Origin of the sequence: Streptococcus oralis (genome assembly GCF_001983955.1) — a bacterium.
GTDB classification, from domain to species: Bacteria; Bacillota; Bacilli; order Lactobacillales; family Streptococcaceae; genus Streptococcus; species Streptococcus jiangnanensis.
The window spans coordinates 921,277-978,947 of the sequence record NZ_CP019562.1 but is presented as its reverse complement, the minus strand read 5'-3'; the positions used below and the strand labels follow the sequence as shown (position 1 = coordinate 978,947).

Below are 57,671 nucleotides of genomic sequence, written 5' to 3'. Positions count from 1 at the left end.
GCAAGCAAAGCGCTCCTTTCAATTGGTCGTGTGCCAGATCTTGAAGGAATTGGTGATGTTGAGTTTGAATTGGATCGTGGTCGCATCAAGGTTAACGAATACATGGAAACTTCTGTTCCAGGTATCTACGCACCAGGTGACATTAACGGTACTAAGATGTTAGCGCACGCAGCCTTCCGTATGGGTGAAGTTGCCGCTGAAAATGCCCTTAAAGGAAACCATGCTGTTGCCAAATTGAACTTGACTCCAGCAGCTATCTACACTCTTCCTGAAGTAGCAGCAGTAGGTTTGACTGAAGAACAAGCACGTGAGAAATATGATGTAGCCATCGGTAAATTCAACTTTGCTGCCAACGGTCGTGCCATTGCATCTGATGCTGCCCAAGGTTTCGTAAAAGTTATTGCAGATAAAAAATACGGGGAAATCCTTGGTGTGCACATCATTGGTCCTGCAGCCGCAGAATTGATCAACGAAGCGTCAAGCATTATCGAAATGGAAATCACTGTTGAAGAAATGCTGAAGACCATCCACGGACACCCAACCTACTCTGAAGTAATGTACGAAGCATTTGCGGATGTTTTAGGAATGGCTATCCATTCACCTAAGAAAAAATAAATAAGATTTTCAACTAAATTTTCTTAAAGTAGTACGGACGGCAGCGACCTCTATTAGAGTTCCATGCCTAAAAATTGAGCCTCTTGTCTCAATTTTTCCGAGAAATGTAACGATAACACGTTACATTTCTTTTTACCACTTTAGAAAATTGGATTGCTATGAACAGAATTTAAAAACTAAATTTTTGGAAATACTATGAAATATATTATCAATCATTCAAACGACACTGCTTTTAATATCGCCTTGGAAGAATATGCCTTTAAACACCTTTTAGATGAGGATCAAATTTTCCTACTTTGGATTAACAAACCTTCTATCATTGTTGGTCGTCACCAGAATACTATCGAAGAAATCAACCGTGATTATGTTCGAGATCATGGTATTGAGGTAGTACGCCGTATCAGTGGTGGTGGAGCTGTTTATCACGATTTAAACAACCTCAACTACACCATCATTTCAAAAGAAGATGAAAACAAGGCCTTTGACTTCAAGAGCTTCTCAACTCCAGTTATCAATACCTTGGCTCAACTAGGCGTTAAAGCTGAGTTCACAGGCCGTAATGACCTTGAGATTGACGGTAAGAAATTCTGTGGCAATGCCCAAGCCTATATCAATGGGCGTATCATGCACCACGGTTGTTTGCTCTTTGACGTTGATTTGTCAGTCCTTGCTAACGCCCTCAAGGTTTCAAAAGATAAATTTGAATCAAAAGGTGTGAAATCTGTCCGTGCCCGTGTAACCAATATTGTCAATGAATTACCAGAAAAAATAACAGTTGAAGAATTCCGTGATTTGCTATTGGAATACATGAAAAAAGAGTACCCAGAGATGACTGAATACGTTTTTTCTGGAGAAGAATTGGCGGAAATCAATCGCATCAAGGATACCAAGTTTGGCACTTGGGACTGGAACTACGGCAAATCACCTGAATTTAACGTCCGTCGTGGAACAAAATTCACCAGTGGTAAGGTTGAAGTTTTTGCCAACGTCATTGAATCAAAAATCCAAGATATCAAGATTTACGGTGACTTCTTTGGTATCGAGGACGTTGCAGCTGTAGAAGATGTCCTTCGTGGAGTGAAATACGAACGTGAAGATGTCCTTAAAGCTTTAGAAACTATTGACATCACACGCTACTTTGCTGGTATTAGTCGTGAAGAAATCGCTGAAGCAGTAGTAGAATAAATCAAAAAGAAGTTGCTTGTTTTAGCAGCTTCTTTTTATGAGTGGTATTTTACATAAATAATTTTATGTATTTTATAAGCTATCCAAAGCATTCTTTTGTTCATCATTGACGATATGGGTATAGAGGTCAGTGACTTGTGTACTGGCATGTCCTAGCTGATGGCTGACCAAAACTTGCGATTTAGTAGCATCATAGAGCCTAGTCGCCAGGGTATGGCGTAGTTTGTGTGGAGTTACACGGACTTTGAAGTCCTCAGAGTACTTAGCAACCATCTTTTCAACACTAGAAGCATCAATACGATTGGGAACGCCTCGATATAAGGTCAAAAAGAGAGCTGTATCTGTCTTTTCCGTCTTATAGCGTTGATTTCGAATGGCTAGATAATTCTCTAGGTAAGGCTTAGCAAAAGCAGCGACATTGACAGAATCACGTTTCCCCCCTTTTCGAGTGACATCGATCACCATCATTTTGAGATTGAGGTCTCTTAGATCTAGATTAACAGCTTCAGATAAGCGGACACCAGACGCTAGGAGAAGGGCAATAATGGCCAAATCACGTTCTTTGTTCTTATTAAATGATGAGAGAGCGCGATTTGAGAGCTGTTGTGGGTACTCCTGATCGATATAAGTTAGAAAACCTTCTGTTTCATCACCTAGAAAGAGTTTTTGCTTGATGTTTTCAGCTCTAGCAGCAAGTGTTTCTTTCTTTTTCTTGGTTGAAACTTTCTTCATTACATTACGATAGAAATAGGGTTCTCCCAGGTCGTTTTCAACCTCCTCTGTTAGATACTTGTAAAGACTAGAAAGTGCTGATAAGGTCCGATTGATGGTCGTCTGAGATACACCTTGCTTGGTTGTATTAGCATTCAGCAATGGACGTTCACGTAGATATAGGATAAAAGCTTCCATATCTTTCTTAGACATATTTTCCAAGACAGATAAAGGAATATCAGACATTTTATCAGCATTTGAAATTCCAGACTCTAAAACCCATCTGAAAAATCGATCGTATTCCTTGAGATATTCGTACAAGGTTGTAAAACTGTAGGGCACAGCAAGCTTGGATTGGTAGTATTCCAGAACATACCAGGGCATGATTTGTTTTAGTTTGTCGATTCGTTCCAGTAAAATCTCACGTTTCATGTATTTTCTCCATAATTAAGTCTACTAGTAGTATAGCATAGACTCATATATTTTTCAAGAAAATTATAGTTTTTCGGAAAGATATTACATGAGTTTTTTTAAAGTGCAAAAAATAACTAAAAAATTTTTTTGGAACAAAAATAGCATAAAAGGTGGGATTTTTGTACATTACTCCTCTAAGCTACTGGATCAAAAAATGTACTTTATCTTGCCTTAAAATAAAGTACATTTCAATTATAAAGTACATTTTTCAAATAGTGTACATAAGGAAAAGTTCAAAAATTTCCAGTTTTTGGGTCAAACAGATCTCAATCTTTGGAGTTTCGTTGTTAATCATTATCTAGTGCTTTTTCTAGTTTCCAAATACTAAACCAGAATGAAATAGTCAGCAGAATAAGGAAAATAAAAAAAAGATTATCAGTAACGATACTTCTGTTCATTCTACATAACTGAAGAGCTATATAAGGAGCTATGAGATATAAAATACATTGTATAATTGCTATTGTTTTCTTTTTCATGATTTTAATCTTACTGTACAGATTTGATACAGTAAACTCCTTTCTAGCTTTATGCTTTATCATTTCTAACTTAATTATAGTCTTATTTTTACCCAAGTTCAATTATTTGTATGTAAATATTTTATCTGCAAAAAATAACCGATCTCATTTCTGAGAATCGGTTTTCTGATGTATTAAATTAAATTTTTACATAATATAAATTATGTAAAAAACCTACAACAACAAATCTTTGACTTTTCCAATTTCACTTTTTGGAATCACTAGGTGAATCATATCCCCCAGATACATTCTAGTTGAGCCGTTAACTGTTTGGCTTTTGCCATTATGGACTTGGGTGGTGATGAGTACGTTATGTGGCAAGTTGAGCTCGTGAACCTGTTTTCCAGCAATTTTGTCAGACACAGGGATTTCTATGAGGGTGACTTCTCCTTCGTCTGTTGCTTCTTCTGGTAGCATTTTTTCAAGCATGGCCTCATAGACTGGTGCCCCCTTGAGTAGATCCATGACGATGTAAGCCACCAAGGTCACTAAGCCCAGTGGCATGAGGTTGCGAATATCCCCAACCATCTCAGTTACGAGGATCATGGCAGTTAAGGGTGCCTTGGATATTGCCCCAAAGTAGCCACTCATTCCTAAAATGACAAATATAGGGAATTGCTCCTGACTGACAATCCCAAGGTTGACACAAATGACACCAACTAGGGCACCAAGTAAGGAACCTAGCGCCAGAATGGGAAGGAAGATTCCTCCTGGGAGGCCACTTCCATAACTAATCATGCTCCAAACAAAGCGAATCAAAAAGTAAGCTAATAGAACTTGAAAACTAAAATTTTGCTCAGTCAAGGAAAGAACGACCTGATTTCCACCACCAAGGATTTGTGGCAAGAAAATCCCGACTGGTATGATAAGGATAAAGGCTATGATTGGATAATAAGCACTATCTAAATGGATTGTTTGACCAACCCAATCATAAACTCGACCAACATTGAGTACAGCTTTCTCATAGAGAAAACCAGAAAGCCCGAGAAAAACTCCCATAAGGAGGTATATCCAATACTGGTCTAGGGTCATGAGAGGAATGTTGTCTGGCATATCTAGTACGGGTGTTAGGCCGAATATGAGTAGTGAGACAAAGTTTGCTACGAGACTGGCTGCTAGAGTTGAGACCCAGAAAAAGCGTGAAAAATGATGATAGACTTCTTCTACAACAAAGAGGAGGCCTGCAATCGGTGCATTAAAGGCAGCGGCTAAACCTGCAGCAGCTCCACTGGCAATCAGGGAACGTTCCTCTACTGGACTAGATTTGAGCCACTTGGCAATACCTTTACCACCAACAGCTCCAAGTTGAATACTTGGCCCTTCTCGCCCTAGCATAAGGCCACTGGCAATAGCAAGAATACCTAATACATATTTCTTCCAGAGGACACTCCACCAGTTTAGAGTCATGAGTCCCTTTAGTTCGGCTTCGACTTGAGGAATTCCTGAACCCTTGATATCTTTTTCTAGCCGAGTTAGTTTCGCACTGAGCCAGCAAACGAATACATAAAATAGACCAATGATAAAAAGATTGCGCACTAGGTGCGCTTGATCTTGATAGAATCCTTGTATCAGATGGAAACCCTTTTCGATTAAGAAACGAAAGGATCCGACGATGAGACCGACGACGAGACCAACAATGATCCCTCGTCCAACTTGGGATAATATAGTGCTTGAGGCAAAGGCAAATTCTTTCTTGGAGCGGAGTATTTCTGACTGTTCCTCCATAATCATTTCCTCTTACTTGTCTTTCTTAGTTGAAACCAGTGTTTTGACTGGTTCAAAACTGGTTCGGTGAATCGGGGTGACACCTAGTTTTTCTAGTCCTTCTAGATGTTTAGCTGTTCCATAGCCTGCATTAGCTGTAAAATCATAGCCAGGATATTGCTGATCGTATTTCTTCATCAATTCATCCCGTGTCACCTTGGCTACTATGGATGCAGCTGCGATAGAGAGGGAGTTAGCATCTCCTTTGATAATGGAGGTTTGTGAAATTGGTAACTCCAGTTTCATGGCATCTATCAAGAGGTGCTCAGGTTGCGGACTGAGCTGGGAGATTGCTTCTTTCATGGCTAGTTTGGTAGCTTCATAGATATTGACTTGGTCGATGACCTGATTATCCATGATACCAATCCCAATTGATAAAGCTTGGTCTTGAACGGCTTGATAAATCTCCAGATGTTTCTTTTTGGGGATTTTTTTACTATCGTTGAGGCCTTTAATCTTACAATTTTTAGGTAAAATAACAGCTGCAGCGACTACGGGTCCAGCCAGAGGACCACGGCCGACCTCATCAACACCTGCTATTAGGGTCAATCCTTGCTTATAGAGTTCTTTTTCATAGGAAAGCATAGATTCCAAACGAAGGTCTTCATCCAGTTCAGCCTGAATGGCTTTTTTACGTTTGTTGATTTCCTTTTGAACCCCAGAACGAGGATCTTTTTCCAGTTCAGGAAAAAGGGGATTGTCTAATTCTTTGACAGTGGCAAGAAGGTCTTTGATTTCTTTAATCGTCGTCATCGATGTCATCCAATGTATCTAAGGTATAGTTACCGAGCTTTCCATCACGGACTTCCTTGACGAAGAGGCTGTAAAAGCGGTCGTAGTCGTCTCGGAAACCAAGGGCACGGGTCATATCCATGATGATAACAGGTGCTTCTTCTTCAATTTTCATTTGTTTGAAGCGTTCAGCTAGCTTTTCTGGATAATGTTTTTTGAAATAATTGAGACCAAAAATGGTCACCTCATCCATAGGAAGCAACTGGTCTTTGATAGCTCCAGTCAAGGCTAGTTTCAGTGCGACAGCATCATCTTCAAACTTAGGCCAAAGAATCCCTGGTGTGTCTAGGATTTCAAGGTCTTTATTGGTTTTAAGCCATTGTTGCCCCTTGGTAACACCTGGTTTATTACCTACAACCGCAATCTTTTTCCCAGCCAAACGGTTCATGAGGGTTGACTTACCGGCATTTGGAATTCCGATAATCATGGTCCGCAAGGTTTCGATCTTGATACCGCGTTCTTTCTGGCGTGCAATCTTATCAGCCATGAGCTTTTTGGCTGCATCCGTCACAACTTTTACAGTCACTTGCTCTTTGGAGTTGATAGCCAGAGTTTGGATTCCCTGTGATTCAAAATACTGACGCCATTCTTTGGTCATTGCGGGGTCAGCAAGGTCTGCCTTGTTCAAAATCAAGAGTTTTGGTTTATCTCCAACAATCTTGGTTAACATAGGATTTTGACTAGATAAAGGTAGCCGAGCATCCACCAAAATTGTCACAAAATCAACAAATTTTAAATTCTCCTGAACCTGTCGCCGAGCCTTAGACATGTGGCCCGGAAACCATTGAATAGTAGCCATAATATTTTCCCCTTCCGACTAAAAAAAACGTGATAAAAACGTTTTCTTTCTTACCATCTATTCTATCATAAATGAGGAACTTTTGCACAGGCTTTGACCATAATAAATCACAAATAGTAATCGTCCGAAACATCCTTGAGGTCAGTAACGATTTACTTGACTTTTTTTGTTTTCAGGTATATACTTAGTGTATACTAATTCGTGGAGGTAGAGCAATGAATACAGTAAAGACTCGCAAGGTGGGAAATTCGCTCACTGTGACCATTCCTAAAAATTTAGGGATGTCAGAAGGTCAAGAAATGGTTGTCTACAAAGGAATTGACGGAGTCATTGTCTTAGCTCCAAAACTGAAAGATCCTTTTGATGGGATTACTGATTTGAGAATGACAAACGATTTTGAAGGGGTAAGGTCAGTTGATAGCGAAATCTGACTATATTCCTGAAAAGCAGGATATCATTTGGCTGGACTTTGATCCATCAGTCGGTCGGGAGATTCAGAAAAGGCGACCTGCCTTGGTAGTTTCTAGGAGAGAATATGCCTTGCAAACTGGTTTTGTAGCTGTCTGTCCTATCACTCACGGCCAACGTCGTTTGGCAGAAAAAGGCTTGCTCGTTCCTGTCTCGTCGGACAAGGTAGATGGCGCTGTCAATCCATTTCAACTCTATACCTTCGATTTTCGGATGCGTAATGCTCAAAAAATAACAAGAATGGACACACAATGTTTTCAGAAAGTCGTCCAACTTTACCAGTACATCTTTGGAGATACTTAAATCCTACCATGCATAGACAAGGTAGGATTTTTTCTATATGAGTAACCTATCTAAAAACGGATGAAGACAATTGAGGAGAATCCCTCTAGTCCAACTTTCTTGTGCAGATGATAGATGTTCTGCCTGAAGGCATTCTTTTAGAAAATCGCGGACTTGTTCTGGTGAGATTTCAAACTCAAAGGCTTTCATCTTGTAGAAAAAATCGATGAGATGCTCAGATAAGTAATCATCTGAAAAGGGTACTTCTCCACTTTTTCGATATTCTAATAGAAGCCGAGAAAATCTGGCTTTTTCATCAGGCAAATCACGAAAATAGGAATTAAGAAGCCAAGTCTGCTTCTGCTTTCGTTCAATAGGATCTTGATTTGCAATCCGCTGATCCTTTTCCAGCTCCTTTTGGTTTTGTTTAGCCTTGATAGCCCGTTCGTCTCTATTTTTTCCAAAGAGGATTTTCTCCCATTTTCGTTCTTCTTGGGTGAGGGGTTCTGTAAAGCCAAAGTAATCTTGATAAGCGCGTTCTGCAGGTCCCATGGCAAGAATGAGGTTATCAGCGTATTGCTTGGCGATTTTATCTCTCTTCTTGCGTTCTTTCTCTGCTTGAATTCGTAAATGCTGCTCGTAGTCGATTTTCTCCTTGCCTAGTTTGACAAGATAGAGTTGGTCATCGGTCTTACCAAGTAAAAAGGGTTTGATACACTTTTCCAGCACTTCTTCCATACGAGCCTTCTTCTTTGGCTCTGCCTTGGTCCAACTTCCGCCTTGAAAGACCTCTAGGAAGAGATGATAGTCTCTCTCAGGTGCGAATTGATTGCCACGATTGGCTTTGAAAACACCTTTCTCCCAAAACCATTTTAGAAGTCGTTCGTCAAAATCGCTTTTATTGATATTGATTTTTTCCTTTTTCTGGGCCTTTCTGGTTAGGTTTTCAACTTTTCTGAGAAGCTTGTCTTCCTCTTCCAGTTGCTGGTCTAAAGTCAGTCGATGAAAATGACGGACACAGTCACTGCCAATAGGAAAGAGACGTTGGCCTGTAACTCCGTTAAAGAGTTCGTAGGCGTATTTTATGGCATTCCCACAAACACAATTACTACGGCCAATGCCATTAAAGATCAAGGAAACTTCATTCCACTCCTTAGTGGCTTGATCCCAAGTATCAGCTTTTGAAGCCTGTAAAACTGCATCATGAAGGGATTTTCTAACTGGAAGTGTCATGAGATCTCCTTTCTAGGTTATACTTTTACAACTTGAACCTCATCTTTACCGAGTAAAATCAAGTATTTTTCAATGTTTTCTATCGAATAAGCTCGTGATAAGGCCTCACCGTATAGGGCTAACTGGCCACGATAGCGGTCTATGAGTTGACTTGGTTCATCATAACGGTCTGTCTTATAGTCGAAAAGAATAATTCTGTCCTCGTAAAGTAGATAGCCGTCCAAGATCCCACGAACAACAAAGTCTTCCTGACTTTTTTGGTCCCGCTTGAGCATAGAAAAAGGTTGCTCGCGGTAGAGATGGCCGGTATTAGCGAGAATCTCCTGACCAAGTGGTGTGTCAAAGAAAGCTAGGATTTTAGAAAGATTGATCTTGTCTCTAACAGCTAGACTAGTTTGAACTTGTTTGAGTGTTTCTGTCAGGCTAGCAAGTGTTGGTTGCTGACTGAGGTCAATTCTCTGCATGAGTTCATGAGTGGCACTACCAATCTCTGCTCCAGTTACCTTTTTTTTAGTTGAAAAATCAGGTAAATCAAAGCTGATTTGCTTTTCCGATGATTGAGTTTGGTTAGTAATTTCTACCCCTTCCATATCCATAACCGGTTCGTAGAATTTCTTGATTTGGCTTGGGGTTTGAACACTAGGAAGCTCAATAGCTGTGCGGTGAAGAGTATTATAAACTTCCACCTCTTTCAGCATTTCCAGAGCTTCTTTGATGGTTTCTGACTGGCGGTTGCTTGCTTGAGAGCTATCTTGGAGAGGGCTCTTGTTTTCCAATTCTCCGATAGCTTCTCTAGTCAGCTGGTCTTCACCAACAAAACGATAGCTAAAGTTGAGATTGTCCTTGGCAAATACTTTGCTGATAGCCCAGACCCAATCTTGGAAATTTCTTGCTTGCAGTCTGGTATTGCTATCTAATTTTCCATTGTTTGCTGCTGGGTATTCCTTGGCTTCTAGCTTTTCGCGAGAGCCCTTGCCAACAAGATAGAGCTTTTTCTCAGCCCTTGTCATGGCAACATACAGCAGACGCATCTGCTCTGAATAGCTAGCCAGTTGCAGTTCTTTCTCATTCTGCGTATAGGTCAGGCTAGGAATGGAGAGTTTGATGGTTTTAGGATAGTGTGCTTCCACTGCTCCTGTTTCCACCTTGGCAATGTATTTGACACCAAGCCCATTTTGACGGCTGAGAATGACGTCTGACATCGAGTCTTGCTTGTTGAAGTCCTGATCCATGTTGAGGATAAAGACATAAGGAAACTCCAGTCCTTTGCTCTTGTGAATGGTCAAGAGTTCCACAGCATCTTTAGGCGGTGCGACGGCTACACTTGCGAGATCGTGCTGGGCTTCTAGGACTTGGTCAATCATACGTATAAAACGCGACAATCCCTTAAAATTACTCTTTTCAAACTGGTCAGCACGTAGCGCTAGGGCATAGAGATTGGCCTGTCTAGCAGGGCCATTTGGCAAAGCTCCAACATAGTCATAATAAAAACGGTCATTATAAATCTTCCAAATCAAGTCATAGAGAGAGTGGGTTTTGGCATACAAGCGCCAAGAATCCAAAATATCCATGAACTGATTGAGTTTTTCAGCTAGGTCCTTGTGAATTAACTCTTTCTGATCAGTTACCTGTCTTTGAGCATTAACTAGTTTCTCATAAAGATTCTCTTGTACTTTATCTTCTGCTTTCTGAAGAGATAAACGTGCCAACTCGTCCTCATCGAAACTAAACATAGGAGACTTCATAAGGGCAACCAAGGCATAGTCTTGCAGGGGATTGTGGATGACACGAAGGGTGTCCAACATGACTTGTACTTCTAAGGATTGGAGGTAGTTGTTTTGCTCACCGTCGGTTTTGACAGGTATCCCGTACTCAGACAGGGCAAGTAGAATCTGGTCATTACGACTGCGACTGGAAGTCAGAAGGGCAATTTCTTTGAAGGCCACACCTTTTTCTTGATGTAGCTTTAAGATTTCCTTGATGACAAGGCGCATTTCCCCAGTGAGTTTCGTGTCTTCATCACTTTCTTCTTTCTCTTGCCCACTATCGCCCTTATCGTAGAGGAGAAATTCTGCCTTGTTGTCTGGATTAGGAGTCAGTTTGGTATTGGCAAAAACAAGCTGGTGCATGCTGTCATAGTTGATTTCACCGACCTCTTGGTCCATAAGGCGTCCAAAAACATCATTGGTTGCTGACAGCACTTCTGAACTACTACGGAAATTTTCCTTGAGCAAAATCAGCTTTCCTTCTTGAGGATTTTGCGCATAGCGTTGAAATTTTTCATTGATAATCTGCGGGTCTGCCTGACGGAAACGGTAGATGGACTGCTTGATATCTCCCACCATAAAGCGATTGTGACCATTCGACAGCAATTCCAGCATCCGTTCTTGAATGTGGTTGGTATCCTGATACTCATCGACCATGACTTCATGAAATCTCTCTTGATAAGTCTCGCGAACTTGTGGGAAATTCTCTAAAATCTCAATGGTGTAATGACTGATATCAGCGAATTCAAATGCATTTTCCTGGCGTTTACGTTCACGATAAGCTTCTACAAAGTCGCTCATGAAGGTTTGGAAAGTCTGAGCAAGTCCCCATGTTTCTTCGTGATAACGCTCTTGATAGTCGAGAATTGTTATCTGGTCTGCTAGTTGTCCAAGTTTTGCAAACTGGGATTTTCTCTCCTCGTTATAAGCATCTGCAAGTGGCTTCAAATCAGCCTTTCGACTAGAGTTAGCAAGAGCCCGACCATTTTTCTCTTTCGAGATGGCGACAACACGAGCAAGCACTGCTTGATAAGCCTGGCTATCGGACTCTTGATTTAAGGAGCTAATTTCATCCAGAACCAACAGCACATTTTCTAAATAGGCAGCTTTGGGAAACTCCTTGGCATCGTTATCCAGATGATAACGAAAGAAACTTTCCAAGTCCCAAAGCGCCTGCTTGATTTGCTCAGTTAGTTTTTCTTTTTCACTAGTAAAATCAGCTTCTCCAAATCCTTTGAGGAAAGAGTTACTCAGCCATTTTTGAGGATTACTAGTGGATTGGAGGAAATCATAGATTTTGTAGACTTGCTGGCGCAGACCTCGTTCATCCTTGCCTCGTCCAGCAAAGTTCTTGACCAAGCGACTAAAGTTCTCTTTATTTTCACCTTGGTAATGGGCTTCAAAAACCTGATGAAAAACTTCGTTTTTGAGGATTAACTGTTCACTTTCATTTTGTAGAATACGAAAATTTGGTGCGATATCAATCAAATAGCCATGTTTTCCTAGGAATTTTTGTGTGAAGGAGTCCATGGTTCCGATGGCCGCGTTTGGCAGATCTGCCAACTGACGTCCCAAGTGTTGTTTGAGGTCAACATCATCGGTTTCTTGGATTTGTTGGCTAATTTTCTTCTCCAAACGTTCTTTGAGTTCAGTAGCAGCCTTGACGGTAAAGGTCGAGATAAAGAGTTGACTGATTTCTACACCACGAGTTAATTGATCCAAAATACGTTCTGCCATGACAAAGGTTTTCCCTGAACCAGCAGACGCTGAGATCAGAATATTTTGCCCAGCAGTATAAATGGCTTGGATTTGCTCGGCAGTTTTCTTCTGTTCCTTGCTCGAACTCGCTTCTGCTTCTTGCAATTTTTTAATTTCTTCCTCAGTTAAAAAGGAAATGGGCTTCATTGATTCAACTCCTCTCTCATTTTTTCAAACCAAGCTTGCTTGAGCTTTTCTCCTACTAGGCGCTTGCCATCCGCTAGGTCTAACTTTTCTAGGAAACGAGCTTGACCCAAGTGGTAATTGGCTTCAAATCCTGTAATGGCTTGGTGTTGCTGAACGTACGGGGCAATACTTCTTCCGTTCTCTGTGTATGGATTGATGGCGAACTGACCTTCTAAAATCTTTTCAGCTGCCTTCTTGTAAAGATGGGCATTATAGTCTAGTAAGAGCTGGAATTCCTCGTCTGTCAGCTGATTGGCCTTGTTTTTATTGTAAAAATCGCCTAAATAACTGCTTTCTTTTTCTAAAAAGAGCCCTTGGTATTTCATAGACTTGCTGGCTTCTACTACTGCTCCTGCAAGATTTTTAACTGCTAATAAGGATTGGACAGGTTCAGCCATTTCTAGGTACATAGCTCCGAAAAAGTTCTGCTCTCCTTCTCCTTTAAGGGCGGCAAGATAGGTTGGCAGTTGGGAATTGAGCCCATTAAAGAAATGAGGAAACTGGAACTGAGTCAGACTAGACTTGTAGTCCACCACTCCTAGCGCTCCATCAGCTTTCAAACGGTCAATACGGTCAACCTTGCCTCGCACATGAACACTGCGACCATTTTCCAATTGAATAAAGGCCTGGTCCTTACCACCAAATGTTGCCTCCTCTTGGATGGTTTCGATAGCTGGATTATGACGAAGGATGTGGCCCGTAGTTCGCGCGACATCATGCAGAACTTCCTTGGTAAACTGGGCTTCCAAACTTTCCTGATAAATAGCTTCAAATTCGCGTTCTTGGCTGGTTTCTTGAATAGCTTGTTCCAAACGCTGATCAAACGGATTTTCAGTAGGCAGTTTCAAGGCACGTTCAAAAATACTATGCAAGAAATTCCCGTGACTGCGAGCATCTGGACGAAGGCGCAATTCTTCCTGCAAACCTAAGACATAACGGAGGAAATAACTGTATTGGTTACGGTAAAACTCCGTCAAACCAGAGGTAGACAGGTAAAACTCTTTGTCAGCTGGATAGAGAGCCTGCAAGGTCTCTTTCTCTAATGGTTTGCTACTTGGACTTGTTGGGATAGCTGGATTTGTAAGGCCTTTTTGATCTAGCTTTTTACCCATCACACGCGCCAGAACCTTGACAAAGGTCAAATCTTGCTCCCTATCACTCGTCTCGCCCTGTTGGTGATAGGCAACTAAGCTAGACAAGAGACTGTGATAAGAACTCATATCTTCCTTAGACAAACCTTTGTGATGAATCTTCTTCTCTGTCCGATTAAATCCAAAACTCACCAGTTCCTGAAGATAGGCCGATTCCTTACTCTCGTTTTCATTGAGAAGACTGGGTGCTGACAAAATCAATTGTTTACGGGCAGCATTAACCAAGGAAAGCATGGTATAGCGATTTTTCTTGAGGTTTTCACTGCTTGCAATCAGTAATTGCGCTCCATCATCAGTCGCTTGATTTAGGCTTTGTCTTTCTTCATCTGTTAACAGGCTGGTGTTTTGCGCAATTTTTGGCAAATGATCCTGAGTCAGCCCAATAGCGTAGACAAAGTCAGAAGTCAGTGGTGCGATCAAATCGTAACTCTGCACCAGAACAGTGTCTACTGTTGCTGGAATAGTGCGATACTGAGATAAAGTCATCCCTGAGTGGAGCAAGGCTAGGAAGTCCTCCAGACTAACTTGTGAACCATCAAAAACTGTCGCAAATTGTTCTAAAACATGATAAAAGGCTTTCCAAACTTCAGCTTGTCTTTCCTGTTCTAGAGCTTCCATAGTAGCTGTCAAGTCTTGCATCTGCTTGCTTAAAGCAGCGTTTTTTAGAAATGTACTCCACTTTTGCACGAGATTTTCAGCCTTTTGTTTTCGACTGGCTAATAAGGTTTCAAGTGGCGTCAGAACTCGCAGACGAATGGCGTTCAAACGTTCCAAATCGAATTTTCCATGGTGGGATTTAGTGAAGGTCTGCTGAAAAGCTGGCAAGCCATTGATGCCAAGATAGCGGAGATATTGCTCAAAAGCATCAATATCCGCTTGGCTAAGGTCAGTATACAGACCAGTTCTGAGGAGATTAATCAAATCCTCCTGACGAAAACGGTAGCGTTTCAAACGCAAAATAGATTCGACATACTGGGTTAAGGGATGATGAGCCATGGATTCACTTCTACCAAGATAGAACGGAATCTGGTACTGGTCAAAAATAGTTTTTAGTGATAACTGATAAGAAGCTACATCTCCCAGCAAAATACGGAAATTCTTGTAACTCAGTTCTGGATGGTCATGTAATTTCTGACGGATGCTGCGGGCTACCAACTCCAACTCTTCTTTTTGTGTCAAGCAAGACCAGATTTGCAGATTTTCACGGTCCTTCTCATCTACATCCAAAGTGAGTTCTGAAAAGTCATAAGAAGACTCTAGCAAACGAGAGGCCTTGTCAAAACTATCCATGTACGCATGAGTCTGAGAACGGTCTTGAGCAACCGTTTGGTATTTAGCACCTAAATGATGAAGAAATTCCACACTGGCTTGGTAGAGATTTCCTTCAGTGAACGGACTGGTATAGGCCTTCTTGCTTGCATAAGCACCAATGACAATCTCAACACCTTTACGCTGGAGCAGATCCACTACATGTTCTTCCTCAGCAGAAAAACGAGTAAATCCGTCAATGACTAAGGCAATATGACTGAAATCACTACTTACCTTATCATTCTCAATAGCCTCAATCAAATGGGACAATTGACTTCCCTGAGCCAACTGGCTTTGATTGAGATAGGCAGTCACTTTCTCAAAAATCAAGAGTAAATCTGCCCGCTTGTCCTCATCACTCAAACTTTCTAAGTCTAAAAAGTTCATCTGAGCAGTCGTCATCTCATGATAAAGTTCAATCAACTGCTGGATAAACTGAGGGTCTTGTTTAATAGCACCATAAACTCGTAACTCTTTGGGATCAAGTTCAGCAAGACATTTATAAAAGGCCATCCCAAGGCCGATGTCATCAAGACTGGTCTTTGTAGGCAAGTCATTTAAAACCAGGTAACGAGCCATCTGAGCAAAGCGCGTGACGGTAATCGCAAAAGAAGCCTGCTGGGACAAGCATTCCAGCACGGCGCGTTCCTTTTCAAATGAAAGAGAGTTGGGAGCAATGTAGAAAACCCGCTTACCAGTAGCAACCAGCTCTTCCGCCTCTCTGGTCAAGATTTCTGTCAAAGAAGTCCGAATATCAGTATAAAGTAATTTCATCTCAGCCTCGTTTGGTTTATCAAAGTTTCTTACTCTATTATAGCAAAGTTCGCTTCACAGTCCAAATCCAAAATTCTTGTTGATAATCATTTAACTAGCAAATCAATCATACTTCAGCATCCACTTTCATATGATGAAAGATATAGAGGAAAAAGTCTTTGGAAACTTCAAAATGTCCATAACGAAGTCGAGAAGTATAGTCTCTCCATTCAGAATGCTGTCTAGCTATTTCTATGGAACAATCTTTGACTGGTAGATAATACTCGACATTTCGTCTAAAGGGAAAGAATCCTTCAAATTGCTCTACTTGATAGGCTTTGTCATCTATAATTTTACCTACGGCCACAAAAGCCTGTAACTTATCTTGACCATTCATATCGTATTTTGGACTATAGTATAAAAGATAGTCACCTTTTTTCATACGATTTAAGGGGCCGCCCTTTCCATGACAGACCTGACAAAAATTTCCCTCAACTCCTCTTAAAACATGATTCTTTGAAACAACTCCGACCCAATATCTAGGCATTTTTATCCTCCAACACTGCTAACATGTGATTAAAACTTTCTCTATCGTTAGAAAGTTTTTCAAAAAATTTTTCATCAATCCCTTCTACTAAGGGTAAAGCTTGATTGACCTTCTCCGCGCCAGACTTCGTCACTGAGACCAGTTTTGCCCGACTATCCTTTGGATGTTGATCACGTCTAATGTAGTCTTTCTTCTCCAGTAGTCTAACAATCTGGGAAACCGTCATGACATCCATACCAGTGAACCGAGCAATATCAACTTGCGTTACATATTCCTCTCTATTAGACAAAAACAAGAGCGAGGTTAAAACGATAAATTGAGGCAAAGTAAGACCAACTGATTTCAAGACTCTTTTTAAATTGCTTTCCCATTTGTTGTAGACTTTGATGAAAAGAAGACCTGTAGACTCTGTTTCATCATTTTTGTAAATTGAATTAAAGTGATACTTTGACATTATTTCTCCTTAAATATTAAGTGTACATATTATATAAGATTTTATTTTCTTTTTCAAGAAAAAGAAAGTCGAATGTTACTATTCTGTCAGACATTTCATAGTCTATATGCTATAATAAAAGCAAAACACCTAGAAAAGGAAGTCTTATGATTAAACTACTTGCCTTGGATATGGACGGAACCCTCCTTAATGAAGCCAAGGAAATCCCACAAGCCCACATCACTGCCATTCATCAGGCCATTGAAAAAGGTGTCAAACTGGTTCTCTGTACAGGTCGCCCGCTTTTCGGGGTTCTTCCTTATTACAAAAAACTGAATCTTGATCTCCAGAATGAGTATGTCATTGTCAATAACGGTTGCTCAACCCACCAGACCAGTGACTGGAGTCTAGTTGACTGGCAAGAACTCAGTCCAGCTGACATTGAATACCTTTATGACCTAGCAGAAAAAAGCGACGTCCAGTTAACTCTTTTTGATGAGAAACATTATTTTGTCCTCGGTGGTAAGCCTAATCAAATCGTTCAAAATGATGCCAAGCTCGTCTTTTCAGACCTGACTGAAATCTCCCTTGAGGACGCGACTAGTGGCAAATATCGTATGTTCCAAGGTATGTTTTTAGGAACAAAAGAACAAACAGACGATTTTGAGCAGCGGTTCGCTGAGGAACTCTGCCAACGATTTAGCGGCGTTCGTTCGCAGCCAGTCATTTATGAAGCGATGCCACTTGGAACTACCAAGGCTACTGCTCTTTCTCGACTAGCAGCGATTTTGAAGATCGAGCCCTCAGACATTATGGCCATGGGCGATGCCAATAACGATATCGAAATGCTTCAGTTTGCAGGACTTGGCATTGCTATGGGAAATGCCAGCGACCATGTCAAATCCTTAGCCAATGACGTTACAGCCAGCAATGAAGAAGAAGGTGTTGCACGCGCGATTGAGAAGTATATTTTATAATTGAGAAGCCCAGTTCATATCAACTGGGTTTTGTTTCTTTTAAGAATTACAAAACTTTAGAAACTCTTTAGAATTACTTGAACTTTCTTTGATTTCTATACCTTATACTAAAGTTAGTAAAACAAATCAAAAGGAGAAAATCATGAAAACAGTACTCGAAATTCATGGACTGACCAAACAATTCGGCCAACAAGCTATTCTTCAAGATCTTAGTCTAACCATAAAAGAGGGAGATATTTATGGACTAATCGGAAAAAATGGAGCAGGTAAAACTACTCTTATCAAAATCATTACACAATTATTGTTTGCGGACAAAGGTACAGTTTCTCTCTTTTCTAGTCAAGGACAAAATGAGTGGACCAAGGCATTATCTCAAGTGGGTTCTGTTATCGAATCACCTGTAGCCCATAATCACTTAACAGCTTATCAAAATCTGAAATATTATTGTATGATTCGTCATATCCCAAATGCTGATAAGGTGATTCATGAGACCTTGGACTATGTTGGCTTGTCAGATACAGGGAAAAAAGTCTTTCGTGATTTCTCACTAGGAATGAAACAAAGACTTGGCATCGCCATTGCCCTCCTATCCAAACCTGACTTCCTTATTCTTGATGAACCCATTAACGGTCTCGACCCAATTGGAATCAAAGAATTTCGTCTCATGATCCAGCGGCTCAATCAAGAAAAAGGCATAACCATCCTCATCTCTAGCCATATCTTGTCAGAACTCTATCTTTTAGCTAATCGCTTTGGAATTTTGGATCAAGGTAAGATTATCCGTGAAATCAGTAAAGCTGAGTTTGAAACACTGAGTGAGGATTATATTGTGCTTAAAACAAGCGACAAAGAAAGAGCATGTCAGGTATTGAAAGAACAAATCCAGCTCCAGTTTAAGGTTGTCAATCCTGACAATGAAATCCATATCTTTGGTAATGAACAAGATGTCAAACAGATTCTCAAGCAACTTACTTTGGCCGATGTTGCTATTGATGAGATTTACTTTGCCCGTCAAAACCTAGAAGAATACTTCACCCAATTGGTAGAATAGGAGAAAAATCATGATACATACCATTCAAGCAGATTTTTACCGTCTTTTCCGCTCCAAAGGATTCTGGATTACAGAATTCATTCTCTTTGTTCTCTTGCTAATGGGTGCCACTATCGGGGCTACAGGACATTTAATGTCAGTAAATACAACACCACCAGAGACTCCAACCCATGGTTGGAATGGGATAGAAGCTCTAATCAACGCGTCCAGCAATGGTTCAAACCTCGTTTTTCTCTGCATTGTTCTAGCATGTCTAGTTCTAGGAGTTGATCTAATCGGCAAGCTCTATAAAAATAGTTTGACTGTTGGCGTTTCTCGTACAGAGTTTTTCCTTGCTAAATCCTTTGTACTAGCAAGTATCGCTCTCTTACAGCTCATCGCCAGCCTTGTGATTGCTTTTGTTCCCTCAACTCTACTAAACGGACTTGGTACGATGCCTGATGGTTTTATTACAAACCTCCTCTTAACGATTTTCCTTCAATTTCTCTGCCTCCTTGCTTGGCTTTCGATTGTTTCCTTCATTCTCTATGTGACTCATTCTTATCTTGCCGCATTTATTGGCTATCTAGTTACCTCTATCATCCTTTCTACGCCAATGCTTCTTTTCCCAGACATTGAAATTCTACGATATTTAATTCTAGATTTTGCCTATGCTATGACTACTAATAGTCAAGCTATTCTCTATACCATCACGGTTTGCGTAACGGTCATACTTTTCTTCTCTTTCAGTGGACTGACTGTTTTCAAGAAGAAAAGCTTATAAAAATGACCTCCTCTAGACTACTGAGGAGGTTTCTTTTCGTTAAAAATAAATGAAAACCGACAACCACTGATCATCTGTGCTTAGTTTCATCTCTGAACCGAGAAGATGAACTAATTCCTCGGTAATATAGAGACCTAAACCAGAGGATTCTTCGGTATCTGACATATTTTCAGAATAAAAACGATTGCTGAGATTGTCTATATTCTTGATAGGTTTTTTGACTAGATTATCAATTTCCAAAACAAGCCTATTTTCTTCCTTTTTCAAAGAAAGTCGAGCCTTCTCCTTGCCGTGCTTGAGAACATTTCCAAGCAGGTTTTGTATAATTCGATCCAGCAAGTCCTCATCAGTCGTCGTTTTCAATCCTGGTTCAACGTTAAAATCAAGAACAATATGTGATGACTGAAAAACATCGTAATAGGCTAAAGTCTTTTTCGTTATAAAAGTTGATAAATCAAGTTCTTCCAGTTTCGGTTTGACTGCTCCTTCCATCAAATGACGGTATTCGAGGAGAGCCTCCAAACGTTTGGAAACCAAATCCTGATGATGGGCTATTTTATTTAAGGTTTCTGAACTATTATCGGGGTGTTTTATTAGTTGCTGGGTATATCCTGAAGCGATTGTCAAAGGTGTACGAATATCATGAGCGATGTTACTGATTGCCATATCTAGGGTGCGTTTTTCACGCTTCATGATTAGTTGGTTTTGCTCCACTTCTTGAAATAGATTCTCAATTTGGTTATGTAGTCGCAAAATGGTCTTTGAAAAGAAATTTACACCGATCCTCTTCATGCTACCAGAGCGAATCTTTTCTTCGATTTGTCTGCTTAAATCTTTAATTGCTATATGATAGCGAATCAAAGAAATCGCCAAAATAATGTTAGTAAGGAGTAATATTGATATCAAAATGTAATTCATTATTTGTCTCCTTTTAATCGAACACCAACTCCCCAAATGGTTTCGATGTATTCGTGATTCGGATCCAGTTGGTGCAGTTTTTTACGGAGATTGCTTAGATGAGTGTTGAGCGTATTGTCTCCAGGCAGGTAACTTTCTTCCCAAATCAATTCATAGAGTTCTTCTTTGGTGAAGATTTTTTTAGGATGCTGGAGCAACATTTGGAGAATCTGACACTCTTTCTTTGCAAGGCGAATGGTTTCAGTTGCGTTACTTATTTCAAAACTATCAGCATCGAACTGGATATTTTTAAAGTTTTGTACGAAGTTATCAATTTCTCTTCGATTTCCTGACTGATGTTCACTACTTTGGCGTAATTGAACAGTGACTCTGGCAAAGACTTCGTCCAAATCAAAAGGTTTTACTACATAATCATTGGCACCATCTAAGAGATATTGGCTGATGAGCTTTTTATCACCTAAAGCAGTAAGCATGATGACCGGAGTCTGACTAGTTTGTCGAATAGCTTGCAAGACTTGGTCGCCATTTTTCCCAGGGAGCATGATATCTAGCAAGACGAGATCAATGCCACCTTTGTCAAATTGCATGATACCTTCTGTCCCAGAGAATGCTTGAATCACCTCGTGTTCCTCTGCAAGAAGGGTTCTTAAAATTTCCTGGATTTCATTATTATCTTCAATTACAAGTATGCTCGCCATAAACCTCGTCCTTTCTAAAACAATTATAACATGTTTTATTGTGAATTCCAGATACAGAAAAGCTCCTCTCACATTTTAAGCAAGATGGAGCTAATGAGTATTGAATCTACTTAAGCAAATAAGCAATCAAAGTTATAATCCATAGATGAGCTGGGTAGAAAATATAAAAGAAATATTTACTCCAACTGGTTTCTTTTCCTCGCTGTCCATTATACAAGGCCATAAAAGGAAAGACGGTGATAAAGAGCCAGTCAGAATTGAAAAGCATCATTTCTAGTGTTTGGTGCCAAGTGTCGTATATTTGGATGGAAGTCACTAACAAGAAGGCCCACAGAAAGGCATATAGGAGATTTCGCAAGCCCTTGCGATTTCGACAAGAGTAACTAATCAAGAGAAATGGTAGCATGGTGATGCCACCCTCAGTAAAAAGACACCCGAAAATCAAGAGACCAGCAAGCCCAATCCGACGCCACAACTTCTCTTTTTTATCCAGCTCTTTTCTGGGAAAACCAATCCAAAGCATGGTAACACCGATGGCCAAAGTTAAGAAAATATTATTAGTGACCATTACTCCCTTAGAGGAAAATAGGGCATTGAGTAGGCTATTTCCAGCAAACATGATCAGCGCCCAACTCCAAAGACGGATGAGGTAGTTTTTCAAATTTCGAGTATGGATGAAGCCTTCCATAGCCATATAGGCAAACCAAACTCCCACACAACGGGTCAAGGCGTGAAAGATACCTTCCCACAAAGGAGAAACAATCCCTGTGATATGCGGGATATGGTCCAGAACCATTACTGCCGCCATCAGATACTTCAACTGCGTCGCATTCCATTTTTTCATAATAAACCTCTTTCTTTTTGATCTACATAGAGTATAGCATACATTTCTACGCATAATCGTACACCCATCTTACATTTAAAAAGCCTATCTTACATTTTTGTAAGACAGGCGTGAATATCAAAAATTTATTATGAAAGTTACCTTCTAGTCGGTAATCCGTTGATACATTTCTGGTCTCCTATCACGAAATAGTCCCCAGTTGAGGCGCTCGCTTGCTCCCTTGTCAAGGTCATAAGTTGCTAACAGAACAGCTTCACCTTGTCTTTCAGCTTTCTCTAAAATAGCTCCTGTTTCATCCGTCATAAAGGACGAACCGTAGAAGTCAAGACTGGAACTTTGTCCACCATTTTCCTCACTAGGAGTGACTTCTTCCAAACCGTAACGATTGGCTGCAATGACTGGGACAATATTCGCTGCTGCGTGCCCTTGCATGGTACGTTGCCAGTGACCACAACTATCCGTATCTAAGATAGGCTCTGAACCGATAGCGGTTGGGTAAAAGAGCAATTCTGCCCCATTCAATGCAAGACAACGGGCTGTTTCAGGGAACCATTGATCCCAACAGATACCAATCCCAATCTTAGCATAGCGAGTATCCCAGACCTTGAAACCAGTGTTACCAGGCGTAAAGTAAAATTTTTCTTGATAATAATGATCATCTGGTATATGGGTCTTCCGATAGACGCCCAGCACTTCTCCATCAGCATCAATGACGGCGATTGAGTTATACAAGACATTGCCATCTTTTTCGTAGAAACTAATCGGTAGAACAACATTTAGTTCCTTAGCAAGCTCCTTGAAATGCTGAATAGCTGTATTTTCTATCACCGACTGGGCATACTGGTAGTAGTCATACTGGCGTTCCTGACAAAAATAAGGACGTTCAAACAACTCCGGCAAGAGAATGATTTGTGCGCCTTGTTTTGCAGCTTGGCGAACTAAACGTTCCGCTGTTTGGATATTCGTTGCCACATCCTTAGCACATTGCATCTGGATCGCTGCAACTCTTACATTTCTCATCTTTTTCTCCTATTCTGGGATTTGTTGGGTGATACAGTGGATATTGCCACCACCTAACAGAATGTCTCTTGCTGGTATTCCTACGATCTTACGGTCTGGGAAACACTTGCTGAGAATATCTAGGGCCACTTGGTCGTTTACATCCTCAAACTGGGGCACTAAGACAGCCTTGTTGGCAATATAAAAATTGACATAGGAAGCTGCAAGACGCTCGCCCTCATAACGCTCCTCTTCCCCATCTTCATAGGTATAACCTGGTAAATCTTCTTCAGTAACGACTTGTAGATTAGCTGGAATTGGCAGTTTATGAATGGTGAAGTGACGACCTTTTGCATCTGTTTCTTTTTCTAAAAGCTCAAGGTCAGCTGCAGACATGGCATACTGAGGATCATTTTGATCATCTGTCCAAGCCAAGACAAGCTCTGCAGGACCAACGAAAGCGGCAACATTGTCAACGTGTTCATTGGTTTCGTCCTGATAAATACCATAAGGAAGCCAGATAACTTTTTCAGCGCCAAGGCTCTCTAATAAGGTATTTTCAATTTGCTCTTTAGACAGGTGGGGATTCCGTCCAGGACTGAGTAAGCAACTTTCAGTCACAAGAATAGTCCCTTGACCATCGCTATGGATTGCCCCGCCTTCCAGTACAAAAGGTTTGGCATCGTAAACAGGCATTTCCAAGGTCTCTGCAAAACGACTAGCTACTTGGTTGTCCTCTTCATAATCTTGATAAAGACCATCGACAGCACCACCCCAGGCATTAAAAGACCAATCGACTGCCAATTTTTCTCTTTTATCATTGACGAGAATGGTCGGACCTGTATCACGCGCCCAGGCATCATTGGTGGGAATGTCTAGATAAACAACGCTATCTCCAAGATAGTCTTGGGCTTCAGATAGATGGTCCTGCTCCACCAAAAGATAAACCCTTTCCCCTTCTGCTATGGTCTTTATAATTTGGCTAAATGCTTTTTTGGCAGCCTTTCCTTGAAAGGGCCATGAACCTGGTCGAGTCGGCCAGATCATGATGGTGCCATGGTGTGGTTCATACTCTGCCGGCATACGGTAGCCTAATTTCTTTGGACTGTCCATCATGATAATCTCCCTTTAAAGTCTTGATAGCCAAAAGCTTTGACTAAGCTACAGTCACCTTGCTCGTCCATGAGATAGAGACTTGGCAAGCCAATACCGTTAAAGGTATTATTTTTGACAAAGGAGTAAATAGCCATGTCTTCAAAGTAAAGTCTGTCTCCAATCTCAACTGGATTTTCAAAGCTATAATCACCAATCACATCACCCGTCAGACAGGTATTGGAAGAAAGTCTATAGGTATGGGCTTTTTCCTGAGCCTCAAATCCATTTCTCAAAGGTGGACGATAGGGCATCTCAAGTACATCAGGCATATGGCAGGTTGCAGAGGCATCTAAAACCAAGATTTCCATACCGTTTTCTACAATATCCAATACCTCCGTTGCTAGATAACCCGCATTGAGCGCAATAGCTTCACCCGGCTCGATATAGACTTCAAGATTGTAAGTTTCTCGGATACGCTTGATTTCAGAAATCAGCAAATCCACATCATAGTCTTCTCTCGTTATGTGGTGTCCTCCACCCATATTGAGCCATTTGACCTTATATAAATAAGGTCCAAACTGCGCTTCTACAGCTTTCAAAGTTGTTTCTAAATCATCTGCCCCCTGCTCACAAAGGGTATGAAAATGAAGACCATCTACTAAGTCCAGCAAATCACTCGGTATCTTGTCTAAAGTAACTCCAAACCGAGATCCCGGAGCACAAGGGTCATAGAGCGCGTGATCTCCTTGAGTTGAACATTGAGGGTTGAGGCGCAAACCAACACTGATACCAGCCTCTCGACAACGAGAACCGTATTTACGCAACTGTCTCTCCGAATTAAAGACGATATGATCTGATATCTGAAGTAACTCTTCCATATCTGATTCCTTGAAAGCTGGCGCAAAGACATGGACTTCCCCTGGGAACTCTTCTCGTGCTAGTTTAGCCTCATAGAGACCACTAGCCGTTGTACCAGAGAGATACTGGCTAATTAAGGGATAGGTTTTATAAAGAGAATAAGCCTTCTGGGCCAGTAAAACCTTGCAGCCCGCTTCTTCCTGAACTTGCTGTAAAATACGGCAATTGGCTTCTAATTTTCCTAAGTCAATGACATAGGCTGGTGTGGGTACTTGTTCTAACTTCATTAGTCCACCATTTGCGGGTTTTCTACCACAACCCAAGGCAAGCCGTACTCATTCAAAGCTTCCATGAATGGATCTGGATCCAATTCTTCAAGGTTGTAAACTCCAGGTTGTTTCCAAGTACCATTCATCACTAATTTTGTCCCAATCATGGCTGGAACTCCTGTTGTGTATGAAATTGCCTGTGAACCAACTTCTGCGTAACATTCCTGATGATCACAAACATTGTAGATATAGATAGTCTTTTCAACACCGTCTTTGACACCTGTAAAGATACAGCCGATATTGGTTTTTCCAACTGTACGTGGGCCAAGGCTGGCTGGATCAGGAAGCAAGGCTTTTAAGAATTGAATCGGTACAATGTCTTGTCCATTAAAGTTAATAGCATCCGTACGAAGGAGACCAACGTTTTCCAAGCATTTCATGTGAGTTAGATAAGATTGGCCAAAAGTCATAAAGAAACGAATCCGTTTGACTCCAGGAATGTTCTTGGCCAATGATTCAATTTCTTCATGGTGAAGGAGATACATGTCTTTTTGTCCAACTTGAGGGAAATCGTACTCACGCTTGATTGACATAGCTTCCACTTCTACCCATTTTCCATCTTCCCAGTAAGAACCTGGCGCAGAAACCTCGCGGAGATTGATTTCTGGATTAAAATTAGTAGCAAATGGATAACCGTGATCCCCACCATTACAGTCTAGAATGTCAATATAATGGATTTCATCAAAATAGTGTTTGAGAGCATAAGCTGAAAAGACACTGGTTACACCTGGGTCAAAACCAGAACCAAGAAGAGCTGTTAAGCCTGCTTCTTTGAATTTTTCTTGGTAAGCCCACTGCCATGAGTAGTCAAAATAGGCTGTAAAACCTAGTTCCTTGCAGCGTTTTTCATAGATAGCACGCCATTCAGGGTCTTCTGTGTCCTCAGCCTCATAGTTGGCGGTATCGATATAGTGGACACCTGTTGCCAAGCAAGCATCCATAATGGTCAAGTCTTGATATGGGAGTGCTACGTTCAAAACAGCTTCTGGCTTGTAGCTTTCAATCAAGGCAATGACTTCTTCAACCTTGTCAGCGTCAAGGGCAGCTGTCTCAATCTTTGTACTTGTTTTCCCTTCTAATTTAGACTTTAAGTCATCACATTTTGACTTGGTACGGCTAGCAATCATAATCTCTGTAAAGGTTTCGCTATCTTGGCAAATCTTTGAAATAGCAACTTGGGCAACGCCCCCACATCCAATAACTAATAAACGACTCATTTTTTTCCTTCCTCTTCTTCTAAAATGTCTTCTACATACTTGGGCAGCATAAAGGCTCCCACATGTAAGTTTGCAGTATAGTATTCTGTGAAAAGCTGGCGTTTTTTCCAGCCTTCCTTGTCAAAATCTTTGATAGGGTGGTATTTTTTCGATGCAAATCCAAACAACCAATAGCCAGCTGGACTTGTTGGGATATGGGCCTGATAAACCCGACTGATTGGAAAGGCTTGATTGACCTTACGATGCATACTACGACAAGCAGACTCATCCTCGTCAAAAAACGGACTCCCATGCTGGTAAATCATGATACCGTCTTCTTTTAGAGCTCTGTAACTGTTACCGTAAAATTCCTTGGTAAAGAGACCTTCCGTATGTCCAAATGGGTCTGTCGCATCGTTGATGATAATATCGTAGTCATCTTCACAGTTTCGCAAAAAGCGTAGCCCGTTTTGATAGTAAATGGTGACACGAGGATCATCTAGCCCCGCAGCAAAGTCTTGGAAATACTCACGACAAACCTCAACCAACATCTCATCTGGTTCCACAATATCGATTTGCTCTAGTTCAGGATAGAGGGTTAATACTTGGGCAACACCACCGTCACCACCCCCAATAACCAAGACTTTCTTTGGATTTGGGTGGACAGCCATGGGAACGTGGACCGTCATTTCGTTGTAGACAAAATCATCCGCATCTGAGAATAAGACATGCCCATTTAAAATCAGTATTTTCCCAAAAGCTGGTGTATCTAATACCTCTATATCCTGCCATTCACTTTTACCAGCATAGAGTTGCTTGGCTGTTCTCAGGGATAATTTCACATCTGGAGTATGAACTTCAGAAAACCATAAATCCATCTAGTTCTCCTTTCTCTTAATGACGTTGATGTGATTGACCTCTGGATCTTCCGTCCCTTGGAGGGAGCAACCACGTTCCTTAGCAAATTGGATATAGTCTACAATTTCTCGTGTAATGCGTTCACCTGGTGCTAGGATTGGAATCCCTGGAGGATAACACATGACAAATTCCCCACAGACCTGTCCGACAGACTCATCCAAGGTTAAACTTCTTCTCTCTGAATAAAAGGCTTCCTGAGGAGACAGCACTAACTCTGGTTGGATATATTCTCCAGCAATCAAGTCTTTTCCATCTCTTGAGTAGAGTCTCTTGATATCCGCTAATGCACCGACCAAACGCTCGATGTCTTGGATGCGGTCACCGATTGAAATATAAGCCAAGATATTGCCAATATCGCCAAACTCGATCTGAATATCGTATTCGTCTCGCAAGAGGTCATAAACCTCTATCCCTGTTAAGCCAATACCCTGAGTATAAACGGACAGCTTGGTCACGTCAAAATCACAGACCGACACACCGTCTATGAGCTCTTTTGAGTAGGCATAGTAACCACCGATAGCATTGATCTCACGACGAGCGTATTCGGATAGCTCAATGACTTTCTCAAAAGACTCTTTACCACGAAGGGCCAAGTTTCGTCGAGAAATATCTAAACTAGCCATAAGTAGATAAGAGGCAGACGTAGACTGGGTCAGGTTGATAATCTGACGAACGTACTCAGGATTCATCTGCTCCCCGATAAGAAGGATGGAGCTCTGGGTCAAACTCCCACCAGACTTATGCATAGAGACTGCCGCCATATCAGCACCTGCATCCATAGCAGAAATTGGAAGTTTATCTGTAAAATGCAAATGCGCTCCATGGGCTTCATCCACTAAAACCAGCATGCCCGCTTCATGACCCATTTCCGTTAAACCCTTGAGGTCTGAACAAATTCCATAGTAAGTAGGATTGTTGATTAGGATAGCTTTTGCATCTGGATGTTCCTTAATGGCCTGGGCCACCCGTTCATTTTCAAGACCTAAAGCGATGCCGATTTTAGGATCCACACTCATCTCGATATAGATGGGAATGGCACCACATAGAACCAACGCATTGATAGCAGATTTATGGACATTTCTCGGTAGAATAATCTTATCTCCTGCCTTGCAGGTGGAAAGAATCATGGTTTGAACTGATGAGGTTGTTCCCCCAATCATGAGAAAGGCATGGGCTGCACCAAAAGCATCCGCTGCCAATTCCTCAGCATCTCGAATAATCGAAATGGGATGACCTAGATTATCTAAGGGTTTCATCGAATTGACATCAATGCCAACACATTTTTCTCCTAATAGTTCGACAAGTTCTGGATTTCCTCGTCCACGCTTGTGACCTGGCACATCAAAGGGGACAATTCTTTTCTTGCGTAGCTTGACCAAGGCCTCATAAATTGGGGCTTGGTTTTGATCTAACTTCTTCAAGACATACTCCTTTACCGTATTTTTAGCACCTCAAAAAGATAAAGGCGACTAAAGGTTGACTTATGAAAAAAGAGCAGGTTTTCACCTGCTCTGCAATCTTCTGACGTGTGTATTTTGGTTTCTGTTGAGTATGTCTGTTCCTGATGTTTCCTAACTCTCTAGTAGCAAATATTACGTACTTTATTGATCGTTTCACAAGATGACGTGTGCTTTCACCACACTAAAAATTTATGAATTAGGACAAACGTCCTAACATCAACTTATAAAAGTAGGCTTTTAACCCTATCAATAATGTGGCTTTTTAACCACGCTTCGGCATTCAACCCTGCCTGTCCGTAGGCATTTTTTACTCGGGTTTATATTTGCTAGAAAACATCATCTCATTTTCTAAGCCTTATAACTATATCATGTTTACAAGAGCTTGTAAAGTACTTTTTTTTAATTTTTTGAGTTTTTGTTCGCGAAATATCTTTCAACAATAAAAAGAAATCGTTTTAAATCGTTATCTGCATAAGAAAAAAGAAACTACAATCACTAGCTGCTTCAATAATTCTTCAAGTATGACTTGATATCGAAAATCAGTTCTTTTCATCAGATTTTATAAATATTTCCAGCTAGGAAGTTCGAATCAACTGCTCCAATTCTACTTCTGAAAGCTGACCTTGATTGTAGAGTTTTCTAAGTAAGTCCTCATCTACGGTAATTGAATAGTAATACGTCACAAACTCATGAAATCGCTCAAAACTGTCAAAGAAGTAGGATAATAACCATTCACCACCGTCCTGATCTTGGTAGGTATTTTGATGCTCTTGTCCGTCATACCAGATAAATAAGGTTGTTTCATCTTTTTGTTCTTCTGAGTATAGGTTTTGATACTTTTCATCTACTCCCTTATAAAATCCGTCTATGATGTCTTGATTCCACTCATCCGCAGCAAATTGACTCAAACTGCTTTCATGATCAAAACCCTTTATAAGGATTATTTTATCAGTAAAGATCACATCTAGAGAATCACCAGAACCGTTGTCTATAAGCTAACGGACTCCGTAGCTCTCCTCACTCTTACTGATCAATCGAAGCCAGGTCTTGTTTGGATCTGTTCGATACTCATCAATGACAAGCAAGGCATCTAAGCGAGTTTTTATCTGGTCCCATTTAATTTTTCCCATCTCTTTAATCCTCCGTCTTAAAGTTTAAAATCTATTATGCTTACAAATTCTATAACCAATTTCTATCTATCCCGTCCGACTACACGGTGGAATATTTCCTTCACCAGACAAATCATCAGGTGTACGATTTTCTGGATGTGCATTCATCACGCACCTGACTAACAGTTGGTAAAAGCACTTAGCAAATAGTCACTAAGACATTCCCCCTGAGAGTTAAGATTTTCTTGTAAAAGTCTTTCATTTTTACAAAGCTGGTTCGAATATCATCCTTGATTTCTTCCTCTTCTTCAAGATAATCCCAAATGTCAGGGTATAACTCTGCCTTCTCGCATGCTTCCATGCTAAAGTTAGCCAGAGCCCTATCCATGTCAAAATTCTCTAAAGCTTGAGCAATTTCAGCTATCTTTGACTTTTCAGTATAGGCTATATATTCCGACACATTTTCTAAAGGGGTCACTCCCAAGACAGCTTCTCTCAAAGGATCGTCATCCATAAATTCTGAACTACTAAAGCCTGTCATAACAAAGAGTAAGGCGTCCCACATTTTGTCAATATCTAGCAACGTCTCATTTTCCTTAGTAGAATCCTCGACTATGTCAAGCAATTCCTCTTCCTGACGAGAATCTCGCATTATTTGGCTTAATTCATTGTCAGATAGATATCGATAATTAGCAATCATTCCCATGATGTTTCCTCCTATTCGTTTCTTAGGATAGCACTAATGTTACTAGTTCCCTTTCTTGAAAAGGCATAATACTGTTTTTGGACTCTCCTCTTTATTTCAAATCCTCATCTTCTGTCACTTCCCAGACTTCTGACTGGTATCCCTCTCCGTCAATATCATAGCGCTGAGTATAACCTATAAATTTTTCCTTTTTATTTGAATTACGAGGCTTGAGAATGTTTATAGCCCAGAATCCGATAAGAATGACAACTAAAAGCGCTATTACAGTCTCCATATTACTTCTCCTTTGCCTATCTTAATAACCTTCAACCCACTTTTCATTATCCATAATGAAAGGCTTGGCCAGTCCATCACCTGTATAATCCGCATATTTGGTGGATAGATACTTGTAACAATCTTCCTTGCTCGCGAACTTAATAGCTTGATAAGGCTCTTCAAAAGTCAGTTTCTCTACAAATAAGAAACCATCATCAGCTGGCACTAAAACACCAACGTGTCCAACAAAAAGATACTCTCCATCCAAATTATCATGTAACACAACAGACAACATCCGAGCTTTATCATTAAATTGAAACTGGGAGAAGAATTTCTCCATCTTCTGCGCGTGAACTTTTACATCCGTTGTCGCTTCCGTCTCCACCCTAGAAAATAGAATATCAAACTCTTCCTTATCTTTCGCGTCAAATACTTTTCCCTTATCGATAGCATCATTATCCACAAAAAGTAGCTGATCATTCTTTTCAAGTTTTGGGATCGTGACTGAATTTTTTAATAGCGCATAGCTATTGATACGGCAGTTGGTCCCGACAAAGTCACCCTTTTTTTGATTCCAAAGATTGCTGATTTTCTCTACATCGTATTCTGTCTTTGTAAAGGAAGCAAAATCACCACTTAAGCCAGTGGAGCCGACAGTCGCATTATAGTCTGTAACAAGATTGAAAAATGCGTCAACACTATTTGGATCCAAGTGCGCTGATAAGAGAGATTTGACCTCTTCGATACTGACCTGATTATTAAGATTTGTATATGAAGCCGTCCAAGGAACTTTATATGAATTGGTCTGTGTTTGATTTGTAGCTTCAGTCCTCGTATTATTTTGGTGGCAAGCAGCCAATCCAAGTAATAAGGGTAAACACAGTCCCAAGGCTACTACTTTTCTCGTTCGTTTCATGAAATTCTCCTTCTAGACTACAAGTCTCTTTTTCATTTTAAACACCATTCGCTAATCATGCAGCTAGTAATCGTTGACTTAGCTATATTATACTACATAAGTCAAAAAAAGACTGCACGAATCACCCATTCATTACAGTCTTTTTAATCCTATTTTTATTGAATGACAAAACCTTTAGGCAAAATCATCAGTTGCTGGTCCAATTCTTGGCAATGACTGGCTAGCGCTACAGAATCACGGTCTACAAGATAGTTTTCACTTGATTGGTTAAAAATAGCTTGGATTTTTTGTCCATCATAATCCCATGCCAGAGATACCACATCTGGCTTGATTTCTTGCAGACTGTAGGTTCCATGTTGGATTATATCTGAGACACTCTTGCGAAGCTGAATCAATTTCTTCATGAAATGAAGCATCTCATTGCTATCGGAAACACGTTCCCAAGGCATGACACGACGACAATCTGGGTCTGGCCCTCCATCTAATTCTAACTCCGTTCCATAGTAGAAACACGGTGTCCCCCTTTGTAAAAAGAGGCAAGCAAGGGCAGACTTCACAAGTTGGGTATCTCCCTTGGCAGTAGTCAAAATGCGCTCCGTATCATGCGAATCCAAAAGATTGAACATCACTTCCGAAATCTGTTGTCTATAGTACATAGACTGGCTATTGATCTCATCGATAAATTGATGAGACTTCTTAACCCCACGCAAGAAATAATCCTTGATACTGTCAGAGAGAGGATAGTTCATGACTGCGTGGAATTCATCGCCATTTAGCCAAGGCTGTGAAGTGTGCCAGACCTCTCCAAGAATATAAAGGTCAGGATTTTTAGCCAGGACAGCCTTCCGAAAATCTCTCCAAAATTGGTGGTCCACTTCATTAGCCACATCCAAACGCCAAGCATCGATATCAAACTCTTCAATCCAGTAGGTCGCAACACTTAGTAAATAGTCCCTTACTTGAGGTTTTGCCGTATTGAGCTTGGGCATATAGCTGGCAAAGGCAAAGGTATGATAAGGGAGCTTTCTTGGATCACCGAGCTTATCCTTAGTCACTGGGAACTCTTGAACATGGAACCAGTCTTTGTAAACGGAATCTTCACCATATTTGAGAACATCCTGCCATTGTGGCGATTGGTCCCCAATATGGTTGAAAACAGCGTCCAGCATGATCTTCATGCCTCTCTGATGGGCTTGGTCCACCAGTTGACGGAAAGTTTCCTTATCTCCAAAATGACGGTCAATTTCGAAATAATCCGTCGTATTATACTTGTGATTGCTTGGGGATTCAAAAATCGGACAGAGATAAAGTCCTGTAATCCCCAAATCTTGCAAGTAATCCAGATGGTCAATAATACCTTGTAAATCACCACCAAAGAAATCGCTCGTCTTTGGTTTGATAGAGCTATCCCAAGTCAGAGCCCCTTCAGGTGAAATCTCAGGATTGCCATTAGCAAAGCGTTCTGGAAAAATCTGATACCAAACTGTATCGGCCACCCAGTCAGGAACATGGCAAGCATCAATCTCATGAATATAAGGAATTTTAAATCCATTTCCTTCATAATGAAGATTTTCTAGCGTGTTTTCAACACATCCCTTATCACCATACAAAATACTCTGAGCTTGCTTATCCTTAAGTTCAAAGAGATACTGGAGTCGGGCATAGTCAACTGAAATCTCCACTTGCCAATAATCAAACAAAGCATCGGAAGTTACTTTACTCATCTCCTTACTATCTTCATAACGGTCCTCTATAAAGATAAAAGGATCTCCATAATGTAAGTTGATGCTTTCAATATCATCTTTCTTGGTCCGGATACGAATGTGCATTGTCTTGTCTTTATAAAGATAAGCATACTCCGACTCTGGTCTGTGGTAAATGGCTGTTAATTCCATTGTTCTGTCTCCTAGTTTACTTTTATTCACTTTGTTGCGCAAACGTTTTCATAATCGTGACTCTAGTATACTACTTTCGTATTTTATTTGCAAGGCTTGTCCGCAGTTTCGAGTGGTTTGTTTTTGAGAATATAAAAAAGCAGTAAGACTTAACACCTACTACTTTCTGATTGATGATTTACAAATGCCTTTCCAGCCACTCAATCTTTTTAAAATCCTTATTGTTATTGTGGTCATTTCGATAGGAATCATGGGAAGAAGCCTTGTAAATACTTAAAAACTGTTCCAAACTTGGAACGCGAAACGTGATGTTCTCAAGATGAATCAGCTCTATATCCGATTCCGAAACTCCTGCAAAATCTGGTAAAGAATCAATACTTCCAAACTCAACACTCAGACCATCCTTTTGGAATTCATGCTCATGAATATCTATTAAGGCATAGCCTAAGTGGTTCATCACTTTCATTATCTTGTCCCAGTCATAAATTCTGAGATGATCAGGTGCTTCCCAACCTCTAGGGTCACCAGGCACATGAATATCAATGTCAGACGGCTGCCATTCTTCATTTGATCGGTATTCAAAACCCAAAGACCCCATGAGCGTCGGTGTGATTCCAACTTGGTTTAAATGAGAACAAATTGTTCGAAATTCATCAAATAGAGAATTCATTCCTCCTCCAATCGTTGATATAAAACTTGATTTCATTGTAAAAAATAAACTAATTTCTACCTTCTACTCTTTCGGCTTTGAAAATACTTCTACTCGCTGAGCTAGGACTTTGATTTCTACAGGTAGGTTATCCGATTTATCGCCGTCAACATCTGACTCCAATTCACTATCTGAAGAGATTTTAATATTACGCGCTCTGATATACTCAATATTATCATTGCCGACAACATCCCCTTTTAGTAAATCAGGAATGACAGATAATTTAGAGAATATAGAAGCATCTTTTAGAATCAAAATATTGGCATAGCCATCTTTGTCTTCTTCAAAGATTTTCTTATCAGCGAAGTAATTTGTCAAGAGTACCAAAACATGACTAGCTTCACCAACATAATTTCCATTTTCTGTCTCAACCTTAATGTTAAAGACCTGATCCGTCATGACAGACTTCATTGTATTTACAGCATAGGCAAAGATACCAAATTTTGTCTTGTCCTCGATTTCAACATTGTGAATCGCCTCAGGCAGAGAACCGATACTAAAGATATAACCAAAATAGTTATCATTTGCTTTACCGATATCAATCTTGTTGGTTAAATTAAAATCGAGTTCATCTATCGCGCCATCGATGTCTTGATTGATTTCCAACAGTTTTGTAATGAGGTTACCCGTACCGCCTGGGATAATACCCAACTTAGGAACGTAGTCTCTCTCAGCAATACCCGAAATGACTTCATTGACAGTCCCGTCTCCACCGAAAACAACCACTGCATCGTACTGCTCACGAGAAGCTTCTTCAGCAAAATTTGTTGCATCCAACGCTTTTTCGGTAATTTTGGTTTCAACATATTCAAAGTATTCTTTTGCTTTATTCTCCAGCTTTTCTTTATAATCCAAAGCCTTCTCCCCACCAGAGGTAGGGTTGATAATTAACATTGCTTTTTTCATTGATAATACTCCTTAATTTTTAAATAGAAATGTTAGTGTAACTACATCAGTCATTACATATAATGCTATTATATAATGAAACCTCAGAAAAGGGAACTTTGACGTACTGGAGATTAATATAATTTTATTCTATTTTCCCATCACCTAATTACATCCTTTAAGGATTCATCCAAATCAGAATAAACTTTATCCTTTATCCAATAAGGAATACCATAAGCTGCCTCTGCCACCAAGTGAGATGGCGTTTCTACTTACAATTGTCTTTTATTCTATCAGCATATTTAGTCAAAAGATTCTTTGAATAAAATTTTTCATTTTTTGAATTTCTAACTTCTTTCCAAAGAATAGAAGCAACTTTTAACTTGTTTGAGTAGTTACGACTATTTTCGTCTGCACAGAAGTCCTTTAAAAATCGGTTCCATTGACAAACCGAATTGTCATACTTAGCATAATCTGAATTTCCATAATAAACTTTTAGCATATCTTGGATTGTAAAACTCAAATCATTTTCTCTTTTTACTTTTCTCCAAGCTGTCGCCATATCGGCAGTAAACTTAAAGGGTGAAACATCTGTTAAAGTTGAGAAATATTCTCTAAAGTGTGCATTAAAGGAGAATCCGCACTCAAGTAAGGGCGTGTCCAAGGTAAGGACTTCTACTTGTTTCTTTTTCCTTTTTATTGATGATTTTTTAATCAAATTACCCTTAAAGTACTGCTCAATAATATGATTGAGTTCTTGTTTGGTACCTCTATATTCAAGCCCTAATGACTTGCATATCTGTGAAAGTTCATCACGATACCAATAGTATTTATTAAACTCATCAAAGGATGTGATTTTATCAAACTCAGGTCTGCTTTCTATCAATATAACACCTCCTTAAAAACAGTTTAGGTTTTCATCTTAAAATAATGGAGTTTAGTTTCTTTATTCTGAGGATTAGCTACGTTTCTCTAATAAATTTACACACTCCACGTGTGGTAATATTCTTCTTTTATACTAATAAACGAAAGGCAGTAAAAATCATTTTAGAATGATACGGTGGAACGGAAAGATTTTCGCCACTTCAAAAGAAACGACATTCATCACTCCACTTTAAATTATAATAGATAATTCTCTAACATAGATCATCTAATTAGCAAATCGTTACTTTCAATAATGGATATCCTGATCTAAATTTTAAAATGTTGTTCCCTTACTAATTCTATTACTCGCCAATATAGTATAAATCAAATAACCAATAAAAATGATAATAAAAATAAGATTAATTTTTAACACAAAATAGAGATTTAAAAAATTTGCGAACGCATGAAATAATATACAGTATCCCACAGATTTCGTTTGACGGTAAAGAAGCCCTAAAACAAAACTTAAAAATAATGTATATATAAAAAATAAAATAAAAGGAAATCCTTGATGATTTTCTCCAACTATAAACCATAAAGGCAGATGCCAAATCCCCCAAATTGATCCTACAATCAAATTAGATCGCCAATAAGTATATTTTTTATCAAGTAAGGGTTGTAGTATGCCTCTCCATCCTAATTCTTCGTGACCGCCACCAAAAAAAATTAATTGAATAAAGAATAGTGGCATCAGATAAATGGATACTCCGTTTAGTTCTAAGGAAGATACAGAAAATAGTATCAAAATTGCTAACAAATGAATAATGAAATAAATACTACTACTTTTTCTTTTAGTAAATACAAAATGTTTAAATTTTATATTATTCCTTTTCAAATAAAAGCCACTTGCAATAGCTGGTCCAAGTGCACCAACTATATGTAATATTCTACCTATAATCGTTTCCAATCCCAAAATATAAGATTGAGTAAAGATGGCAAGAAGCCCCCAAGCTATATAAGTAATTCCAAATGTACAATAAAGATAATTTTTTAAATTCTTTTTGTCAATTTCTGTCATTTTATCGCCCTTATCTTGATTATTTTATGAATAATATTTTTACTGCTTCTTAGTTGCTCTCGATTATAACTACCTATATTCTATCATAAAAACACAAAAAAGCCTTACAATCAAGGCTTTTCATTATTCATTTCGTCAATACCTTAGTTTCGTAAATTCAGATTCGCATGATTAAAACTAGTCAATTTTCTCTATGATATTTCCAAGTTTATCCAATACAAGACATGAATGATCATTTAGTGGAATTATGGGAACATTAACGAGTTCTTCAGCTCTATCCTTATTTGCTTTATCATTCCATGAATCATAATGGACACTAATTAAAAACTGACTAAAGACTCCTAATCCATTTTTTATCTTTATCTGATGATCTGAATTATCATTAGGTGAGACATAGACTTTTTCTCCTAATAATATGGCTCCTGAAGAAAATCCTATAACTTTTGTCCCTTTATTAAGCATATGATCGATATAATTTTTGAACTCCTGATTGACATAAGTAGCTAAATATTTTTCCGTATTTCCTCCACCGATGATGATTAGATCAGCATCTAAATAGCTATCAAAATCAATCTGATCAGTGTCCAAAAGTAAGTAATCAGCGTTTAGATTAGGAAATTGACTTTGGAAAACTTCCGTGTATTTTTTCATATAGGGTTACCAATTATCTCGAAAAACTGTAAAAATAACAATTCTTTCAATCTTGCTGGATAATACAATTTTATCAACAATGCTATATTTCGTTATTGGGGGATTCCCACCCATTAAAAAAATTTGCTCTTTCAAGTTATCACACTTTCCAAAGATACATAAAGTTAAACAAGTTTATTCATATTTGTCATTATAACTGTTACAAAAAAATTATTCAAATTCCTGACTATCTTAACTTGTACAAGCTGAGTCATACACATCATATGTCTTGACTGTTATTTCAGTGAATTCCTATAGAAAAGTATTGAATGCAATGCTTATCAATACAAATTCAAAACTCTCAGAATCGGAAGCAGTCAACTAAGTCCCGAATAAAACAGATGAGTCGATTAAATGATTAGACTTTAAATTGTCTCGGGATAACAATAAACAAAAGTGTTACTAGGACTGACAGTCCTACTCCTGCTGGGAAGATTGTCAGAGACAAGATAAGCCCTAACATTTTAATACCAATATCCCATCGTATCCAACGTTTTCGTCCTCGTCTTAACGCATGCATCTCAGCTATATCATTCACTTCATCCAAGGTACGGTAATACCATAATACTGAAAAGCTAATGAGTAGAACGATTACCCCATAGAATGCTTGCATGCTACCATTGTCGAAATGGGTTGCTATGAGCTGAGTGGTATAGGGAAAAAGGGAGGAGAAAAAGAGCATGATAATGGTTGCCCAGACTGTTTTTTGGCTAACTTTTTTAATGAGATGCGAAGAAGAATGGATATTGACCCACATAGCTCCCAGCCAAAAGAAAGAAATACCGTAGGCAAGAAAATTTGTTCTAAGCTCCCATAGTCCTTGTAAATCAAAGGTTTTTGGCTTTTCCAGCTCCAAAACCAAGATAGTCATAACGATGGCTAACACAGCGTCAATAAAGGCTCCCAAACGTTCCTTTTCCATTATTTGCGGTTGTTTTTTCATCAAATAGTCCTTTCGATTCTATTCTATCCAAGTGCCTGATTATTTCAGTCACACAATAACTTTATTTTTATATATGTTCAAGTCTCCAGTGGAGTTTTGAAGCATCTCGTCCTAAAATGAAAAAGTGAGAGGATTAACTACGTTTCACTAACAAACTCACACACTCTACGTGTGCTGAGAGCTTTCTTCTATACTAATAGACGAAAGGGTGTGAAAATGATTTTTAAATGATACTGTGGAACGGAACAGTAGCCCTAGTATTGACTACTGTCGTTTCTATTCATATTGGCTATTCTAGGACTGAGATGAAAAAATCTATAAATGCTCAGAATAAAATTGAACCCGCAAATCTCCCCAAAACAATGGTGAGTCATGTACTTGTATTATTCCGAAAAAATACACCTCTGGTGCAGTGAGACAAATTGGTGTATCTTATAGTGGCTTCGTAGATGAAAGCTATACTCTACTATCACTCTTTGATGATGTAGAACAAATTGAAAAAGATAATAGACTTCAGACAGCTATTGATGTTGTCAGAGAACAGTTTGGTTTTTTAGCCATACAAAAAGGAACCGTCCTAACTGAAGGTTCCAGAAATATTGAACGCAGTAAACTTATCGGTGGTCATTCCGCGGGTGGATTGGAGGGATTAAAATGAAACAAGAAAAAAATACAGTACAATTTTCAGAAATCCGTAGCAAAGGATGTAATGATATTGAAATGCTTGAAAGATTTTTACATGGAATCGTTGAAACAGCAACTTCAAAACTTCGTCAGAGAAAACTCAAAACAACTGAAATATCGATACGACTAGTACATGCTAAATCTGAAAACCGATTACCATTGGAATTTACATTTAGCATTAAGCCAACAAGCTCATCTGTGATAATCTATACTGAGGTAATCAATCGCTTTAAAGAATGTTACACAGGTGGGGGAATTCAAGGTTTTACGATTCAATTTGATAAAAATACCCTTGCCTCTGCATAGAAAGGATTTGATATGATTGACCGTTCATATTTACCATTTCAATCAGCAAGAGAGTACCAGGATACAAAGATGCAAAAATGGATGGGCTTTTTCCTATCTGAACATGCATCAGCACTCTCTGATGATACAAACAAAGTAACGTACATGTCTGACTTATCACTAGAGAAGAAATTATTACTCCTCAGTCAAGTATACGCCGGGCAGCTACGCACACGCATTCAAGTGATTGAAAAAAACAAGCGTGTTTCCTACACTGGAACAATACCAAGTCTGACCAAAGATTTCATTTTGATAAAAACTACAACAGGTCACATCAATTTGAAATTAAAAGACATTATTAGTATTGAACTTGTCGAGGAGGTGCTCTATGAATCAGCTTGAGTTTCAGCGTAATCACCTACAAATGGACTATTATAGCGAGAGCTACCAAGATTTTGAACGTGACTTCTACCGCTACTCTAACATGAATATTCCATTGACCTTCCTAACTGATGATATCCTAAAAACAATGGCGACTTCACGTAAGAATTACTTTGTCCTCAATAAGGAAAAGTCCAGAGATAACCGCGATCACTTCTTCATATTTGAAGTAAGTACCGTAGATGAGAATCCGCTAATCTATCATTATACATATAAGAAAACTACAATATATTTAGCAGAAAAATAGGAGCAGTTCAATTGACTGTTCCTATTTTTAATATTCATAAAATCTAAAGTCTTTATACTCTTTAACAATGGAGTCGCCAACCAGAACAGACTATACTGACCAGCGACTACCTTAAATTTAATGTTTCAGATTTATTTTCTTATCTCTAATTTCATAAACTACATCTGCTACATTTTCGAGTAATCGTTTATCGTGGGTGATAAACACGATAGTTCCGGTGTACTCCTTCATTAGTATTTCCAAAGCCTCTAAACTTGGTATGTCAAGGAAGTTACTGGGTTCATCCATTATTAGGATGTTATATCTACCCATGAGCATTTTAGCAAGCAACAATTTTATAATTTCTCCACCGCTTAAAACAGATAAACTTTTTCCAATATCGTTCTGTTTGAACCCCATAGATGCTAGCACTGAACGAATTTCTGATATATTGTAGTCACAATCCTTCTGCATAAACTCCATAACATTCTGATTACTGTTGTACTTGTAACCATTCTGTGCAAAGTAACCTATTTTTGCCTTAGGCGAAATAGAAATTCCTTCTTCATGGTTTAAGATCATTTGGATTAAAGTTGTTTTTCCGATTCCATTACCACCAGTTAACGCCACTTTTGCTCCTAACGGAATTTGAAAAGATGCATTTTCAAACAGAGCCTTATCCCCAAATACTTTATTAATTTCTGCACCGACTATAGGGTATGGATTATGGAGCTCCAATGCTTTACTTTGCCTGAAACGAATTCTGCGAATGCCTTCCGGAGCTTCTACTTTTCCTAAGGCCGCAATCCTGTGCTCTAGGGTTTTAGCAGCATTATACATCTTTTTTTCCTTACTTCCTATTGATTTTTGATGAGCTAAACGCCCTCCGTCTTCAGTACTTTTTTTCTTTGAAGAACCTTTTGCCTTCTGTTCTATTTTACGAGCCTGTTTTCGCTTTTCCTCCGCAGCCCTTTCCAATCGGGCACGTTCCGCAATAAATTGTTCGTATTCTGCAGCTTGGCTCTTACGTTCTTCCTCTTTCTGACGAAGATAATCAGAATAGTTTCCCCAATACTCAGTGATTTTGCCATCTTTCAGTTCCCATATTTTATCTACTATTTCATCAAGAAAATAGCGGTCATGGCTAATAACTAACAGTGCACCTGTAAAATATTTTAGCTGTCCTATTAGAAAATCAATTCCTTCACGGTCTAAATGGCTCGTAGGTTCATCCGCTAAAATACCATGAACCTGTGCCGATAAGGCCTGTGCTATTTTAAGCCTTGTTTCTTCACCACCGCTCATAGTCTGTATATTTAATTGCTCAACACCTAGCTTGCCTACAAGTGCAAAATCTTTTTCCTCCTGCAGAGTTACTTCGTCCAACTGGGGAATATAGGCAAGTTCACCCAGACGATTCATTTTACATCCTGGGGGAGTTAATTCTCCTAAAAGTACCCTGAGTAAAGTGCTTTTTCCAGCACCATTTGCTCCTACTAAACCAATACGGTCATAATCATATACTTCTAATTCATTTATATCTAAAACATCGCGTCCTTTGAATTCCACACGAATGTCTTTTGCTTTTAATATTAATTCCATAACATTTCCTCCTGTCTATAATCGCATGCTTTCATTTGCTTGTACGCAGGAAAAACCCTGCGATTTTAGCAGGAAGAATTACATGAAAATAAGATACATAAATATCCCTCCAATATTGTTTATTTTAAATCTAATTTTCTAATCTCATTTATCATTGGGCAAACTATTGCAATGCAAATAATTAAAATACCTGATAGTAAAAACCAATGATTTACACCGATTCTATCAGCAAAGAGTGCAGAAAGAATTAATCCAATTGGCATAGCAAGAGACATGATACTTCCAGTTAAAGAAAATACACGTCCTAAATATTCAGGCTTAATTTTCTCCTGAAAAAGAGCTGTTTGCACACCGCTGTAAAACGGAACAGAAAGCCCCATTATTGCACAGCAGACTACAAAAATGAAAAATCCACTTTGGGGAAGTAATCCTGAAATGGTTAAGCTTATCCCCATTATAAAAAATGAACTTGTTATTAGTAATACATGCTTTTCGAAGCCCCCTAATCTTCCTAATAATAAGCCTCCTGCTAGCATCCCAAATGCAAAGGAAATTTCCGTAATAGAAATATGCACAGGCGTTCCATTAAAGTGTTCCATGCTTATTAAAGGAAATAGTGCATTGATTGGCATATAAACAAAAGTATATAGTGTTCCTAAGAGTAATAAGGCAAACAATCCTTTGTTTTGTCTCAGAACCACAACTCCTTCTTTCATCTCCCTTATGAAATTTGGTTCTAAACTTTGCACTTGATTACCCAGCTTAGGTATACGTACAATTGCTACCGTAATAGATGCAATCACAGCACCCAATACGTCGATGGCAATAATAGCATTTAAATCCCAAACGGAGTATAAGAGTGCTGCAACTGCCGGACTAACAATATAGCTTATAGACTGCAAAGACTGACTATAGCCTGCGCATTTCGTTAGCTGTTCTTCTGGTACTAAAAGTGGTGTAACCGCATTGAGTGCTGGGGTATGAAAAGCTGTTCCAATGCTACGGATAAACAATACTATCATAATCATCCAGACAGGTAGCTCCATACAGAATGCAACAATAGCAAGCACTGCACCAGCTGCTGCGATAATTAAATCGGCACCAATCATTATCTTCTTCCTATCATGACGATCCACTAGCACACCAATGGCAGGTCCCAAAATCGCATAGGGTAAAAAACCTACTAATGAAGCCATAGACAAGACCATCGCAGATCCTGTTTTTTCTGTAAGGTAAAAAATAATCGCCATTTGCAGGATGGCACTAGTGATTAATGATACTGCTTGCCCTGCCCATATTGCATAAAATTTTCGTTTCCAATTGTTGTATTTTTCCATTTATATTATCTCCTGCATATTATTTTGCTTGAATTTCTATTTTGAATAGCATTCTAGGCAATAAAAAATGCAGGCCAAACCCCACAATGTGGCTTTTGGTCTGCATACATACAATTTGGAAACATTCATATTAAAGACATAGTTAAATAAAGGTATAGTTAAATAACCAATATCCTCACCGTAACTAATGAATGCTCAATATCGTATAAATAAGCACAACAAAAAAGCCTATCATCGGGTATAGATTCTGCTTTTTTTATTGCCAGCTTATCTTAAACGCATTGAGGCTGTCATAGTTTCGGTTCCTCCTACATCTTTGTTTATATCAATTTATAGTATAACACAACAAGATGATATGTTCAATATAAAAGTTATGGAATGAGACTCATACTTCCAATTCGATGCCAGATTTAAAGGATATGACGAAGTTTTCTTCATAGACTGTAACGCTCTGGATTATCTTCCTTAGTAGCAAGCGATTAGCTTTCACAAAATCTTCTGTTTGTAGTTTTAAAAATTCATCAGGATTTTCTAACTCAACCTCAAAATATTTCATTTTACATTCCCTCATTTCATTTATTGATAAATTGAGTTTGCAAAAAAGAGTGGACAATTTTTGTCTACTCTTAACCTTTAAAATAGTTTTTTTTAATCGATTTGAAGTTGCCTAAATTATTACTTATTCGGTAAAATGAAGTATTGCTTTCAACAGATTTCCTTCAACTACACTTCACTTGATTCAAACAAGGTGGGTACATTTCTATTCCCACAAACTCCTTGTCAATGGAAACAAACACGTACCCACAGGGTAAATGGAAATAGAAACTGATAATTTCTAGCTATCACTTCTACTCATTCCAAAAATTTTCTCACTCTGATACTTACCCACCATAAAGCAAAAAGCCTTGCAATCAAGGCTTTCATTATCCCTTTCGTTCAAAGGTTTCTAAGCTTTTACGAGCAGAGCGACACACTCAGCGGTTCGCTATCTCCGTTCTGTCTGCGTGCTAGCACTTGTCAATCACGGACAGCTATCGCATGGGCGGAAGTAAATGCTAATCTTCGTCGTTTTACTCCTTGACTAGCAAACTTACCGCCTCAACATGGTGCGTTTGAGGAAACAAATCCACCGGTTGGACTTTCTTCAATTCATATCCCAACTCTTGGTAGAGTTTGATATCACGCGCCATGGTTGCGACATTACAGGAGATATAGGCAATTCGGTCTGCTCCTGTTTGAGCGCTTGCTTTGATAAAGCTTTCTGTCAATCCCTTGCGTGGTGGGTCAACCAAGATAACGGTTGGTTGGATACCTTCCTTGAGCCAATTCCTCATGGCATTTTCAGCTGTGTCACAGACATAGTGTGCATTAGTGATATTATTCAAGGTAGCATTCTTCTGGCTATTCTCTACTGCTTCTGGAATCACTTCAACACCGTAGACTTCTTTGACATGCTTGGCAACGGATAATCCAATCGTTCCAATCCCAGAATAAGCGTCAATCACCACATCATCTTCTCTTAACTCCGCAAAGTCAATAGCTGTTTGATAAAGTTTCTCTGCCATTTCTGTATTGACCTGGTAAAAGGCTGGCCCGGATATTTGAAAGTCATTTCCCAACATCTGGTCCGTAATATAGTCTTGACCATAAAGAGTCTTCCACTCCTTGCCAAAAATCGCATTGGTATTCTGGTCGTTGATATTTTGCATGACAGACACAATCTCCGGGAACTGCTTGATAAGGTGTTCAATCAACTGCTCCACTCGGAAAACTTTAGGACGTGTAGTCACTAAGATAACCATGATTTGTCCGGAATAGTGACCACGACGCACCACAAGGTTCCGAATCAATCCAGACTGTTCCTTTTCATCATAAGGTTTCAAATCAAAACGACGAAGCAAATCTCGTAAAGCCACAATAACTTGGTCAATGACAGGATTCTGGATGAAGAAATCTTCAAGGGGCATAAGGTCGTGCGAATTTTTACGGAAAAAACCAGTTTCCAAGACACCATTCACTCGACGAACGGGTACCTGTGCCTTATTTCGATACTGGACTGGGTGCCCCATGCCGAGCGTTTCAGAGACCTCTACATCTGTAATGCCAGCAATCTTGTAGAGACTATCTTTGACTTGCTTGCTTTTAAACTTGAGCTGCTCTGGATAGGCAAGATGCCCTAAATCAGCGATACCTGAGCGTAGATAAGCTAGGTCAAGGTCTTGGTTACGATAGGGTGACTGAACAAGGTATTCTTCAACCTTCCCATAGCCAATCTTTTTGTTGACTTTAAGGACTCGCATGAGGATTTTCTCAGTTGGTAGAGCATTTTCTACAAAGAAAACCAAACCATCTACCTTAGCAACTCCAGCACCTTCATGGGTCAAATCGACAATTTCAACTTCTACAATATCATTTTTCTTTAGCATATTTTTCACTTTCTATCGGCCGACAAAAAAAGACGGCAACATTTCTGTTACCATCTATTATATCATGAAATGACCTAAGCACCAAAACTCTTGAAAAAGTTGACAATGGCTTGCCACAGGGAGCTAAAGAAGTTGCCCCCGTCTTCTAGCGCTTTATTGGCATCAAAGTTGAGGTTGATATTTTTAAAGCTATCTCCAGCTTGGGAAACAATGCTTTCCTTGAGGTCATTTAGGGTTTTAGTGAAATCAGCATTGTTCAAAATGTCACTCTTTGAGAGGTTAAGTGCAAAATTGATGATGATATTGACCTGGTTTCCTGTTATAACCTGATCAAGTTTGTAGTTTTTTAGCGTGTCTTCAACGATTTTGCGGACATCTTCTTCTGTCAGATTTCCTTTGGCTTCTTTTGCCTTTGCAATTCCTGCCTTGATATCTGCCAAAGCCACATTGAGCTTATTGGCGTCGTAACCTGACTTGTCCTTGTTTTCAGCATTGATATCAGACAAGGCTTTTAGCTCCTCTTGAGCTAGATCTTTATTGGCTTGCGGAACTTTAGCACCATTGGCCTCTAACGAGTAGTAAATCCCAGCAAGGGCGCTCTCACCTGTAACTGGTATAGGAGCTGCAACTGTGATTTTGGCATGCTCAACTCCCAGCGTCACCGCTGCGTTACGGTACATATCCTGCGTCACCTTGGTGATATTTTCTGGCGTTTCAATCTTGACCTCTAGAGGCGACTTATCACCTAGCTTTTGAATCTTAGCCGACGAATAGAGCTGTAGACTAGCATCATTAGCCACATTCATAATTTTCGAATAGATATCAGGTGTCATAGTTTTGATATCTTTGGTGTCTTTTGATGCGTCATAGCCAAGTTTGCTAAGAGTTTGATTCTTCTGGTCTTCGGATAGAGAAGAACCTAGGACGTATTCTGGTTGTACATAGGTTTCATCGATTACTTTTTGAACATCTGTTGCTGCGTGGACACTCGTCATAGCTGTTGCTGCCCACAATACTGCAGCACTTGTTAGAAAGAATTTCTTTCTCATGGGATATTCCCTCCTTTACCTTTCTAGGGTAATAAAACAATCTTAAAGAAAACTTATAGTGAAAAAACACCTGGTCAAACCAGATGTTTAAAAGAAATTAAAGAATCTCATGATATAGAGATTAAAGCGAACCTGTCTCGAGTAGTAATAATTTCCACCATTTTCATAGAGTTCGGCTCCGTGAAAGATAGAAATAGGGTTGATATAGGTGTAGGTCTTCCCTGTAGTATTACCTAGGATTGGAGCGACCGTTTCTCGGGAGTAACGCTTGGCTAGGGCCAGAGTATTTTCCTTGCCATTCTGAGCGATAAAGTCGATATAGGCAGGTCCAAAATTATAGGCTTGAACGGCGGTCCAGACATCTACTCCTTTGCTCTGTGCCAAATAGAGATTATCTGTTAAAGTCTGTACCCCTTGGCGAATACTAGAGGCATCGTCATTGATGGTATTGGTAGCGCCACTAGCAGACTCACTAGACTGCATGACATCCCGCTCTTTTCCCTTCGTTTCGGTATAAATCATGGCGAGCACCAACTCTTCATTGGCTGGAGTATCTCTTTCGCTCAAGATTTCTCGAACCATGGGTTGGTAGGTCATGACTTGTTTAACATCCTGATGGATATGATAAGCTTTGTATCCTGCGAAAAGGAAGACTGCTAGCACAAGCACTCTTCTTATAAATTTAAACATTATTTACTTTGAATATCCTCGATATTTTTGATTAAGATAGAATAGGTTCCATTGTCATTTTGGATAAACTCGACCGATTCCGCATCTTGATAGACGTTATTGGGAACGATGAGCTCGATTCCATTTGACAAGGAAAGTTTTTGGTTTTCAAATTTCTTGAGCTGACGACTGGCATCAATTTCATCGAACTGGACTGGTTCTGGTACGGCTTCCTTAACTTGGTCAATAAAGCTTAAACGAGCTGTCAGATTGTTATCAAAAAGATCATTAGCCAATTTCTCAGGAGACAACTCATTGTTTTCTTCAAGATTGTTGAAAATCGCTGATTTGACCTTGGATTGAAACTGAAAATCATCTGTGTTAAAGGACTCAGCAATTTTCTGGGCTGTTTTCTCCAGTTCCTTGATGGATTTCTTGGGAGAGATCTTAGGTGCGACAGCTAGGAGATTTTCTGAAAAATAGTTCAAAAAAGTCCCATTGTACTTGATGCGTTTTTCTATCAGGTGGTACTTGCGACTTTGAAGATTGACGACCAAGGCCTCATCAGCCCCCGTTCCAAATCCAGGCAAGTTATTCTGAGTTAGCTTGATTGGATTATCAACTTCTCCCCCAAGGTGGGTCAAGGTTTCCCGTAGAGCAATTCGCAAGAAAGCGAAATGTTCCACGCCTTCTTTAGAAAACTGAACAAAAACCAAGTCATTGGTCTTGAGATTTTCTGAAATACTGAATTCCTCTTTCCAAAGATTCGCCAGGGTTACTGATGTCTCCAACAAATCATCTGTGATGTGATTGAAGAAGGGATTTTCTTCTTCGAAAATCCCAGTCTTGGCTTCATCTGAATACACGCGTTCGATTTTTTTACGTAGGTATTCCTCGATTTTTGGAGTGATATTGAGAAACTTATCCGCTAGAAACAGCTCGGTATCATCCGGGCTGAACTGATGGATAATAGCTTTCTTAATATAAATGTCCATAAAAGTATTAGTCCTCGTATAGTGGGAAGGCATCTGTCAACGCTTTGACTTCACTTCTCACTTCTTCTAAGACAGCCTCATTTTCTGCATTCTTAAGGGTTTTAATGATGAGTTCAGCCACTTTACGGCTTTCTTCTTCACCAAATCCGCGTGCAGTGATGGCTGCTGCTCCGATACGAATTCCACTTGTCTTGAATGGTGACAAAGTTTCGTAAGGGATTGAATTTTTATTTAGGGTAATATTAACTTCATCCAGCAAGTTTTGAGCCACTTTTCCGTTTTCAACAACCTTAGTCACATCAACAAGGAAGAGGTGATTTTCAGTACCACCAGAAATGATACGGAAATCAGGGTCTTGCAAGAAGACACTAGCCATAGCCTTGCTGTTCTTGATAACATTGGCAGCATATTCCTTAAAGGCCGGATCCAAAACTTCTTTGAAGGAAACCGCCTTAGCAGCCACAACATGCTCCAAAGGACCACCCTGAATACCTGGGAAAATAGCAGAATTGATTTTCTTAGCTAGGTCCTCATCATTTGTCAAAATCAAGCCACCACGCGGTCCACGAAGGGTTTTGTGGGTCGTTGTTGTAGTGATATGAGCGTATGGTACTGGGCTTGGATGAAGTCCAGCTGCAACCAAACCAGCGATATGGGCCATATCGACCATGAGCTTAGCACCAACGGCATCTGCGATTTCACGGAATTTTGAGAAGTCGATAATTTGAGAATAGGCTGAAGCACCTGCTACAATTAATTTTGGTTTTACTTCTTGAGCTTGTTTCAAGATAGCATCAAAGTCCAAGAGTTCCGTTTCAGGATCCACACTATATGACACAAAGTTGTATGTTTGACCTGAGAAACTGACAGGAGCTCCGTGAGTCAAGTGTCCACCCGCTGCCAAATCCATCCCCATAACGGTATCACCTGGCTCAATCAAGGCCATGTAAGCCGCACAGTTGGCTTGGCTTCCTGAGTGAGGTTGGACATTGGCGAATTTAGCACCAAAAATTTCTTTTGCACGTTCAATAGCTAGAGTTTCTACCACGTCTACTACATCAGTTCCACCATAATAACGGCGTCCTGGGTAACCCTCGGCATATTTGTTTGTCAAGATAGACCCTTGAGCTTCCATAACTGCCTTGGAAACCACGTTTTCCGAAGCAATCAACTCAATGTTGTTTTGTTGGCGTTCTTCTTCTTTGGCAATAGCATTCCAGAGATCAGCATCGTATGCTTTAAAATCGTCTTTGTCAAAAATCATAGGTCTTCTCCTTTATAGTGTGACTGGTCCTTTAGTTTAAGAAAATATACTAAAAGATGCGAATAAACCGTTTCTGCACTTTATCACAAGTATAACCAACTTTTTCATAAAATGCATGAGCTCCCAGACGATGATCAGCAGAGTTTAAGCGGATAAACCCATAACCCCGTCTTTTTGCTTCTTGATCCAACCCTTGCAGTAAGCTTTTACCGATACCTTGCCCTTGTGCTTGAGGCGAAACCGCAAAGCCTAAAATATTAAATCCTGCTTTGGAATAGAGGGATTCATAAACTTCAGCATGGACATATCCAAGTAGGACATGGCTGACCTCATCCTCATAGCCAAGTAGGAAATGATGAGAATCCTGAGACAGTCTAGTTAGTTGACTAGCTGTGTCCTCTGGACTAAAAGAATAGCCCAAAGCCTCTTGGTTAATCTCACATATAGCATTCACATCTGTTTCTTGCAAATTTCTTAGCATCTCATTCCTCCTCAAAAGAAATCTCTGGCAACTGTGCAAGAATATCTTCTCGCTTAATCGCCCCCTGGCGTAAGATTTTCACCTTATCTCCAGACAAATCCAAAATCGTCGAATCCTGTCCAGTTAGAAAAGCGTCGTCCTCCAGCCCCAAAACCTCTTGGTCAAAATCCTCTAGAATTTGAGCAAAGGTCACTCCACTCGCCTGACCCGAGATATTGGCAGACGGCCCAATCAAAGGACCTGTCTCTCGAATCAAATCAAGTGTAATGGGGTGACTCGGCATCCGAAATCCGACAGTTGCAAGACCAGAGTTGACCCAATAGGGAACTCGGTCATTGGCTTCGAGGATAATGGTCAAGGGACCCGGTAAAAAGGCCTCTACAAGCTTTTGTAGATAAGTTGGCTGATTCTTTGAAAAGTGCAAGATATCCTCTAGAGAAGCGACATTAAGATTGAGTGCCTTGTCTCTGGGACGACGTTTTAGTTGGTAAACATGGTCGACAGCTTTTTCATCTAAGGCCTTAGCAAAGAGACCATAAACTGTCTCGGTTGGTAGAACAACAGCCCCGCCCTTTTCCAACTCTTGTCTAATCCTGTCCATCATCAACTACAACCATCCTATCTTGACCAAATTGGTCCTTGAGTGTTCGTACCCGTTTTTCAGGAAGATGTTTCCTAAAAAGCGCAGGAACACTTTGACCTTGCTTGTATCCAATTTCAAGGTAAATCTTACCACCATCTGTGAGATAGTCTTTTGCATCTTCCGCAATTCTGCGATAAATAGCTAGGCCATCCTCATCTGCAAAGAGAGCTAGATGAGGTTCTGAATGCAAAACATTCAAACCGACCTCTGACTCATCTTTACGAGAGATATAGGGTGGATTGGATACAATTATATCATATTTTTCAGAAATTTCTGCAAAACAATCAGATTTTTTAAAAAATATATTAAGATTTTGATTTTTAGCATTCTCTGATGCAAGCTCTAAGGCATCTTGGGAAATATCTGCTGCTGTCACTGACCAATCTGGTCTGTTTTTTGCTAATGCGAGAGCTATGGCGCCACTTCCAGTTCCGATATCTAGGACCTTAAGCTTATCCTCAAGATTTTCGACTAGGATAAGTTCCACCAACTCTTCTGTTTCTGGACGAGGAATCAAAACCCGCTCATCCACTTTTAACTGCATTCCAAAGAAATCTGCGTGACCAATGATGTACTGCGCCGGTTTGTGAGCCACTAACTGCTGGTAAATTTCTTCTACAAAATTTTCTTCCTCTTTTGTCACTTCCTGCTGAAGAGCAAAGACAAAGTCCGTAAAAGAGAGATTTTTTAGGCTACGATAGACAAAAGAGAGGCTTTCAGCTTCCTCTCCTTGTCTAACCAACTCTTCTTCAAAATCTGAAAATAATTGAGCTAATTTCATTATTTGTTTAATTCTTCTAATTTTTGTGTTTGGTCATAAAGAACCAAGGCATCCACAACTTCATCCAATTTACCAGACAAGATGGTATCTAGTTTTTGGAGAGTCAAGCCAATACGGTGGTCTGTGACACGGTTTTGTGGGAAGTTATATGTACGAATACGTTCTGAACGGTCACCAGTACCGATAGTAGACTTACGTTCAGCGTCTTGTTCATCCTGGGCAATTTGTGCAAAGTGGTCAGCAACACGCGCACGGATGATTTTCATGGCCTTCTCACGGTTTTTCTGCTGGGTACGTTCTTCCTGCATCTCAACCTTGATATTGGTTGGCAAGTGAACGATACGCACGGCAGTCGCAACCTTATTGACGTTCTGACCACCAGCACCAGATGCGTGGTAGATATCAACACGAAGGTCTTTTGGATCAATATCGTATTCTACTTCTTCCACTTCAGGCATGACAAGGACTGTCGCTGTCGAAGTATGTACACGACCTTGGCTTTCTGTCACAGGGACACGTTGCACACGGTGGGCACCTGATTCGTACTTAAGCTTAGAATATACAGATTGACCAGAAACCATAGCAACCACTTCCTTGAAACCACCGACACCATTCATAGAAGCTTCCATGACTTCAAAGCGCCAGCCTTGGGCTTCCGCATACTTTTGGTACATGGTTAGAAGGTCTCCAGCGAAAAGTGCTGCTTCATCTCCACCAGCTGCTCCACGGATTTCAAGGATGATGTTCTTATCATCGTTTGGATCCTTTGGAAGGAGCAAGATTTTGAGTTTTTCTTCGTATTCTTCTTTTTCAGCCTTGGCATCTTTGAGTTCTTGCTTGGCCATTTCTTCCAAGTCCGCATCTCCGCCTGATTCTTTAATCATCTCTTCGGCATCAACGATGTTTTGAAGAACTTGTTTGTACTCACGGTAGGCTGTTACCGTATCACGAGTTGAAGCCTCTTCTTTTGAAAGCTCCATGAAGCGTTGGGTGTCTGAAACGACATCAGGGTCACTCAGCAATTCTCCTAATTCTTCATAACGGTCTTCTACAGCTTGTAGTTGATCATAGATGTTCATTTTTTCTCCTTATTTCTCAATTGTTAAATCATAGATTGCTACTACTTCGTTCTCAAATATTTCCCCAGTTTCTTTAAATCCATAACCGAGGTAACAAGATCTTGCATGTTCATTTTCTGGTTCATAAGACAACCAAAGTTTATTGCCTAAACCTGCTGGCGCTGTCCGAACATAGTCCAGCACTTTATCCATAATTGGTTTAAAATATCCTTGATTTTGAAAATTCTTATCAATCATAAAACGAAATAGTAAATAATTTCCACTACTAATTCCGATCTTTTTATCATAAGCTATCATCACAAAACCTATAATTGCATCATTATCATAAACTGCCAATGGAGCTACAAAATCTCCATTTTTAGTGTAGACATATGCTTCAGCTAAACTAATTGCGTTGGTTGCAATGAATTGTTTTTGATATTCCTTGACATCCAAATTCAAAACATCAAAATAATTTCCCATTGTAACATCTCTTAGTTCAATTGTCATAGTTTTGCTCCTTATTAGATGATATCATTGGGGCAAAATAATGTTTTCGGCAGACTGATATATAGGTTTCATTGCCACCGATTTGAATTTGTTCGCCATCATAGACTGGCACGCCATCTTGAGTTCGCAACACCATGGTCGCCTTTTTCTTACAATACTGACAGATGGTCTTTATCTCATCGATTTTATCTGCTAAAAGCAAGAGATATTTGGAGCCTTCGAACAATTCATTGCGAAAGTCATTCTTCAAACCAAAAGCCATGACAGGTATGTCTAACTCATCCACCACACGAGCTAGGTCGTAAACATGGTGACGCTTGAGAAACTGAGCCTCATCGACCAACACACAGTAAGGTTTTTCAGGTAAGTCTCGGATATAGCCGAAGATATCTGTCGTTTCCTCAATCGCAATGGCTGGTCGTTTCATGCCGATTCGACTCGACACATAGCCAACACCGTCACGCGTATCCAGAGCCGAAGTCATAATCACAACTCCCTTTCCTTGCTCCTCATAGTTATAGGCTACCTTAAGAATCTCAATCGTTTTACCTGAGTTCATAGTCCCATAACGATAATACAACTGTGCCATGCTTCTATTTCACGTCCATTTCTAAATTTTTGCTACATTCTAGTATATCATAATTTTCTGAAGCTTTAAATGGCAAAATATGGTAAAATATAAAGAAATAAAGAATCCACGGAGGAAACCATTATGCCATTTGTTCGCATCGATTTGTTTGAAGGACGTACGCTCGAGCAAAAGAAAGCTCTTGCTAAGGAGGTTACTGAAGCAGTTGTCCGCAACACAGGAGCACCTCAGTCTGCTGTTCATGTCATTATCAACGACATGCCTGAAGGAACCTATTTCCCTCAAGGTGAAATGCGTACCAAATAAGCAAGCTTAAGCAAATTTGCTTAGGCTTTTTCAATCTCCAAGTAGCATCCATTGAAGAAATAACCTAAATTTGTTACAATTTGAAGAGATGTTTGGATACATATCCTAAGAAAAGAAATACAAAAGGAATTAGTATGATTACACGTGAATTTGATACCATCGCTGCTATCTCTACTCCACTAGGTGAAGGGGCCATTGGTATTGTCCGTTTGAGCGGAACAGATAGTTTTGCTATTGCGCAAAAGATTTTTAAAGGCAAGGATTTGAGTAAGGTTACCAGCCATACTCTTAACTACGGGCATATTATTGATCCTTTGACTGGTAAGGTCATGGACGAGGTTATGATTGGAGCTATGAAATCTCCAAAGACCTTCACTCGCGAGGACATTATCGAGATTAACACCCACGGTGGGATTGCCGTCACCAATGAGATTCTCCAGTTAGCTATCCGTGAAGGAGCTCGATTGGCTGAACCTGGTGAATTTACCAAGCGCGCCTTTCTAAACGGTCGTGTAGATTTGACACAGGCTGAGGCGGTGATGGACATCATCCGCGCCAAGACAGACAAGGCTATGAATATTGCAGTTAAGCAATTGGACGGCTCCCTTTCTGACCTCATTAATAATACCCGCCAAGAAATCCTCAATACACTTGCCCAAGTCGAGGTCAATATCGACTATCCTGAGTATGATGATGTTGAGGAAGCTACTACTGCTGTTGTCCGTGAGAAAACTATGGAGTTTGAGCAATTGCTAACTAATCTCCTTAGGACAGCACGTCGAGGTAAAATCCTCCGTGAGGGAATTTCAACTGCCATCATCGGTCGTCCCAACGTTGGGAAATCGAGCCTGCTCAACAACCTCCTGCGTGAAGAAAAGGCCATCGTTACAGACATCGCTGGTACTACCCGTGATGTCATCGAAGAATACGTCAACATCAATGGTGTTCCTCTCAAATTGATTGATACAGCTGGTATTCGGGAAACAGATGACATCGTGGAACAAATCGGTGTCGAACGTTCTAGAAAAGCCCTCAAGGAAGCTGACTTGGTACTACTAGTACTAAATGCCAGTGAACCACTGACCGCCCAAGATCGCCAACTCTTAGAAATCAGCCAAGATACCAACCGCATTATTCTACTTAATAAAACGGATCTTCCTGAAGCGATTGAAACTTCGGAACTACCTGAAGATGTCATCCGTATTTCAGTTCTTAAAAACCAAAACATTGATAAGATCGAAGAGCGTATTAACGATCTCTTCTTTGAAAATGCTGGTTTGGTCGAGCAAGATGCTACTTACTTGTCAAATGCCCGTCATATTTCCTTGATTGAAAAGGCCGTTGAAAGCCTACAAGCAGTTAATGAAGGTCTTGAGCTGGGTATGCCAGTTGATTTGTTGCAAGTTGACTTGACCCGTACTTGGGAAATCCTAGGAGAAATCACTGGAGATGCAGCACCAGATGAACTCATCACCCAACTCTTTAGCCAATTCTGTTTAGGAAAATAAGAAAAATCCATGATCGTTCTTTCAATCATGGATTTTATTGTCTTCATTAGTAATCTGGTCTAAGGACACCTGTTACGGTTGCCTTAGTTGCTTCGTAGTCACCATCTACAACAACCTTGATGATGCGTTTAGCATCTTCTTCTGGTGCTGGAACTAGAGGTAATCGAGTTGGTCCAGCTTCAAATCCCATATAGTTCAAAACAGCCTTAACTGGAGCAGGACTTGGATAAGAGAAGAGGGCGTTGACCTTAGGAATGAATTTACGTTGAATAGCTGCTGCTTTCTTCATATCGCTTTCTGCAATGGCAGTGAGCATCTCGTGCATCTCATCTCCATTTGTATGGGAGGCAACAGAAATAACCCCATCCGCACCAAGGTTCATGGCATGGAAGGCATCTCCATCTTCACCTGTATAAATCAAGAATTCTTCTGGCTTGTGCTCAATCAAGTAAGCCATATTGGCCAAGCTGGTACATTCTTTAACACCGATGATATTTGGATGGTCAGCCAAACGAAGCAAGGTTTCTGGAGTTAATTCAACAACTACACGCCCTGGAATGTTATAGATGATAATAGGTAAGTCAGAAGCATCTGCAATCGCTTTAAAGTGCTGATACATTCCTTCTTGAGAAGGTTTGTTGTAGTATGGTACGATAGCAAGTCCAGCAGCGAAGCCACCAAAGTCTGCGACTTCTTTGACAAATTCGATCGAGTCACGTGTATCATTGGTACCTACACCCGCAATCAAAGGAACGCGTCCATTAACAATCTTTTGTACAGCTGCAAAGAGTTGCAACTCCTCATCGTGAGTCAAAGTTGGACTCTCAGCAGTTGTTCCAGCTAGGAGAATGCCGTCTGTGTGATGGGCCAATAAATGCTCAATCAAGGCTGGAATGGCATCAAAGTTGATGGAACCATCCTCATGGAAAGGGGTAATAAAGGCTGTGATGATTTTACACTCTTTTAAATCTTGATAAGACATGAGAAACACCTCTCTATTTCAAAGAAGGAGTTCATCTGAACTCCTAAACGATATGACTATTTTAATTCAAATTTCAACTCAGCTGTTGGACGAACCAATCCACGTTCGTGAAGTGTTTCTGCGATCTGAACTGAGTTCCAAGCAGCACCTTTAAGAAGGTTATCTGAAACAACCCACATGTGGATTCCTTTTTCAGCATCCAAGTCTTTACGGATACGACCAACAAAGGTATCACGTGAACCAACTGCATTGATGGCTTGCGGATAGATTTGATGCGCTACGTCATCCTCAAGAACAGCACCTGGAAAGGCTGCAATAGCTGCTTTCACTTCTTCGATTGGAGCCACTTCTTTTGTTTCGATATAAACAGACTCAGAGTGAGCTGACAAGACAGGAATACGCACACATGTTGCAGACACTGCGATGCTATCATCTTCCATGATTTTCTTCGTTTCCTTGGTCATCTTCATCTCTTCATAAGTGTAATCATTGTCAGTAAAGACATCGATTTGTGGAAGAGCGTTAAAAGCGATAGGATAGTGTTTCTTGTCACCACCTGAAGGCAAAATTTCCGCATGCAAATCACGTGGATTCACACCGTCATTCAAGACTTCACGGAGTTCACGTTGTGTTTCAAGAATCGCTCCCATACCAGCACCTGAAACCGCTTGGTAAGTTGAAACTATGATACGGTCCAAGCCCCATTTTTGACGAACAGGCTCAAGAGCCACCATCATTTGGATTGTTGAACAGTTAGGGCAGGCAATAATTCCGTTGTGGGCATCAAGTGCATGAGCATTGACCTCTGGAACAACCAGTGGTACATCTGGATTTTGACGGAAATAAGATGTGTTATCTACTACTACAGCTCCAGCTTGAACTGCGTATGGTGCATACTTAGCTGATGTCGAACCGCCTGCTGAGAAGAGTGCAATATCA

General features: G+C 39.9%; 56 protein-coding genes and 3 pseudogenes (2 of these 59 only partly in view). 13 read left to right on the top strand and 46 right to left on the bottom strand.

Annotation, left to right across the window (positions count from 1 at the left end; genetic code table 11):
- Both lpdA and BWR56_RS04735 read left to right on the top strand, forming a co-directional pair.
- Window positions 1-615: the 3' portion of a dihydrolipoyl dehydrogenase gene (gene lpdA, locus BWR56_RS04740; RefSeq protein WP_001162881.1), read on the top strand. 1,089 nt of this gene lie to the left of the window's left edge; only the last 615 of its 1,704 coding nucleotides appear in the window; the start codon falls outside the window, past its left edge; its stop codon occupies window positions 613-615.
- A 195-nt stretch (window positions 616-810) separates the two neighbouring features.
- Complete coding sequence (locus BWR56_RS04735) at window positions 811-1,800, top strand: lipoate--protein ligase (RefSeq protein ID WP_076984551.1); 990 nt, start codon at window positions 811-813, stop codon at window positions 1,798-1,800.
- 72 nt (window positions 1,801-1,872) lie between these two features.
- On the opposite strand, the gene xerS is transcribed toward BWR56_RS04735, so the two are convergent.
- From xerS to ylqF, 4 genes are all read right to left on the bottom strand, one after another.
- Window positions 1,873-2,943, bottom strand: a complete 1,071-nt coding sequence (xerS, locus tag BWR56_RS04730) for a tyrosine recombinase XerS (RefSeq protein WP_049505815.1) — start codon at window positions 2,941-2,943, stop codon at window positions 1,873-1,875.
- Window positions 2,944-3,674: 731 nt separating this feature from the next.
- Window positions 3,675-5,225 (bottom strand): ClC family H(+)/Cl(-) exchange transporter, encoded by a 1,551-nt coding sequence (locus BWR56_RS04720; protein WP_049505814.1) that lies wholly within the window; start codon window positions 5,223-5,225, stop codon window positions 3,675-3,677.
- A gap of 12 nt (window positions 5,226-5,237) precedes the next feature.
- Window positions 5,238-6,017, bottom strand: a complete 780-nt coding sequence (locus BWR56_RS04715) for a ribonuclease HII (protein ID WP_049505813.1) — start codon at window positions 6,015-6,017, stop codon at window positions 5,238-5,240.
- Window positions 6,004-6,855: a ribosome biogenesis GTPase YlqF gene (gene ylqF, locus BWR56_RS04710; RefSeq protein ID WP_049505812.1), complete on the bottom strand. Its 852-nt coding sequence runs from the start codon at window positions 6,853-6,855 to the stop codon at window positions 6,004-6,006. Before ylqF ends, BWR56_RS04715 begins: the two co-directional genes overlap by 14 nt.
- 215 nt (window positions 6,856-7,070) lie before the next feature.
- Between ylqF and mazE the strand changes: the two genes are divergently transcribed.
- On the top strand, window positions 7,071-7,286 hold the full coding sequence (gene mazE, locus BWR56_RS04705) for a type II toxin-antitoxin system PemI/MazE family antitoxin (protein WP_049505811.1): 216 nt from the start codon (window positions 7,071-7,073) through the stop codon (window positions 7,284-7,286).
- Window positions 7,270-7,626 (top strand): type II toxin-antitoxin system PemK/MazF family toxin, encoded by a 357-nt coding sequence (locus BWR56_RS04700; protein WP_000560800.1) that lies wholly within the window; start codon window positions 7,270-7,272, stop codon window positions 7,624-7,626. The genes mazE and BWR56_RS04700 overlap by 17 nt, the downstream gene beginning before the upstream one ends.
- A 33-nt stretch (window positions 7,627-7,659) precedes the next feature.
- Here BWR56_RS04700 and BWR56_RS04695 read toward each other — a convergent pair whose 3' ends face one another.
- The 5 genes from BWR56_RS04695 to BWR56_RS04675 all read right to left on the bottom strand — a co-directional run bounded on the left by BWR56_RS04695 (window position 7,660) and on the right by BWR56_RS04675 (window position 16,761).
- Window positions 7,660-8,838, bottom strand: coding sequence for a hypothetical protein (locus BWR56_RS04695; protein WP_076984549.1), 1,179 nt, complete (start codon window positions 8,836-8,838; stop codon window positions 7,660-7,662).
- A 17-nt stretch (window positions 8,839-8,855) separates the two neighbouring features.
- Window positions 8,856-12,509, bottom strand: coding sequence for a helicase-exonuclease AddAB subunit AddA (gene addA, locus BWR56_RS04690; protein WP_076984548.1), 3,654 nt, complete (start codon window positions 12,507-12,509; stop codon window positions 8,856-8,858).
- Complete coding sequence (gene rexB, locus BWR56_RS04685; protein ID WP_076984547.1) at window positions 12,506-15,781, bottom strand: ATP-dependent nuclease subunit B; 3,276 nt, start codon at window positions 15,779-15,781, stop codon at window positions 12,506-12,508. Before rexB ends, addA begins: the two co-directional genes overlap by 4 nt.
- 106 nt (window positions 15,782-15,887) lie before the next feature.
- Complete coding sequence (locus BWR56_RS04680) at window positions 15,888-16,307, bottom strand: EVE domain-containing protein (RefSeq protein WP_076984546.1); 420 nt, start codon at window positions 16,305-16,307, stop codon at window positions 15,888-15,890.
- Window positions 16,300-16,761: a MarR family winged helix-turn-helix transcriptional regulator gene (locus tag BWR56_RS04675; protein WP_076984545.1), complete on the bottom strand. Its 462-nt coding sequence runs from the start codon at window positions 16,759-16,761 to the stop codon at window positions 16,300-16,302. The genes BWR56_RS04680 and BWR56_RS04675 overlap by 8 nt, the downstream gene beginning before the upstream one ends.
- 146 nt (window positions 16,762-16,907) lie before the next feature.
- Here BWR56_RS04675 and BWR56_RS04670 point away from each other — a divergent pair, with 146 nt between their 5' ends.
- From BWR56_RS04670 to BWR56_RS04660, 3 genes are all read left to right on the top strand, one after another.
- Window positions 16,908-17,717 (top strand): Cof-type HAD-IIB family hydrolase, encoded by an 810-nt coding sequence (locus tag BWR56_RS04670; protein WP_076984544.1) that lies wholly within the window; start codon window positions 16,908-16,910, stop codon window positions 17,715-17,717.
- A 142-nt stretch (window positions 17,718-17,859) separates the two neighbouring features.
- On the top strand, window positions 17,860-18,768 hold the full coding sequence (locus BWR56_RS04665; RefSeq protein ID WP_049505805.1) for an ATP-binding cassette domain-containing protein: 909 nt from the start codon (window positions 17,860-17,862) through the stop codon (window positions 18,766-18,768).
- A 10-nt stretch (window positions 18,769-18,778) separates the two neighbouring features.
- The gene (locus BWR56_RS04660; RefSeq protein ID WP_049505804.1) at window positions 18,779-19,531 is read left to right on the top strand and encodes an ABC transporter permease; all 753 of its coding nucleotides are present in this window, start codon (window positions 18,779-18,781) and stop codon (window positions 19,529-19,531) included.
- Between the two features lie 39 nt (window positions 19,532-19,570).
- Here the strand turns inward: BWR56_RS04660 and BWR56_RS04655 are convergent, their stop codons facing one another.
- The 21 genes and pseudogenes from BWR56_RS04655 to BWR56_RS04560 all read right to left on the bottom strand — a co-directional run bounded on the left by BWR56_RS04655 (window position 19,571) and on the right by BWR56_RS04560 (window position 38,875).
- Complete coding sequence (locus tag BWR56_RS04655) at window positions 19,571-20,449, bottom strand: sensor histidine kinase (protein WP_049505803.1); 879 nt, start codon at window positions 20,447-20,449, stop codon at window positions 19,571-19,573.
- The gene (locus BWR56_RS04650) at window positions 20,449-21,147 is read right to left on the bottom strand and encodes a response regulator transcription factor (RefSeq protein ID WP_049505802.1); all 699 of its coding nucleotides are present in this window, start codon (window positions 21,145-21,147) and stop codon (window positions 20,449-20,451) included. The genes BWR56_RS04655 and BWR56_RS04650 overlap by 1 nt, the downstream gene beginning before the upstream one ends.
- A gap of 106 nt (window positions 21,148-21,253) precedes the next feature.
- Complete coding sequence (locus BWR56_RS04645; protein ID WP_076984543.1) at window positions 21,254-21,991, bottom strand: TraX family protein; 738 nt, start codon at window positions 21,989-21,991, stop codon at window positions 21,254-21,256.
- A 144-nt stretch (window positions 21,992-22,135) separates the two neighbouring features.
- Window positions 22,136-23,011 carry an N-carbamoylputrescine amidase gene (aguB, locus tag BWR56_RS04640; RefSeq protein WP_076984542.1) on the bottom strand — a complete coding sequence of 292 codons (876 nt, stop codon included), beginning with the start codon at window positions 23,009-23,011 and terminating at the stop codon, window positions 22,136-22,138.
- A gap of 9 nt (window positions 23,012-23,020) precedes the next feature.
- The gene (gene aguA / locus BWR56_RS04635) at window positions 23,021-24,106 is read right to left on the bottom strand and encodes an agmatine deiminase (protein ID WP_076984541.1); all 1,086 of its coding nucleotides are present in this window, start codon (window positions 24,104-24,106) and stop codon (window positions 23,021-23,023) included.
- Window positions 24,103-25,230: a carboxynorspermidine decarboxylase gene (gene nspC / locus BWR56_RS04630; protein WP_076984540.1), complete on the bottom strand. Its 1,128-nt coding sequence runs from the start codon at window positions 25,228-25,230 to the stop codon at window positions 24,103-24,105. Before nspC ends, aguA begins: the two co-directional genes overlap by 4 nt.
- The gene (locus BWR56_RS04625; protein WP_076984539.1) at window positions 25,230-26,489 is read right to left on the bottom strand and encodes a saccharopine dehydrogenase family protein; all 1,260 of its coding nucleotides are present in this window, start codon (window positions 26,487-26,489) and stop codon (window positions 25,230-25,232) included. Before BWR56_RS04625 ends, nspC begins: the two co-directional genes overlap by 1 nt.
- Entirely contained in the window at window positions 26,486-27,346 is an 861-nt protein-coding gene (gene speE, locus BWR56_RS04620) for a polyamine aminopropyltransferase (RefSeq protein ID WP_076984538.1), read from the bottom strand. The genes BWR56_RS04625 and speE overlap by 4 nt, the downstream gene beginning before the upstream one ends.
- The gene (locus tag BWR56_RS04615) at window positions 27,347-28,807 is read right to left on the bottom strand and encodes an aminotransferase class I/II-fold pyridoxal phosphate-dependent enzyme (RefSeq protein ID WP_076984537.1); all 1,461 of its coding nucleotides are present in this window, start codon (window positions 28,805-28,807) and stop codon (window positions 27,347-27,349) included. It abuts the gene before it with no gap.
- Between the two features lie 614 nt (window positions 28,808-29,421).
- Window positions 29,422-29,976 (bottom strand): annotated as a pseudogene (locus tag BWR56_RS04610) (hypothetical protein).
- A 178-nt stretch (window positions 29,977-30,154) separates the two neighbouring features.
- A complete protein-coding gene (locus tag BWR56_RS04605) occupies window positions 30,155-30,661 on the bottom strand; it encodes a YfbM family protein (protein ID WP_076984536.1) in 507 nt (168 codons plus the stop codon).
- 91 nt (window positions 30,662-30,752) lie between these two features.
- Window positions 30,753-30,935 (bottom strand): hypothetical protein, encoded by a 183-nt coding sequence (locus BWR56_RS04600; RefSeq protein WP_076984535.1) that lies wholly within the window; start codon window positions 30,933-30,935, stop codon window positions 30,753-30,755.
- A gap of 21 nt (window positions 30,936-30,956) precedes the next feature.
- The gene (locus BWR56_RS04595) at window positions 30,957-31,832 is read right to left on the bottom strand and encodes a DUF4300 family protein (protein ID WP_076984534.1); all 876 of its coding nucleotides are present in this window, start codon (window positions 31,830-31,832) and stop codon (window positions 30,957-30,959) included.
- 155 nt (window positions 31,833-31,987) lie between these two features.
- The gene (locus tag BWR56_RS04590) at window positions 31,988-33,727 is read right to left on the bottom strand and encodes a glycoside hydrolase family 13 protein (protein WP_076984533.1); all 1,740 of its coding nucleotides are present in this window, start codon (window positions 33,725-33,727) and stop codon (window positions 31,988-31,990) included.
- A 178-nt stretch (window positions 33,728-33,905) separates the two neighbouring features.
- Complete coding sequence (locus BWR56_RS04585; RefSeq protein WP_076984892.1) at window positions 33,906-34,397, bottom strand: phosphoribosylanthranilate isomerase; 492 nt, start codon at window positions 34,395-34,397, stop codon at window positions 33,906-33,908.
- A gap of 63 nt (window positions 34,398-34,460) precedes the next feature.
- Window positions 34,461-35,342: a diacylglycerol/lipid kinase family protein gene (locus BWR56_RS04580; RefSeq protein ID WP_076984532.1), complete on the bottom strand. Its 882-nt coding sequence runs from the start codon at window positions 35,340-35,342 to the stop codon at window positions 34,461-34,463.
- A 140-nt stretch (window positions 35,343-35,482) separates the two neighbouring features.
- Window positions 35,483-35,572 (bottom strand): annotated as a pseudogene (locus BWR56_RS09895) (hydrolase); the annotation flags it as partial.
- A gap of 17 nt (window positions 35,573-35,589) precedes the next feature.
- Window positions 35,590-36,207: an SAP domain-containing protein gene (locus BWR56_RS04575; RefSeq protein WP_076984531.1), complete on the bottom strand. Its 618-nt coding sequence runs from the start codon at window positions 36,205-36,207 to the stop codon at window positions 35,590-35,592.
- A gap of 312 nt (window positions 36,208-36,519) precedes the next feature.
- Window positions 36,520-37,263 (bottom strand): CPBP family intramembrane glutamic endopeptidase, encoded by a 744-nt coding sequence (locus BWR56_RS04570; protein WP_076984530.1) that lies wholly within the window; start codon window positions 37,261-37,263, stop codon window positions 36,520-36,522.
- Window positions 37,264-37,440: 177 nt separating this feature from the next.
- Window positions 37,441-38,049: pseudogene (locus BWR56_RS04565) on the bottom strand (Type 1 glutamine amidotransferase-like domain-containing protein).
- A gap of 262 nt (window positions 38,050-38,311) precedes the next feature.
- The gene (locus tag BWR56_RS04560) at window positions 38,312-38,875 is read right to left on the bottom strand and encodes a TMEM175 family protein (RefSeq protein WP_033630185.1); all 564 of its coding nucleotides are present in this window, start codon (window positions 38,873-38,875) and stop codon (window positions 38,312-38,314) included.
- A 433-nt stretch (window positions 38,876-39,308) separates the two neighbouring features.
- Between BWR56_RS04560 and BWR56_RS04550 the strand changes: the two genes are divergently transcribed.
- From BWR56_RS04550 to BWR56_RS04535, 4 genes are read left to right on the top strand one after another with little or no spacing between them, the layout of a single operon-like run.
- Window positions 39,309-39,554, top strand: coding sequence for a hypothetical protein (locus BWR56_RS04550; RefSeq protein WP_001813542.1), 246 nt, complete (start codon window positions 39,309-39,311; stop codon window positions 39,552-39,554).
- Window positions 39,551-39,886 carry a DinB/UmuC family translesion DNA polymerase gene (locus tag BWR56_RS04545; RefSeq protein ID WP_000806926.1) on the top strand — a complete coding sequence of 112 codons (336 nt, stop codon included), beginning with the start codon at window positions 39,551-39,553 and terminating at the stop codon, window positions 39,884-39,886. Before BWR56_RS04550 ends, BWR56_RS04545 begins: the two co-directional genes overlap by 4 nt.
- 12 nt (window positions 39,887-39,898) lie before the next feature.
- Entirely contained in the window at window positions 39,899-40,267 is a 369-nt protein-coding gene (locus BWR56_RS04540; RefSeq protein WP_000567222.1) for a hypothetical protein, read from the top strand.
- The gene (locus tag BWR56_RS04535; RefSeq protein WP_001072467.1) at window positions 40,254-40,553 is read left to right on the top strand and encodes a DUF5960 family protein; all 300 of its coding nucleotides are present in this window, start codon (window positions 40,254-40,256) and stop codon (window positions 40,551-40,553) included. The genes BWR56_RS04540 and BWR56_RS04535 overlap by 14 nt, the downstream gene beginning before the upstream one ends.
- 117 nt (window positions 40,554-40,670) lie before the next feature.
- On the opposite strand, the gene msr(D) is transcribed toward BWR56_RS04535, so the two are convergent.
- The 14 genes from msr(D) to BWR56_RS04465 form a co-directional block, all read right to left on the bottom strand.
- A complete protein-coding gene (gene msr(D), locus BWR56_RS04530) occupies window positions 40,671-42,134 on the bottom strand; it encodes an ABC-F type ribosomal protection protein Msr(D) (RefSeq protein ID WP_000420313.1) in 1,464 nt (487 codons plus the stop codon).
- A gap of 119 nt (window positions 42,135-42,253) precedes the next feature.
- Window positions 42,254-43,471 carry a macrolide efflux MFS transporter Mef(A) gene (gene mef(A), locus BWR56_RS04525; protein ID WP_076984528.1) on the bottom strand — a complete coding sequence of 406 codons (1,218 nt, stop codon included), beginning with the start codon at window positions 43,469-43,471 and terminating at the stop codon, window positions 42,254-42,256.
- 385 nt (window positions 43,472-43,856) lie between these two features.
- On the bottom strand, window positions 43,857-44,027 hold the full coding sequence (locus tag BWR56_RS04520; protein WP_000873143.1) for a hypothetical protein: 171 nt from the start codon (window positions 44,025-44,027) through the stop codon (window positions 43,857-43,859).
- Between the two features lie 514 nt (window positions 44,028-44,541).
- A complete protein-coding gene (gene rlmD, locus BWR56_RS04515) occupies window positions 44,542-45,897 on the bottom strand; it encodes a 23S rRNA (uracil(1939)-C(5))-methyltransferase RlmD (RefSeq protein WP_076984527.1) in 1,356 nt (451 codons plus the stop codon).
- 74 nt (window positions 45,898-45,971) lie between these two features.
- Window positions 45,972-46,946 (bottom strand): DUF1002 domain-containing protein, encoded by a 975-nt coding sequence (locus tag BWR56_RS04510; RefSeq protein WP_001227377.1) that lies wholly within the window; start codon window positions 46,944-46,946, stop codon window positions 45,972-45,974.
- A gap of 87 nt (window positions 46,947-47,033) precedes the next feature.
- Window positions 47,034-47,636 carry a lysozyme family protein gene (locus BWR56_RS04505; RefSeq protein WP_076984526.1) on the bottom strand — a complete coding sequence of 201 codons (603 nt, stop codon included), beginning with the start codon at window positions 47,634-47,636 and terminating at the stop codon, window positions 47,034-47,036.
- Entirely contained in the window at window positions 47,636-48,610 is a 975-nt protein-coding gene (locus BWR56_RS04500; RefSeq protein ID WP_196769376.1) for a nucleoid-associated protein, read from the bottom strand. The genes BWR56_RS04505 and BWR56_RS04500 overlap by 1 nt, the downstream gene beginning before the upstream one ends.
- 7 nt (window positions 48,611-48,617) lie before the next feature.
- Window positions 48,618-49,874: a serine hydroxymethyltransferase gene (glyA, locus tag BWR56_RS04495; RefSeq protein WP_049505780.1), complete on the bottom strand. Its 1,257-nt coding sequence runs from the start codon at window positions 49,872-49,874 to the stop codon at window positions 48,618-48,620.
- A gap of 49 nt (window positions 49,875-49,923) precedes the next feature.
- Window positions 49,924-50,355: a GNAT family N-acetyltransferase gene (locus BWR56_RS04490; protein ID WP_076984524.1), complete on the bottom strand. Its 432-nt coding sequence runs from the start codon at window positions 50,353-50,355 to the stop codon at window positions 49,924-49,926.
- Between the two features lies 1 nt (window position 50,356).
- Window positions 50,357-50,959: an L-threonylcarbamoyladenylate synthase gene (locus tag BWR56_RS04485; protein WP_049505778.1), complete on the bottom strand. Its 603-nt coding sequence runs from the start codon at window positions 50,957-50,959 to the stop codon at window positions 50,357-50,359.
- On the bottom strand, window positions 50,943-51,779 hold the full coding sequence (gene prmC / locus BWR56_RS04480) for a peptide chain release factor N(5)-glutamine methyltransferase (RefSeq protein WP_049505777.1): 837 nt from the start codon (window positions 51,777-51,779) through the stop codon (window positions 50,943-50,945). The genes BWR56_RS04485 and prmC overlap by 17 nt, the downstream gene beginning before the upstream one ends.
- On the bottom strand, window positions 51,779-52,858 hold the full coding sequence (gene prfA / locus BWR56_RS04475) for a peptide chain release factor 1 (RefSeq protein WP_049505776.1): 1,080 nt from the start codon (window positions 52,856-52,858) through the stop codon (window positions 51,779-51,781). The genes prmC and prfA overlap by 1 nt, the downstream gene beginning before the upstream one ends.
- Before the next feature lie 9 nt (window positions 52,859-52,867).
- Window positions 52,868-53,347: a GNAT family N-acetyltransferase gene (locus tag BWR56_RS04470; RefSeq protein WP_049505775.1), complete on the bottom strand. Its 480-nt coding sequence runs from the start codon at window positions 53,345-53,347 to the stop codon at window positions 52,868-52,870.
- Window positions 53,337-53,936, bottom strand: coding sequence for a thymidine kinase (locus tag BWR56_RS04465; protein ID WP_049505774.1), 600 nt, complete (start codon window positions 53,934-53,936; stop codon window positions 53,337-53,339). The genes BWR56_RS04470 and BWR56_RS04465 overlap by 11 nt, the downstream gene beginning before the upstream one ends.
- 123 nt (window positions 53,937-54,059) lie before the next feature.
- Between BWR56_RS04465 and BWR56_RS04460 the strand changes: the two genes are divergently transcribed.
- Together BWR56_RS04460 and mnmE are read left to right on the top strand one after the other, a co-directional pair.
- Window positions 54,060-54,242, top strand: a complete 183-nt coding sequence (locus BWR56_RS04460) for a 4-oxalocrotonate tautomerase (protein ID WP_001117401.1) — start codon at window positions 54,060-54,062, stop codon at window positions 54,240-54,242.
- A 134-nt stretch (window positions 54,243-54,376) separates the two neighbouring features.
- On the top strand, window positions 54,377-55,750 hold the full coding sequence (gene mnmE / locus BWR56_RS04455; RefSeq protein WP_049505773.1) for a tRNA uridine-5-carboxymethylaminomethyl(34) synthesis GTPase MnmE: 1,374 nt from the start codon (window positions 54,377-54,379) through the stop codon (window positions 55,748-55,750).
- Window positions 55,751-55,796: 46 nt separating this feature from the next.
- Here mnmE and dapA read toward each other — a convergent pair whose 3' ends face one another.
- Together dapA and BWR56_RS04445 are read right to left on the bottom strand one after the other, a co-directional pair.
- Window positions 55,797-56,732: a 4-hydroxy-tetrahydrodipicolinate synthase gene (dapA, locus tag BWR56_RS04450; protein ID WP_049505772.1), complete on the bottom strand. Its 936-nt coding sequence runs from the start codon at window positions 56,730-56,732 to the stop codon at window positions 55,797-55,799.
- A gap of 56 nt (window positions 56,733-56,788) precedes the next feature.
- Window positions 56,789-57,671, bottom strand: the 3' portion of a protein-coding gene (locus BWR56_RS04445; RefSeq protein WP_049505771.1) for an aspartate-semialdehyde dehydrogenase. Its footprint extends 194 nt past the window's final position; only the last 883 of its 1,077 coding nucleotides appear in the window; its start codon lies off the right edge, out of view; its stop codon occupies window positions 56,789-56,791.

Bases quoted from the DNA above. Each gene is read 5' to 3' on its own strand.
- BWR56_RS04500 (WP_196769376.1), bottom strand. From the start codon at position 48,610: ATGGACATTTATATTAAGAAAGCTATTATCCATCAGTTCAGCCCGGAT.
- BWR56_RS04695 (WP_076984549.1), bottom strand. From the start codon at position 8,838: ATGACACTTCCAGTTAGAAAATCCCTTCATGATGCAGTTTTACAGGCT.
- BWR56_RS04520 (WP_000873143.1), bottom strand. From the start codon at position 44,027: ATGAAATATTTTGAGGTTGAGTTAGAAAATCCTGATGAATTTTTAAAA.
- rlmD (WP_076984527.1), bottom strand. From the start codon at position 45,897: ATGCTAAAGAAAAATGATATTGTAGAAGTTGAAATTGTCGATTTGACC.
- BWR56_RS04720 (WP_049505814.1), bottom strand. From the start codon at position 5,225: ATGGAGGAACAGTCAGAAATACTCCGCTCCAAGAAAGAATTTGCCTTT.
- BWR56_RS04560 (WP_033630185.1), bottom strand. From the start codon at position 38,875: ATGGAAAAGGAACGTTTGGGAGCCTTTATTGACGCTGTGTTAGCCATC.
- dapA (WP_049505772.1), bottom strand. From the start codon at position 56,732: ATGTCTTATCAAGATTTAAAAGAGTGTAAAATCATCACAGCCTTTATT.
- BWR56_RS04650 (WP_049505802.1), bottom strand. From the start codon at position 21,147: ATGGCGAGCATACTTGTAATTGAAGATAATAATGAAATCCAGGAAATT.
- speE (WP_076984538.1), bottom strand. From the start codon at position 27,346: ATGGATTTATGGTTTTCTGAAGTTCATACTCCAGATGTGAAATTATCC.
- BWR56_RS04665 (WP_049505805.1), top strand. From the start codon at position 17,860: ATGAAAACAGTACTCGAAATTCATGGACTGACCAAACAATTCGGCCAA.
- mnmE (WP_049505773.1), top strand. From the start codon at position 54,377: ATGATTACACGTGAATTTGATACCATCGCTGCTATCTCTACTCCACTA.
- addA (WP_076984548.1), bottom strand. From the start codon at position 12,509: ATGAAGCCCATTTCCTTTTTAACTGAGGAAGAAATTAAAAAATTGCAA.
- mazE (WP_049505811.1), top strand. From the start codon at position 7,071: ATGAATACAGTAAAGACTCGCAAGGTGGGAAATTCGCTCACTGTGACC.
- BWR56_RS04645 (WP_076984543.1), bottom strand. From the start codon at position 21,991: ATGAAAAAATGGAATGCGACGCAGTTGAAGTATCTGATGGCGGCAGTA.
- BWR56_RS04465 (WP_049505774.1), bottom strand. From the start codon at position 53,936: ATGGCACAGTTGTATTATCGTTATGGGACTATGAACTCAGGTAAAACG.
- prfA (WP_049505776.1), bottom strand. From the start codon at position 52,858: ATGAACATCTATGATCAACTACAAGCTGTAGAAGACCGTTATGAAGAA.
- BWR56_RS04680 (WP_076984546.1), bottom strand. From the start codon at position 16,307: ATGCCTAGATATTGGGTCGGAGTTGTTTCAAAGAATCATGTTTTAAGA.
- rexB (WP_076984547.1), bottom strand. From the start codon at position 15,781: ATGAAATTACTTTATACTGATATTCGGACTTCTTTGACAGAAATCTTG.
- BWR56_RS04595 (WP_076984534.1), bottom strand. From the start codon at position 31,832: ATGAAACGAACGAGAAAAGTAGTAGCCTTGGGACTGTGTTTACCCTTA.
- BWR56_RS04655 (WP_049505803.1), bottom strand. From the start codon at position 20,449: ATGAATTACATTTTGATATCAATATTACTCCTTACTAACATTATTTTG.
- BWR56_RS04505 (WP_076984526.1), bottom strand. From the start codon at position 47,636: ATGTTTAAATTTATAAGAAGAGTGCTTGTGCTAGCAGTCTTCCTTTTC.
- BWR56_RS04670 (WP_076984544.1), top strand. From the start codon at position 16,908: ATGATTAAACTACTTGCCTTGGATATGGACGGAACCCTCCTTAATGAA.
- BWR56_RS04460 (WP_001117401.1), top strand. From the start codon at position 54,060: ATGCCATTTGTTCGCATCGATTTGTTTGAAGGACGTACGCTCGAGCAA.
- prmC (WP_049505777.1), bottom strand. From the start codon at position 51,779: ATGAAATTAGCTCAATTATTTTCAGATTTTGAAGAAGAGTTGGTTAGA.
- aguA (WP_076984541.1), bottom strand. From the start codon at position 24,106: ATGATGGACAGTCCAAAGAAATTAGGCTACCGTATGCCGGCAGAGTAT.
- BWR56_RS04540 (WP_000567222.1), top strand. From the start codon at position 39,899: ATGATTGACCGTTCATATTTACCATTTCAATCAGCAAGAGAGTACCAG.
- BWR56_RS04570 (WP_076984530.1), bottom strand. From the start codon at position 37,263: ATGACAGAAATTGACAAAAAGAATTTAAAAAATTATCTTTATTGTACA.
- BWR56_RS04660 (WP_049505804.1), top strand. From the start codon at position 18,779: ATGATACATACCATTCAAGCAGATTTTTACCGTCTTTTCCGCTCCAAA.
- BWR56_RS04485 (WP_049505778.1), bottom strand. From the start codon at position 50,959: ATGATGGACAGGATTAGACAAGAGTTGGAAAAGGGCGGGGCTGTTGTT.
- ylqF (WP_049505812.1), bottom strand. From the start codon at position 6,855: ATGGCTACTATTCAATGGTTTCCGGGCCACATGTCTAAGGCTCGGCGA.
- BWR56_RS04545 (WP_000806926.1), top strand. From the start codon at position 39,551: ATGAAACAAGAAAAAAATACAGTACAATTTTCAGAAATCCGTAGCAAA.
- BWR56_RS04605 (WP_076984536.1), bottom strand. From the start codon at position 30,661: ATGGGAATGATTGCTAATTATCGATATCTATCTGACAATGAATTAAGC.
- BWR56_RS04470 (WP_049505775.1), bottom strand. From the start codon at position 53,347: ATGACAATTGAACTAAGAGATGTTACAATGGGAAATTATTTTGATGTT.
- glyA (WP_049505780.1), bottom strand. From the start codon at position 49,874: ATGATTTTTGACAAAGACGATTTTAAAGCATACGATGCTGATCTCTGG.
- BWR56_RS04535 (WP_001072467.1), top strand. From the start codon at position 40,254: ATGAATCAGCTTGAGTTTCAGCGTAATCACCTACAAATGGACTATTAT.
- BWR56_RS04600 (WP_076984535.1), bottom strand. From the start codon at position 30,935: ATGGAGACTGTAATAGCGCTTTTAGTTGTCATTCTTATCGGATTCTGG.
- xerS (WP_049505815.1), bottom strand. From the start codon at position 2,943: ATGAAACGTGAGATTTTACTGGAACGAATCGACAAACTAAAACAAATC.
- BWR56_RS04490 (WP_076984524.1), bottom strand. From the start codon at position 50,355: ATGCTAAGAAATTTGCAAGAAACAGATGTGAATGCTATATGTGAGATT.
- nspC (WP_076984540.1), bottom strand. From the start codon at position 25,230: ATGAAGTTAGAACAAGTACCCACACCAGCCTATGTCATTGACTTAGGA.
- BWR56_RS04735 (WP_076984551.1), top strand. From the start codon at position 811: ATGAAATATATTATCAATCATTCAAACGACACTGCTTTTAATATCGCC.
- BWR56_RS04510 (WP_001227377.1), bottom strand. From the start codon at position 46,946: ATGAGAAAGAAATTCTTTCTAACAAGTGCTGCAGTATTGTGGGCAGCA.
- BWR56_RS04675 (WP_076984545.1), bottom strand. From the start codon at position 16,761: ATGTCAAAGTATCACTTTAATTCAATTTACAAAAATGATGAAACAGAG.
- BWR56_RS04590 (WP_076984533.1), bottom strand. From the start codon at position 33,727: ATGGAATTAACAGCCATTTACCACAGACCAGAGTCGGAGTATGCTTAT.
- aguB (WP_076984542.1), bottom strand. From the start codon at position 23,011: ATGAGAAATGTAAGAGTTGCAGCGATCCAGATGCAATGTGCTAAGGAT.
- BWR56_RS04625 (WP_076984539.1), bottom strand. From the start codon at position 26,489: ATGAGTCGTTTATTAGTTATTGGATGTGGGGGCGTTGCCCAAGTTGCT.
- BWR56_RS04580 (WP_076984532.1), bottom strand. From the start codon at position 35,342: ATGAAAAAAGCAATGTTAATTATCAACCCTACCTCTGGTGGGGAGAAG.
- BWR56_RS04585 (WP_076984892.1), bottom strand. From the start codon at position 34,397: ATGAATTCTCTATTTGATGAATTTCGAACAATTTGTTCTCATTTAAAC.
- BWR56_RS04715 (WP_049505813.1), bottom strand. From the start codon at position 6,017: ATGACGACGATTAAAGAAATCAAAGACCTTCTTGCCACTGTCAAAGAA.